General features: G+C 61.9%; 48 protein-coding genes and 1 pseudogene (1 of these 49 running past the window's edge). 24 read left to right on the top strand and 25 right to left on the bottom strand.

What is annotated here, in order from left to right:
• From hflD to nuoN, 19 genes are all read left to right on the top strand, one after another.
• Positions 1 to 231, top strand: partial view of a high frequency lysogenization protein HflD gene (hflD, locus tag AC19YS_RS27530; RefSeq protein ID WP_046068637.1) — the end only. It extends 393 nt beyond the left edge of the window; the window shows 231 of its 624 coding nt (coding positions 394-624); the start codon falls outside the window, past its left edge; it ends in the stop codon at positions 229 to 231.
• Between the two features lie 124 nt (positions 232 to 355).
• Complete coding sequence (gene purB / locus AC19YS_RS27525) at positions 356 to 1,726, top strand: adenylosuccinate lyase (RefSeq protein WP_119736269.1); 1,371 nt, start codon at positions 356 to 358, stop codon at positions 1,724 to 1,726.
• 84 nt (positions 1,727 to 1,810) lie between these two features.
• A complete protein-coding gene (locus tag AC19YS_RS27520; RefSeq protein WP_124417851.1) occupies positions 1,811 to 2,977 on the top strand; it encodes a ribosomal protein uL16 3-hydroxylase in 1,167 nt (388 codons plus the stop codon).
• A complete protein-coding gene (locus tag AC19YS_RS27515; protein ID WP_500603094.1) occupies positions 2,970 to 3,392 on the top strand; it encodes a GNAT family N-acetyltransferase in 423 nt (140 codons plus the stop codon). The genes AC19YS_RS27520 and AC19YS_RS27515 overlap by 8 nt, the downstream gene beginning before the upstream one ends.
• A 230-nt stretch (positions 3,393 to 3,622) precedes the next feature.
• Complete coding sequence (locus AC19YS_RS27510) at positions 3,623 to 4,360, top strand: secretin N-terminal domain-containing protein (protein ID WP_500603093.1); 738 nt, start codon at positions 3,623 to 3,625, stop codon at positions 4,358 to 4,360.
• A gap of 493 nt (positions 4,361 to 4,853) precedes the next feature.
• On the top strand, positions 4,854 to 6,179 hold the full coding sequence (gene aceA / locus AC19YS_RS27505) for an isocitrate lyase (RefSeq protein WP_003219577.1): 1,326 nt from the start codon (positions 4,854 to 4,856) through the stop codon (positions 6,177 to 6,179).
• Positions 6,180 to 6,835: 656 nt separating this feature from the next.
• The gene (locus tag AC19YS_RS27500; RefSeq protein ID WP_003219575.1) at positions 6,836 to 7,249 is read left to right on the top strand and encodes an NADH-quinone oxidoreductase subunit A; all 414 of its coding nucleotides are present in this window, start codon (positions 6,836 to 6,838) and stop codon (positions 7,247 to 7,249) included.
• A 10-nt stretch (positions 7,250 to 7,259) separates the two neighbouring features.
• The gene (locus tag AC19YS_RS27495; protein WP_003174719.1) at positions 7,260 to 7,934 is read left to right on the top strand and encodes a NuoB/complex I 20 kDa subunit family protein; all 675 of its coding nucleotides are present in this window, start codon (positions 7,260 to 7,262) and stop codon (positions 7,932 to 7,934) included.
• 72 nt (positions 7,935 to 8,006) lie between these two features.
• Positions 8,007 to 9,791: an NADH-quinone oxidoreductase subunit C/D gene (gene nuoC, locus AC19YS_RS27490; RefSeq protein WP_106579871.1), complete on the top strand. Its 1,785-nt coding sequence runs from the start codon at positions 8,007 to 8,009 to the stop codon at positions 9,789 to 9,791.
• A gap of 2 nt (positions 9,792 to 9,793) precedes the next feature.
• Positions 9,794 to 10,291 carry an NADH-quinone oxidoreductase subunit NuoE gene (gene nuoE, locus AC19YS_RS27485; protein ID WP_056861694.1) on the top strand — a complete coding sequence of 166 codons (498 nt, stop codon included), beginning with the start codon at positions 9,794 to 9,796 and terminating at the stop codon, positions 10,289 to 10,291.
• Entirely contained in the window at positions 10,288 to 11,646 is a 1,359-nt protein-coding gene (nuoF, locus tag AC19YS_RS27480; RefSeq protein ID WP_106579872.1) for an NADH-quinone oxidoreductase subunit NuoF, read from the top strand. Before nuoE ends, nuoF begins: the two co-directional genes overlap by 4 nt.
• A 135-nt stretch (positions 11,647 to 11,781) precedes the next feature.
• A complete protein-coding gene (gene nuoG, locus AC19YS_RS27475; RefSeq protein ID WP_500603091.1) occupies positions 11,782 to 14,496 on the top strand; it encodes an NADH-quinone oxidoreductase subunit NuoG in 2,715 nt (904 codons plus the stop codon).
• Positions 14,493 to 15,500 carry an NADH-quinone oxidoreductase subunit NuoH gene (nuoH, locus tag AC19YS_RS27470; RefSeq protein WP_053256843.1) on the top strand — a complete coding sequence of 336 codons (1,008 nt, stop codon included), beginning with the start codon at positions 14,493 to 14,495 and terminating at the stop codon, positions 15,498 to 15,500. Before nuoG ends, nuoH begins: the two co-directional genes overlap by 4 nt.
• 11 nt (positions 15,501 to 15,511) lie before the next feature.
• Entirely contained in the window at positions 15,512 to 16,060 is a 549-nt protein-coding gene (nuoI, locus tag AC19YS_RS27465) for an NADH-quinone oxidoreductase subunit NuoI (RefSeq protein WP_003174725.1), read from the top strand.
• Between the two features lie 9 nt (positions 16,061 to 16,069).
• On the top strand, positions 16,070 to 16,573 hold the full coding sequence (gene nuoJ / locus AC19YS_RS27460; RefSeq protein ID WP_017137519.1) for an NADH-quinone oxidoreductase subunit J: 504 nt from the start codon (positions 16,070 to 16,072) through the stop codon (positions 16,571 to 16,573).
• Between the two features lie 2 nt (positions 16,574 to 16,575).
• Complete coding sequence (nuoK, locus tag AC19YS_RS27455) at positions 16,576 to 16,884, top strand: NADH-quinone oxidoreductase subunit NuoK (protein WP_003219560.1); 309 nt, start codon at positions 16,576 to 16,578, stop codon at positions 16,882 to 16,884.
• A complete protein-coding gene (gene nuoL, locus AC19YS_RS27450) occupies positions 16,881 to 18,734 on the top strand; it encodes an NADH-quinone oxidoreductase subunit L (protein WP_119736278.1) in 1,854 nt (617 codons plus the stop codon). Before nuoK ends, nuoL begins: the two co-directional genes overlap by 4 nt.
• Before the next feature lie 49 nt (positions 18,735 to 18,783).
• Positions 18,784 to 20,316 carry an NADH-quinone oxidoreductase subunit M gene (gene nuoM, locus AC19YS_RS27445; RefSeq protein WP_106579875.1) on the top strand — a complete coding sequence of 511 codons (1,533 nt, stop codon included), beginning with the start codon at positions 18,784 to 18,786 and terminating at the stop codon, positions 20,314 to 20,316.
• Between the two features lie 7 nt (positions 20,317 to 20,323).
• The gene (nuoN, locus tag AC19YS_RS27440; protein WP_106579876.1) at positions 20,324 to 21,787 is read left to right on the top strand and encodes an NADH-quinone oxidoreductase subunit NuoN; all 1,464 of its coding nucleotides are present in this window, start codon (positions 20,324 to 20,326) and stop codon (positions 21,785 to 21,787) included.
• Between the two features lie 1,301 nt (positions 21,788 to 23,088).
• Here the strand turns inward: nuoN and AC19YS_RS27435 are convergent.
• A complete protein-coding gene (locus tag AC19YS_RS27435) occupies positions 23,089 to 25,722 on the bottom strand; it encodes an MGH1-like glycoside hydrolase domain-containing protein (RefSeq protein WP_500603089.1) in 2,634 nt (877 codons plus the stop codon).
• Between the two features lie 147 nt (positions 25,723 to 25,869).
• A complete protein-coding gene (locus AC19YS_RS27430) occupies positions 25,870 to 27,279 on the bottom strand; it encodes an OprD family outer membrane porin (protein ID WP_500603087.1) in 1,410 nt (469 codons plus the stop codon).
• Between the two features lie 290 nt (positions 27,280 to 27,569).
• Here AC19YS_RS27430 and hglS point away from each other — a divergent pair, with 290 nt between their 5' ends.
• Positions 27,570 to 28,946 (top strand): 2-oxoadipate dioxygenase/decarboxylase HglS, encoded by a 1,377-nt coding sequence (gene hglS / locus AC19YS_RS27425; RefSeq protein ID WP_500603086.1) that lies wholly within the window; start codon positions 27,570 to 27,572, stop codon positions 28,944 to 28,946.
• Between the two features lie 156 nt (positions 28,947 to 29,102).
• Here the strand turns inward: hglS and AC19YS_RS27420 are convergent, their stop codons facing one another.
• Positions 29,103 to 29,327: a DUF465 domain-containing protein gene (locus AC19YS_RS27420; protein WP_106579897.1), complete on the bottom strand. Its 225-nt coding sequence runs from the start codon at positions 29,325 to 29,327 to the stop codon at positions 29,103 to 29,105.
• Between the two features lie 175 nt (positions 29,328 to 29,502).
• Between AC19YS_RS27420 and tkt the strand changes: the two genes are divergently transcribed.
• The gene (gene tkt / locus AC19YS_RS27415; RefSeq protein WP_124417872.1) at positions 29,503 to 31,560 is read left to right on the top strand and encodes a transketolase; all 2,058 of its coding nucleotides are present in this window, start codon (positions 29,503 to 29,505) and stop codon (positions 31,558 to 31,560) included.
• A 54-nt stretch (positions 31,561 to 31,614) separates the two neighbouring features.
• Here the strand turns inward: tkt and uvrA are convergent, their stop codons facing one another.
• From uvrA to AC19YS_RS27360, 11 genes and pseudogenes are all read right to left on the bottom strand, one after another.
• Positions 31,615 to 34,134, bottom strand: coding sequence for an excinuclease ABC subunit UvrA (gene uvrA / locus AC19YS_RS27410; RefSeq protein WP_500603085.1), 2,520 nt, complete (start codon positions 34,132 to 34,134; stop codon positions 31,615 to 31,617).
• Between the two features lie 8 nt (positions 34,135 to 34,142).
• Positions 34,143 to 35,846 carry an ATP-binding protein gene (locus AC19YS_RS27405; RefSeq protein WP_200623618.1) on the bottom strand — a complete coding sequence of 568 codons (1,704 nt, stop codon included), beginning with the start codon at positions 35,844 to 35,846 and terminating at the stop codon, positions 34,143 to 34,145.
• Between the two features lie 126 nt (positions 35,847 to 35,972).
• Positions 35,973 to 39,065 carry an error-prone DNA polymerase gene (locus AC19YS_RS27400; RefSeq protein ID WP_500603083.1) on the bottom strand — a complete coding sequence of 1,031 codons (3,093 nt, stop codon included), beginning with the start codon at positions 39,063 to 39,065 and terminating at the stop codon, positions 35,973 to 35,975.
• Entirely contained in the window at positions 39,041 to 40,456 is a 1,416-nt protein-coding gene (locus AC19YS_RS27395) for a Y-family DNA polymerase (protein WP_500603082.1), read from the bottom strand. Before AC19YS_RS27395 ends, AC19YS_RS27400 begins: the two co-directional genes overlap by 25 nt.
• A gap of 7 nt (positions 40,457 to 40,463) precedes the next feature.
• Positions 40,464 to 41,078: a translesion DNA synthesis-associated protein ImuA gene (imuA, locus tag AC19YS_RS27390; protein WP_106579903.1), complete on the bottom strand. Its 615-nt coding sequence runs from the start codon at positions 41,076 to 41,078 to the stop codon at positions 40,464 to 40,466.
• Entirely contained in the window at positions 41,078 to 41,695 is a 618-nt protein-coding gene (lexA, locus tag AC19YS_RS27385) for a transcriptional repressor LexA (protein ID WP_106579904.1), read from the bottom strand. The genes imuA and lexA overlap by 1 nt, the downstream gene beginning before the upstream one ends.
• 107 nt (positions 41,696 to 41,802) lie before the next feature.
• A pseudogene (locus AC19YS_RS27380) lies at positions 41,803 to 42,006 on the bottom strand (DSD1 family PLP-dependent enzyme); the annotation flags it as partial.
• Between the two features lie 25 nt (positions 42,007 to 42,031).
• A complete protein-coding gene (locus AC19YS_RS27375; RefSeq protein ID WP_500603140.1) occupies positions 42,032 to 43,360 on the bottom strand; it encodes a D-arabinono-1,4-lactone oxidase in 1,329 nt (442 codons plus the stop codon).
• Positions 43,361 to 43,434: 74 nt separating this feature from the next.
• Positions 43,435 to 43,791 (bottom strand): c-type cytochrome, encoded by a 357-nt coding sequence (locus AC19YS_RS27370; protein ID WP_500603081.1) that lies wholly within the window; start codon positions 43,789 to 43,791, stop codon positions 43,435 to 43,437.
• 145 nt (positions 43,792 to 43,936) lie between these two features.
• The gene (locus AC19YS_RS27365) at positions 43,937 to 44,689 is read right to left on the bottom strand and encodes an outer membrane beta-barrel protein (RefSeq protein ID WP_119736339.1); all 753 of its coding nucleotides are present in this window, start codon (positions 44,687 to 44,689) and stop codon (positions 43,937 to 43,939) included.
• Between the two features lie 124 nt (positions 44,690 to 44,813).
• Positions 44,814 to 45,647 (bottom strand): arylamine N-acetyltransferase family protein, encoded by an 834-nt coding sequence (locus AC19YS_RS27360; RefSeq protein ID WP_500603080.1) that lies wholly within the window; start codon positions 45,645 to 45,647, stop codon positions 44,814 to 44,816.
• Positions 45,648 to 45,767: 120 nt separating this feature from the next.
• On the opposite strand from AC19YS_RS27360, the gene AC19YS_RS27355 reads away from it, so the two are divergent.
• Positions 45,768 to 46,004: a DUF6555 family protein gene (locus AC19YS_RS27355; protein ID WP_106579910.1), complete on the top strand. Its 237-nt coding sequence runs from the start codon at positions 45,768 to 45,770 to the stop codon at positions 46,002 to 46,004.
• Positions 46,005 to 46,041: 37 nt separating this feature from the next.
• Here the strand turns inward: AC19YS_RS27355 and AC19YS_RS27350 are convergent, their stop codons facing one another.
• On the bottom strand, positions 46,042 to 46,239 hold the full coding sequence (locus AC19YS_RS27350) for a DUF6021 family protein (RefSeq protein WP_169367079.1): 198 nt from the start codon (positions 46,237 to 46,239) through the stop codon (positions 46,042 to 46,044).
• A gap of 15 nt (positions 46,240 to 46,254) precedes the next feature.
• Complete coding sequence (locus tag AC19YS_RS27345) at positions 46,255 to 46,431, bottom strand: hypothetical protein (protein WP_164487946.1); 177 nt, start codon at positions 46,429 to 46,431, stop codon at positions 46,255 to 46,257.
• A 118-nt stretch (positions 46,432 to 46,549) separates the two neighbouring features.
• Between AC19YS_RS27345 and AC19YS_RS27340 the strand changes: the two genes are divergently transcribed.
• A complete protein-coding gene (locus tag AC19YS_RS27340) occupies positions 46,550 to 47,071 on the top strand; it encodes a DUF3087 domain-containing protein (protein WP_106579912.1) in 522 nt (173 codons plus the stop codon).
• Here the strand turns inward: AC19YS_RS27340 and AC19YS_RS27335 are convergent.
• From AC19YS_RS27335 to AC19YS_RS27295, 9 genes are all read right to left on the bottom strand, one after another.
• Complete coding sequence (locus tag AC19YS_RS27335; protein ID WP_500603078.1) at positions 47,068 to 47,535, bottom strand: MEKHLA domain-containing protein; 468 nt, start codon at positions 47,533 to 47,535, stop codon at positions 47,068 to 47,070. The genes AC19YS_RS27340 and AC19YS_RS27335 overlap by 4 nt on opposite strands.
• A gap of 17 nt (positions 47,536 to 47,552) precedes the next feature.
• Positions 47,553 to 48,680 (bottom strand): MFS transporter, encoded by a 1,128-nt coding sequence (locus AC19YS_RS27330; protein ID WP_106579913.1) that lies wholly within the window; start codon positions 48,678 to 48,680, stop codon positions 47,553 to 47,555.
• A gap of 70 nt (positions 48,681 to 48,750) precedes the next feature.
• Entirely contained in the window at positions 48,751 to 50,115 is a 1,365-nt protein-coding gene (locus AC19YS_RS27325; RefSeq protein ID WP_124417881.1) for an MFS transporter, read from the bottom strand.
• Between the two features lie 356 nt (positions 50,116 to 50,471).
• Positions 50,472 to 51,224 (bottom strand): HvfC/BufC family peptide modification chaperone, encoded by a 753-nt coding sequence (locus tag AC19YS_RS27320; RefSeq protein ID WP_500603076.1) that lies wholly within the window; start codon positions 51,222 to 51,224, stop codon positions 50,472 to 50,474.
• Positions 51,221 to 52,045, bottom strand: a complete 825-nt coding sequence (bufB, locus tag AC19YS_RS27315) for an MNIO family bufferin maturase (protein WP_119736350.1) — start codon at positions 52,043 to 52,045, stop codon at positions 51,221 to 51,223. The genes AC19YS_RS27320 and bufB overlap by 4 nt, the downstream gene beginning before the upstream one ends.
• Before the next feature lie 130 nt (positions 52,046 to 52,175).
• On the bottom strand, positions 52,176 to 52,448 hold the full coding sequence (bufA2, locus tag AC19YS_RS27310) for a BufA2 family periplasmic bufferin-type metallophore (RefSeq protein ID WP_017137586.1): 273 nt from the start codon (positions 52,446 to 52,448) through the stop codon (positions 52,176 to 52,178).
• A gap of 26 nt (positions 52,449 to 52,474) precedes the next feature.
• Positions 52,475 to 53,236: an alpha/beta fold hydrolase gene (locus AC19YS_RS27305; protein ID WP_106579918.1), complete on the bottom strand. Its 762-nt coding sequence runs from the start codon at positions 53,234 to 53,236 to the stop codon at positions 52,475 to 52,477.
• Positions 53,237 to 53,248: 12 nt separating this feature from the next.
• Positions 53,249 to 53,662 (bottom strand): DoxX family protein, encoded by a 414-nt coding sequence (locus AC19YS_RS27300; protein ID WP_500603075.1) that lies wholly within the window; start codon positions 53,660 to 53,662, stop codon positions 53,249 to 53,251.
• The gene (locus AC19YS_RS27295; RefSeq protein WP_106579920.1) at positions 53,659 to 53,931 is read right to left on the bottom strand and encodes a BufA1 family periplasmic bufferin-type metallophore; all 273 of its coding nucleotides are present in this window, start codon (positions 53,929 to 53,931) and stop codon (positions 53,659 to 53,661) included. Before AC19YS_RS27295 ends, AC19YS_RS27300 begins: the two co-directional genes overlap by 4 nt.
• A 576-nt stretch (positions 53,932 to 54,507) precedes the next feature.
• Between AC19YS_RS27295 and AC19YS_RS27290 the strand changes: the two genes are divergently transcribed.
• The gene (locus AC19YS_RS27290) at positions 54,508 to 57,324 is read left to right on the top strand and encodes an ATP-binding protein (RefSeq protein ID WP_500603074.1); all 2,817 of its coding nucleotides are present in this window, start codon (positions 54,508 to 54,510) and stop codon (positions 57,322 to 57,324) included.
• Positions 57,325 to 57,671 lie beyond the last annotated feature (347 nt).

The following is a 57,671-nucleotide window of genomic DNA, read 5'->3' as shown; positions in this document are numbered from 1 at the left end:
TGCGGTGCGCTGTACCAGGACACCTTGAGCACCTTGCGCCAACGCATCCAGGTGCACGGCGACATGCGTAACCTGCAGCAACCGAACAACGCCTCGAAAATCCGCGCCCTGCTCCTGGCCGGTATCCGTTCGGCACGGTTGTGGCGCCAGTTGGGTGGTCATCGCTGGCAGTTGGTGATCAGCCGACGCAAATTGCTCAAAGAGCTTTACCCGTTGATGCGCAACGAATAAGTCGCAGCAACCAGGATTTTTATCGCCTCACGCGTAATACGCCGGTCAGTTGGCAACGGACCGGCGGATTTTTTCATGTATGATACGCGCCCCATTTCGTTGCCCGACTGTCCGAGAACACCCCATGCAGCTTTCTTCGCTCACTGCGGTTTCCCCTGTTGACGGCCGCTACGCCGGCAAAACCCAGGCCCTGCGCCCTATTTTCAGCGAATACGGCTTGATCCGTGCTCGTGTTCTGGTTGAAGTGCGCTGGCTCCAGCGCCTGGCCGCTCACCCTGGCATCAGCGAAGTGCCGGCGTTCTCCGCCGAAGCCAACGCGGTGCTGAACGCTCTGGCGGAAAACTTCGCTCTGGAGCACGCCGAGCGTGTGAAAGAGATCGAGCGCACCACCAACCACGACGTTAAAGCCATCGAATACCTGCTCAAAGAGCAAGCGGCCAAGCTGCCGGAACTGGCCAAGGTCAGCGAGTTCATCCACTTTGCCTGCACCAGCGAGGACATCAACAACCTGTCCCACGCCCTGATGCTGCGCGAAGGCCGTGATGACGTGATGCTGCCGCTGATGCGCCAGACCGCCAACGCCATCCGCGAGCTGGCGATCCGTTTTGCCGACGTGCCGATGCTGTCGCGCACCCACGGTCAGCCGGCTTCGCCGACCACGCTGGGTAAAGAACTGGCCAACGTGGTGTACCGCCTGGAGCGTCAGATCGCTCAAGTCGCCGCCGTACCGCTGCTGGGCAAAATCAACGGCGCCGTGGGCAACTACAACGCCCACCTCTCTGCCTACCCGGAAATCGACTGGGAAGAAAATGCCCGCGCGTTCATCGAAGACGAGCTGGGCCTGGGCTTCAACCCGTACACCACGCAGATCGAACCGCACGACTACATCGCCGAACTGTTCGACGCGATTGCGCGCTTCAACACCATCCTGATCGACTTCGACCGCGATATCTGGGGCTACATCTCCCTGGGCTACTTCAAGCAGCGCACCATTGCCGGTGAAATCGGTTCCTCGACCATGCCGCACAAGGTCAACCCGATCGACTTCGAAAACTCCGAAGGCAACCTCGGCATCGCCAACGCCCTGTTCCAGCACCTGGCCAGCAAGTTGCCGATCTCCCGCTGGCAGCGCGACCTGACCGACTCCACCGTACTGCGCAACCTCGGCGTGGGCTTCGCCCACAGCGTGATCGCGTACGAAGCCAGCCTCAAGGGCATCAGCAAGCTTGAGCTCAACGAGCAGAAAATCGCCGCTGACCTGGACGCGTGCTGGGAAGTGTTGGCCGAGCCGATCCAGACGGTGATGCGTCGCTACAACATCGAAAACCCTTACGAGAAGCTCAAAGAATTGACGCGCGGCAAGGGCATCAGCCCCGAGGCGCTGCAAACTTTCATCGATGGCCTGGATATGCCAGCCGCCGCCAAGGCCGAGCTGAAACTGCTCACCCCGGCCAACTACATCGGCAACGCGGTGGCCCAAGCCAAGCGCATCTGATTCGCGCAAGGTCTCTTGAGACGCCCGGCCGCGCCGGGCGTTTTTATTCCTGTCTTAAAAGTGCTTTTTTTCAATAGGTTACACATGAATCCTGATATTCCTCTTCAACTTCTGGGCGGCATTACGGCACGCGAATTCCTGCGCGACTACTGGCAGAAAAAACCGTTGCTTATCCGTCAGGCCATCCCTGATTTCGAAAGCCCGATCGACGCCGACGAACTGGCCGGCTTAGCCCTGGAAGAAGAAGTTGAATCGCGCCTGGTGATCGAACACGGCGAGCGTCCGTGGGAACTGCGTCGCGGCCCATTCGCCGAAGACGCCTTCAGCACCCTGCCCGAGCGTGAGTGGACCCTGCTGGTGCAGGCCGTCGATCAGTTCGTGCCGGAAGTCGCCGAGCTGTTGGAGCACTTCCGCTTCCTGCCAAGCTGGCGTATCGACGATGTAATGATCAGCTTTGCCGCACCTGGCGGCAGCGTTGGCCCGCACTTCGATAACTACGACGTGTTCCTGCTGCAAGCCCAAGGCAAGCGCAACTGGAAAATCGGCCAGATGTGCAACTCCGAAAGCCCGCTGCTGCAGCATGCCGACCTGCGCATCCTCGCCGAGTTCGAACAAAGCGAAGAATGGGTGCTGGAACCGGGTGACATGCTCTACCTGCCGCCGCGCCTGGCGCACTTCGGTATCGCCGAAGATGACTGCATGACCTATTCGGTTGGCTTTCGCGCGCCAAGTGCCGCTGAAGTGCTGACCCACTTCACCGACTTCCTCAGCCAATACCTGACGGACGAGGAGCGTTATACCGACGCCGACGCTCAGCCGGCAAGCGACCCACACCAGATCCAGGGTGACGCGCTGGACCGCCTGAAGAGCCTGCTGGCCGAGCACATGAGCGACGAACGCATGCTGCTGACCTGGTTTGGCCAATTCATGACCGAGCCGCGCTACCCTGAACTGGTGGCGGGCGAAGAATTGGGCGAAGAGGACTTCGTCAACAGCCTGGAAGGCGGCGCGATCCTGGTGCGCAACCCCAGCGCGCGCATGGCGTGGTCGGAAGTCGATGACGATGTACTGCTGTTCGCCAGCGGCCAGAGCCGTTACCTGCCCGGCAAACTGCGCGAGCTGTTGAAGCTGGTGTGCTCGGCCGACGCCCTGCACAGCGAAAACCTCGGCGAGTGGCTCGCGGACGAAGACGGTCGCGACCTGCTGTGCGAATTGGTCAAGCAAGGAAGCCTGGGATTTGCCGATGAATAAGATTCACGTAAGTGTCGCGGACTGGCAAAAGGATATCGCTGAGATACGGCGCATTCGTGAAGCGGTGTTTATCGCTGAACAATCGGTTCCACCGGAACTTGAGTGGGACGCGGACGACGCCGACGCCGTGCATTTTCTGGCGTTCGAAGGCGATTTTCCGATTGGCACTGCGCGCCTGCTGCCCAGCGGCGAGATCGGGCGCGTATCGGTGCTCAAGGACTGGCGCGGCCTGAAGGTTGGCGACAAGCTGATGGAAGCCGTCATTGGCATGGCCGAGAAGCGTGGCCAGACCAAACAGTTCCTCAGCGCGCAGGTGTATGCGGCGCCGTTTTATGAGCGGCTGGGTTTCAAGATTGTCAGCGGTGAGTTTCTTGAAGTCGGGATTCCCCACGTGGACATGGTGCGCGAGGGCTGATCCAAAACCCAGTCGCTCCCTTCGCGAGCAAGCCCGCTCCCACACTTGACCAAGTAGATCCTTTGGAATGCGGCCGAATGTGGGAGCGGGCTTGCTCGCGAAGACAATTTCAGCAACACCCAAAAATGCCCTGCCATGCCAGGGCATTTTGCCGTCTACGATTCAACTTGCGACCCGCCAGGCCGACAAACTGGCACTATCACGCTAAATGACTCGCAGAGATAACGGACATGTCCCTACGCACCCTGCTCACCGCCCTCCTCCTGACCGCCAGCGTCTCAGCCGTGGCCGACACCGCAGTCGTCAACCTGAACAATCGCACCAGCGCCGACCTGCTACCGGTGGCGCAGAACTTCATCGGCAAGGACGGCAGCGTCAGCGCCTATGGCAACCAGCTCATCGTTAAAGCCGACCCGGGCAAGATCGAAGACCTGCGCGCGCTGCTCGCGCAGCTGGACACACCCGCCAAACGCCTGCTGATTACCGTCGACACCAATGAAAACAACCAGCAAAACACCGGTGACAGCCAAACGCGCATCATCAGCTACGGCACCGCCAGCCGCGACGGCGGCATCCAGCAGATTCAGGCCAGTGAGGGCGTGCCCGCTTTGATCCAGATTGGCCAGAGCGTACCGCTGACCACTACTCAGCCCGACGCCTACGGCCGCCCGCAAAACCAGACCCAGTATCGCAACGTCACCCAAGGCTTTTACGTCACCGCCAGCGTCACCGGCGAGACCGTGCACCTGGCCATCAGTACCAACCGTGACCGCATGAGCCAGGAACGTCCCGATGTAGTGAACGTTCAAAGTACCGACACAACTGTCAGCGGCAGGTTGGGCGAGTGGATCCCCCTGGCCGGCATCAACCGAGAGACCCAGGCCGACAAATCCTCTATAACCCGCAATTACTCTACTCAAGGCCGTGATGACCTGACTTTACGGGTCAAGGTCGACACCTTGAACTAAAGCACCAAAAACTGACTGATGAGTCGCCTTAGACTAAAGATGTAGTGCTTTAAAAAAAGCACTACAAAACATTTGACGATCCAAAAAAGCCTGTGCATGATGGCCTCGCTCCCGCTAATCAGGGGCCCTGGCAAGGGCCTTCGGATCGCCGCTCTAAGCTACCCACCTGAGCCGATTCGTGTCTGTACCGCCCACAAGGTGTGTTTGACGAGGTTGCGACTGGAACGAAGTTGTCCCGAGGGACGGAAGCTAACCAGGTAACCCGGCTACACACTGACGAATCGTACCAAGGCCCACGATGCCCGAAGACCGTTCACAGTTCGCCCTTACCTGCTCAATTCCCCCTTGAGCCACTCGTTCATCCCGTCGCCCTCCCCGCCAAACCCGGCTTGATCGCCAAGCTTCTGGTCAGCGAGCAGCCATCACCACGCACTGAGTACGTGGCTGGCAAATGGAATTTTCCACCTAGACCTATGCGACGAGGTTTTTCCCCATGGCACTGACACGCGAACAGCAAATTGCAGCCCTTGAAAAAGATTGGGCTGAAAACCCACGCTGGAAAGGCGTAACCCGCGCTTATTCCGCTGCTGACGTCGTCCGCCTGCGTGGCTCGGTTCAACCTGAGCACACCTTTGCAAAACTCGGCGCCGAGAAGCTTTGGAAGCTGGTCACCCAGGGTGCCAAGCCGTCCTTCCGTCCCGAAAAAGATTTCGTCAACTGCATGGGCGCCCTCACTGGCGGCCAGGCAGTCCAACAGGTGAAAGCCGGTATCCAGGCGATCTACCTGTCCGGCTGGCAAGTGGCAGCGGACAACAACTCCGCTGAATCCATGTACCCCGACCAATCGCTGTACCCGGTGGACTCGGTACCCACCGTGGTCAAGCGCATCAACAACTCGTTCCGCCGCGCCGACCAGATCCAGTGGAAAGCCGGTAAAGGCCCGGGCGACGAAGGCTACATCGATTACTTCGCCCCGATCGTGGCGGACGCTGAAGCCGGTTTCGGCGGCGTACTCAACGCCTACGAGCTGATGAAGAGCATGATCGAGGCTGGCGCTGCCGGCGTGCACTTCGAAGACCAGTTGGCATCAGTAAAGAAATGCGGCCACATGGGCGGCAAGGTATTGGTTCCGACTCAGGAAGCCGTACAAAAGCTGACTGCTGCTCGTTTGGCTGCTGACGTTGCTGGCACCCCGACCATCATCCTGGCCCGTACCGACGCTAACGCCGCCGACCTGCTGACGTCCGATTGCGACCCGTACGACCAGCCATTCGTAACCGGCGAACGGACTCAGGAAGGCTTCTATAAAGTGCGCGCCGGTCTCGACCAGGCGATCGCCCGTGGCCTGGCCTACGCGCCGTACGCCGACCTGATCTGGTGCGAAACCGCCAAGCCGGATCTGGACGAAGCTCGCCGCTTTGCCGAAGCGATCAAGAAGGAATACCCGGACCAACTGCTGTCCTACAACTGCTCGCCTTCTTTCAACTGGAAGAAGAACCTGGACGACGCGACCATCGCCAAGTTCCAGCGCGAGCTGTCCGCCATGGGCTACAAGCACCAGTTCATCACCCTGGCCGGCATTCACAACATGTGGCACAGCATGTTCAACCTGGCGCACGACTACGCCCGCAACGACATGACCGCCTACGTGAAGCTGCAGGAACAGGAATTCGCTGACGCCGCCAAGGGCTACACCTTTGTGGCGCACCAGCAGGAAGTGGGCACCGGCTACTTCGACGACATGACCACCGTGATCCAGGGCGGCACCTCGTCCGTGACCGCGTTGACCGGTTCGACCGAAGAAGAGCAGTTCCACTAAGTAGCGAGTACACGGCCAGTGCGGCCCCATGGAAGACCTAACCGCATTGCCGCACAACAATCACGCCCCGACTGGTTCGGGGCGTTTTTTTGCTCGGGAAAAACTTCCTGGGATACAGGAGATTAAAAATGTGGCAGCGGGCTTGCTCGCGAATGCGACCTGTCAGTCAAGGAAGTGCTGACCGAACCATGGTATTCGCGAGCAAGCCCGCTCCCACAAGGCAATGCACGCCATCTGAAGGTTTTGCGCAAAACATTGATCCAGAGCGGTGTTTACCCGAATCAAATCAGTTAAAAGATCCCCATCAGCAACTAAGCACCCATCAAGCAAGTAACGGCAACTTCCCCCGCCACACGAGAAACATTCGCTTAAACCCTGCGCAAACAATATTCATTATCATTTAGCGCATGAAAACTTCGTTACCCGTTAAACAAAACAGAATTGATTAAATGCCCGCTAATCCCCGCCCCACAAGGGCTACAGCCCCAAGAAGGTGCACTATGTGCTTATTCCATCGAATAATTTCGCTATCGGAATTTTACTTGCCCGGTGTTTAGCCATAAAATCACCGCGATTGATTGCAGTGCGACATATCGTCACTGCATCGTTACTTTTTCGAGCTCAGAGACCTTTGCTCTCTGTTAAGGATTTCCAGCATGACCGAAGCGACAGGACTCATGGCCCACAACTGGGGCTTTGCCATTTTCCTCCTCGGTGTTGTCGGCCTTTGCGCCTTCATGCTTGGTGTCTCCAGCCTCCTCGGGTCAAAAGCCTGGGGCCGCAGCAAAAATGAACCGTTCGAGTCCGGCATGCTGCCTACAGGTGGCGCCCGCTTGCGGCTCTCAGCCAAATTCTATCTGGTCGCGATGCTGTTCGTGATCTTCGATATCGAAGCCCTCTTTCTCTTTGCCTGGTCTGTGTCCGTCCGCGAAAGCGGCTGGACCGGATTCGTCGAAGCCCTCGTTTTCATAGCAATTCTGTTGGCAGGCCTTGTCTACCTATTTCGAGTGGGCGCCCTTGACTGGGCTCCGGAAGCTCGTCGCAAGCGGCAAGCGAAGCTGAAACAATGAGGCTTTGGCGATGCAATACAATCTCACCAGGATCGACCCGGATGCTCCTAACGAGCAGTACCCAATCGGCGAACGCGAAACCGTTTCCGACCCGTTAGAAGACCAAGTCCACAAAAACATCTACATGGGCAAGCTCGAAGACGTGCTGAGTGGCGCGGTCAACTGGGGACGTAAGAACTCCCTGTGGCCGTACAACTTCGGCCTTTCGTGCTGCTACGTGGAAATGACCACCGCCTTCACGGCGCCCCACGACATCGCGCGCTTTGGCGCCGAAGTTATCCGGGCATCACCGCGCCAGGCGGATTTCATGGTTATCGCCGGAACCTGCTTTATCAAGATGGCGCCGATCATTCAGCGTCTCTACGAGCAAATGCTCGAGCCAAAGTGGGTTATCTCCATGGGTTCGTGCGCCAACTCCGGTGGCATGTACGACATCTACTCCGTCGTTCAAGGGGTGGACAAGTTCCTGCCCGTGGACGTCTACGTGCCTGGCTGCCCGCCCCGCCCTGAAGCATTTCTGCAAGGCTTGATGCTGTTGCAGGAATCGATTGGCAAGGAGCGTCGCCCACTTTCCTGGGTCGTCGGCGATCAAGGCGTATACCGCGCCGAGATGCCTTCGCAAAAGGAACAGCGCCGCGAACAGCGAATCGCAGTCACCAACCTGCGCAGCCCTGACGAAGTCTGATCCAGCACCGCTTCTTTTATAGAACGAAACCCTGGCTTCATTCTTTACGTTGACCGAAAGCGATAAAAAACCATGACTACAGGCAGTGCTCGACGCATCCCGCCTTATAAGGCAGACGACCAGGATGTGGTCGTCGAACTCAATAACCGTTTTGGCCCTGACGCCTTTACCGCCCAGGCCACACGCACCGGTATGCCGGTGCTGTGGGTGGCGCGCGCCAAGCTCGTCGAAGTCCTGACCTTCCTGCGCAACCTGCCCAAGCCATACGTCATGCTCTATGACTTGCATGGTGTGGACGAGCGTCTGCGCACCAAGCGCCAGGGGCTGCCGAGCGGCGCCGATTTCACCGTGTTTTATCACCTGATGTCGCTGGAGCGTAACAGCGACGTGATGATCAAGGTCGCGCTGTCCGAAAGCGACCTGAGCATTCCGACCATCACCGGCATCTGGCCGAACGCCAGCTGGTATGAGCGTGAAGTCTGGGACATGTTCGGCATCGACTTCCCGGGCCACCCGCACTTGACGCGCATCATGATGCCGCCTACCTGGGAAGGTCACCCGCTGCGCAAGGACTACCCTGCGCGCGCCACCGAATTCGATCCGTTCAGCCTGACGCTCGCCAAGCAACAGCTTGAAGAAGAGGCCGCACGCTTCCGTCCGGAAGACTGGGGCATGAAACGCTCCGGCACCAACGAGGACTACATGTTCCTCAACCTGGGCCCGAACCACCCTTCGGCGCACGGTGCCTTCCGTATCATCCTGCAACTGGACGGCGAAGAAATCGTCGACTGCGTGCCGGACATCGGCTACCACCACCGTGGTGCCGAGAAGATGGCCGAGCGCCAGTCCTGGCACAGCTTCATTCCGTACACCGACCGTATCGACTACCTCGGCGGCGTGATGAACAACCTGCCGTACGTGCTCTCGGTCGAGAAGCTGGCCGGCATCAAAGTGCCGGACCGCGTCGACACCATCCGCATCATGATGGCCGAGTTCTTCCGGATCACCAGCCACCTGCTGTTCCTGGGTACCTACATCCAGGACGTTGGCGCCATGACCCCGGTGTTCTTCACCTTCACCGACCGTCAGCGCGCCTACAAGGTGATCGAAGCCATCACCGGTTTCCGTCTGCACCCGGCCTGGTACCGCATCGGCGGTGTGGCGCATGACCTGCCAAACGGCTGGGAGCGCCTGGTCAAGGAATTCATCGACTGGATGCCCAAGCGTCTGGACGAGTACCAAAAGGCTGCGCTGGACAACAGCATCCTCAAAGGCCGCACCATCGGCGTGGCGCAATACAACACCAAAGAAGCCCTGGAATGGGGCGTCACCGGTGCTGGCCTGCGCTCGACGGGTTGCGACTTCGACCTGCGTAAAGCACGCCCGTACTCCGGCTACGAGAACTTCGAATTCGAAGTGCCGCTGGCGGCCAACGGCGATGCCTACGACCGCTGCATCGTGCGCGTCGAAGAAATGCGCCAGAGCCTGAAGATCATCGAGCAGTGCATGCGCAACATGCCGGCAGGTCCGTACAAGGCGGATCACCCGCTGACCACGCCGCCGCCGAAAGAACGCACGCTGCAGCACATCGAAACCCTGATCACGCACTTCCTGCAAGTTTCGTGGGGCCCGGTCATGCCGGCCAACGAATCCTTCCAGATGATTGAAGCGACCAAGGGTATCAACAGTTATTACCTGACGAGCGATGGCGGCACCATGAGCTACCGCACCCGGATTCGTACCCCAAGCTTTGCGCACTTGCAGCAGATCCCTTCGGTGATCAAAGGCGAGATGGTCGCGGACTTGATTGCGTACCTGGGTAGTATCGATTTCGTTATGGCCGACGTGGACCGCTAAGCATGAACAGCACGCTTATCCAGACAGACCGTTTCACCTTGAGTGAAACCGAGCGCTCGGCCATCGAGCACGAGCTGCATCACTACGAAGACCCGCGCGCGGCGTCGATCGAAGCCTTGAAGATCGTCCAGAAGGAACGCGGCTGGGTGCCCGACGGCGCCCTCTACGCGATCGGCGAAATCCTCGGCATCCCGGCCAGCGACGTTGAAGGTGTGGCCACGTTCTACAGCCAGATCTTCCGTCAGCCGGTGGGCCGCCACATCATTCGCGTGTGCGACAGCATGGTCTGCTACATCGGTGGCCACGAGTCCGTGGTCAGCGAGATCCAGAACAAACTGGGCATCGGCCTGGGCCAGACCACTGCGGACGGGCGCTTCACGCTGCTGCCGGTGTGCTGCCTGGGCAACTGCGACAAGGCGCCGGCGTTGATGATCGACGACGACACATTCGGTGACGTGCAGCCTGCTGGCGTGACCCAATTGCTTGAGGGCTACCCATGACCCTTACATCTTTCGGCCCGGCCAACCTGATCAAGCGTTCGGCCGAGACTCACCCGCTGACCTGGCGCCTGCGTGACGACGGCGAACCGGTATGGCTCGACGAATACCAGGCCAAGAACGGTTACGCGGCTGCGCGCAAAGCCTTCGCCGACATGGCTCAGGACGACATCGTCCAGACCGTGAAAGACGCCGGCCTTAAAGGTCGCGGCGGTGCAGGCTTCCCCACGGGCGTGAAGTGGGGCCTGATGCCCAAAGACGAATCCATCAACATCCGCTACCTGCTGTGCAACGCGGATGAAATGGAGCCCAACACCTGGAAAGACCGCATGCTGATGGAGCAACTGCCCCATCTGCTGATCGAAGGCATGCTGATCAGCGCCCGTGCGCTGAAAACCTACCGCGGCTACATCTTCCTGCGTGGCGAATACACCACCGCCGCCAAGCACCTCACCCGTGCCGTGGAAGAAGCCAAGGCAGCTGGCCTTTTGGGCAAGAACATCTTGGGTTCCGGTTTTGACTTCGAACTGTTCGTGCACACCGGCGCCGGGCGTTACATCTGCGGTGAAGAAACCGCACTGATCAACTCCCTCGAAGGCCGCCGCGCCAACCCGCGCTCCAAGCCGCCCTTCCCTGCCGCCGTAGGCGTGTGGGGCAAGCCGACCTGCGTAAACAACGTGGAAACCCTGTGCAACGTGCCGGCGATCATCGCCGACGGCGTGGACTGGTACAAATCGTTGGCCCGCGAAGGCAGTGAAGACATGGGCACCAAGCTCATGGGCTTCTCCGGCAAGGTCAAGAACCCTGGCCTGTGGGAGTTGCCATTCGGCGTGACCGCACGCGAGCTGTTCGAGGACTACGCCGGCGGCATGCGCGACGGCTACACCTTGAAAGCCTGGCAGCCAGGCGGCGCCGGCACCGGTTTCCTGCTGCCCGAGCACCTGGACGCACAAATGTATGCCGGCGGCATCGGCAAGGTCGGCACCCGTATGGGGACCGGCTTGGCGATGGCGGTGGACAACACCGTGAACATGGTCTCGCTGCTGCGCAACATGGAGCAGTTCTTCTCCCGCGAATCCTGCGGTTTCTGCACCCCGTGCCGTGACGGTTTGCCCTGGAGCGTGAAGCTCTTGATGGCGATCGAGAAAGGCGAAGGCCAGCCAGGCGACATCGAGACCCTGCTGGGTCTGGTCGGTTTCCTCGGCCCAGGCAAGACCTTCTGTGCTCACGCACCGGGCGCCGTGGAACCATTGGGCAGCGCAATCAAATACTTCCGCTCTGAATTCGAGGCTGGCATCGCACCTGCGCGCGCCGGCGATCTGAATCAGGTGGTCACACCGACCATGGTTGGTGCGTAACGCTTAAAAAGGCGAAGGGCCCGTGCGCTTCGCCTTCTCATGTGCTGACGCCTTTAAGGCTGTGTAGATGCACATGAATAACAAGATTCCATTAGCCACGCCCGCTGACAACGGGCCAACGAAGAACTTTGAACCATGGCCACTATCCACGTAGACGGCAAAGCGCTCGAAGTCGATGGGGCAGACAACCTGTTACAGGCATGTCTCTCACTAGGCCTCGACATCCCTTATTTCTGCTGGCACCCAGCCCTTGGTAGCGTTGGTGCCTGTCGCCAGTGCGCGGTCAAGCAGTACACCGACGAGAACGACACCCGTGGTCGTATCGTCATGTCCTGCATGACGCCAGCCACCGACAACACCTGGATCTCCATCGAAGATGAAGAATCCAAGGCGTTCCGCGCCAGCGTTGTCGAATGGCTGATGACCAACCACCCCCACGACTGCCCGGTCTGTGAGGAAGGCGGTCACTGCCACCTGCAAGACATGACGGTGATGACCGGCCACAACGAGCGCCGTTATCGCTTCACCAAGCGTACCCACCAGAACCAGGACCTCGGCCCGTTCATTTCCCACGAAATGAACCGCTGCATCGCCTGCTACCGTTGCGTGCGCTTCTATAAAGACTACGCCGGCGGCACCGACCTGGGCGTATTCGGCGCCCACGACAACGTGTACTTCGGTCGCGTTGAGGACGGCGTGCTCGAAAGCGAGTTCTCCGGCAACCTCACCGAGGTCTGCCCGACCGGTGTGTTCACCGACAAGACTCACTCCGAGCGCTACAACCGCAAGTGGGACATGCAGTTCTCGCCGAGTATCTGCCATGGCTGCTCCAGCGGTTGCAACATCTCCCCGGGCGAGCGCTACGGCGAACTGCGTCGCATCGAAAACCGCTTCAACGGTTCGGTCAACCAGTACTTCCTGTGCGACCGTGGCCGTTTCGGCTATGGCTACGTCAACCGCGAAGACCGCCCACGTCAGCCACTGCTGGCCGATGGCGCCAAGCTGAGCCTGGACGACGCGCTGGATAAAGCCGCCGACCTGCTGCGTGGCCGCAACATCGTCGGTATCGGTTCGCCCCGCGCCAGCCTCGAAAGCAACTACGCGTTGCGCGAGCTGGTCGGCGCCGAGTACTTCTACTGCGGTATCGAAGCCGCTGAGCTGGAGCGCATCCGCCTGGTCCTGCAAGTGCTGAACGACAGCCCGCTGCCGGTTCCGAACATGCGTGACATCGAAGACCACGACGCGATCTTCGTGCTTGGTGAAGACCTGACCCAGACCGCCGCGCGTATCGCGCTGTCGCTGCGTCAGTCGGTCAAAGGCAAGGCCGAAGACATGGCCGATGCCATGCGCGTTCAGCCCTGGCTCGACGCTGCGGTGAAAAACATTGGTCAGCACGCGCTGAACCCACTGTTTATCGCCAGCCTGGCTGAAACCAAGCTCGACGACATCGCCGAAGAATGCGTCCACGCCGCACCGGACGACCTGGCCCGCATCGGTTTCGCCGTGGCTCACGCCCTCGACGCCAGCGCGCCTGCCGTCGAAGGCCTGGACACCGAAGCCGGTGAACTGGCCCAGCGTATCGCCGACGCCCTGCTGGCCGCCAAGCGCCCATTGATCATTGCCGGCACCTCGCTGGGTTCCAAAGCACTGATCGAAGCGGCTGCCAACATCGCCAAAGCCTTGAAGCTGCGCGACAAAAACGGTTCCATCAGCCTGGTCGTGCCGGAAGCCAACAGCCTCGGCCTGGCCATGCTCGGCGGTGAATCTCTTGACGCGGCCCTGCAAGCCGTGACCGACGGCAAAGCCGACGCCATCGTGGTACTGGAAAACGACCTGTACACCCGCACGGATTCGGCCAAGGTCGACGCCGCGCTGGATGCGGCCAAAGTGCTGATCGTTGCCGACCATCAGAAGACCGCCACCAGCGATCGCGCCGACCTGGTGCTGCCGGCTGCCACCTTCGCCGAAGGCGACGGTACGCTGGTCAGCCAGGAAGGCCGCGCCCAGCGCTTCTTCCAGGTGTTCGATCCGAAGTACATGGACGCCAGCATCCTGGTTCACGAAGGCTGGCGCTGGCTGCATGCCCTGCGCGCGACCCTGCTGAACCAGCCGATCGACTGGACCCAGCTCGACCACGTCACCGCAGCGGCCGCCGCAAGCGCCCCGCAGCTGGCACGTATCGTTGATGCTGCACCGTCTGCCTCGTTCCGCATCAAGGGCCTGAAACTGGCCCGTGAACCGCTGCGTTACTCCGGCCGTACCGCCATGCGCGCCGACATCAGCGTGCACGAACCGCGTACCCCGCAAGACCCCGACACCGCGTTCGCCTTCTCCATGGAAGGTTACTCGGGTTCGGTCGAGCCACGTCAGCAGGTGCCGTTTGCCTGGTCGCCGGGCTGGAACTCGCCACAGGCCTGGAACAAGTTCCAGGACGAAGTCGGTGGTCACATCCGCGCTGGCGACCCGGGCACACGCCTGATCGAAAGCACCGGCGATTCTCTGAACTGGTTCACTGCCGTACCGCGTCCGTTCAACCCGGCCCAGGGCACCTGGCAGGTTGTACCGTTCTTCCACCTGTTCGGCAGCGAAGAGACCTCTTCCAAAGCCGCGCCGGTTCAAGAGCGTATCCCGGCCGCTTACGTATCCGTGGCCAAGTCCGAAGCCGACCGCCTGGGCGTCAACGACGGTGCCCTGCTCAGCCTGAACGTCGACGGCAAGACTCTGCGTCTGCCGCTGCGCATCAATGACGAATTGGGCGCGGGTCTGGTTGCACTGCCAAAAGGCCTCGCCGGTATTCCGCCTGCGATCTTTGGTAAAACCGTTGACGGTCTGCAGGAGGCAGCGCAATGACCTGGTTCACCCCTGAAGTGATCGACGTGATCATCTCGGTCGTCAAGGCCATCGTGATCCTGTTGGCCGTGGTCGTTGCGGGCGCCCTGCTCAGCTTCGTCGAACGTCGCCTGCTGGGCTGGTGGCAGGACCGTTACGGTCCTAACCGCGTCGGCCCATTCGGCATGTTCCAGATCGCTGCCGACATGCTCAAAATGTTCTTCAAGGAAGACTGGACCCCGCCGTTTGCCGACAAGGTGATCTTCACCCTGGCACCGGTCGTGGCCATGAGCGCCTTGCTGATCGCCTTCGCAGTCATCCCGATCACCCCGACCTGGGGCGTGGCGGACCTGAACATCGGCTTGCTGTTCTTCTTCGCCATGGCCGGTCTGTCGGTCTACGCGGTGCTGTTCGCCGGTTGGTCGAGCAACAACAAGTTCGCCCTGCTGGGCAGCTTGCGGGCTTCGGCCCAGACCGTGTCCTACGAAGTGTTCATGGGCCTGGCGCTGATGGGCATCGTGGTGCAGGTCGGCTCGTTCAACATGCGCGACATCGTCGAGTACCAGGCGCAGAACCTGTGGTTCATCATTCCGCAGTTCTTTGGCTTCTGTACCTTCTTCATCGCTGGCGTCGCCGTGACTCACCGTCACCCGTTCGACCAGCCGGAAGCGGAACAGGAACTGGCCGACGGTTACCACATTGAATACGCCGGCATGAAGTGGGGCATGTTCTTCGTCGGTGAATACATCGGCATCATCTTGATCTCGGCATTGCTGGTCACGCTGTTCTTCGGCGGCTGGCACGGCCCGTTCAACATCCTGCCGCAACTGGCGTTCTTCTGGTTCTTCTTGAAGACGGCGTTCTTCATCATGCTGTTCATCCTGCTGCGCGCTTCTATTCCGCGCCCACGCTATGACCAGGTGATGGATTTCAGCTGGAGATTCTGCCTGCCGCTGACCCTGATCAATTTGCTGGTGACGGCTGCTGTTGTGTTGTTGAACACGCCAGCCGGCGCGGTTCAGTGAGGATTTGACCCATGTTCAAATATATTGGCGACATCGTTAAGGGTACCGGTACCCAGTTGCGAAGCCTGGTGATGGTTTTCGGTCACGGCTTTCGCAAACGCGACACCCTGCAATACCCGGAAGAAGCGGTGTACCTGCCGCCGCGCTATCGCGGCCGTATCGTGCTGACCCGCGACCCCGATGGCGAAGAACGTTGCGTAGCCTGCAACCTGTGCGCCGTGGCGTGCCCGGTAGGTTGCATCTCCCTGCAGAAAGCTGAAACCGAAGACGGTCGCTGGTACCCGGACTTCTTCCGCATCAACTTCTCGCGCTGCATTTTCTGCGGCCTCTGCGAGGAAGCTTGCCCGACCACCGCGATCCAGCTGACACCGGATTTCGAGATGGCCGAGTTCAAACGTCAGGACCTGGTGTACGAGAAAGAAGATCTGCTGATCTCTGGTCCCGGTAAAAACCCTGATTACAACTTCTATCGTGTTGCAGGTATGGCCGTTGCCGGTAAGCCGAAGGGCGCCGCACAAAACGAAGCCGAGCCGATCAACGTGAAGAGCTTGCTGCCTTAAGGAAGAAAGATGGAATTCGCTTTCTATTTCGCGTCGGGTATTGCAGTGGTGTCCACGCTTCGCGTGATCACCAACACCAACCCCGTGCACGCCCTGCTCTACCTGATCATTTCGCTGATCGCCGTGGCCATGACCTTCTTCAGCCTCGGCGCACCGTTTGCCGGTGTCCTGGAAGTGATCGCCTACGCCGGCGCCATCATGGTGCTGTTCGTGTTTGTGGTGATGATGCTCAACCTGGGGCCGGCTTCGGTCGCCCAGGAGCGCGTCTGGCTCAAGCCCGGCATCTGGCTCGGCCCGGTAATCCTCGCAGCGTTGCTGCTGGGTGAACTGCTGTATGTCTTGTTCGCTCACCAGAGCGGACAGGCCATCGGCCACACCACCGTAGACGCCAAAGCCGTGGGCGTCAGCCTGTTCGGCCCGTACCTGCTGGTGGTCGAACTGGCTTCGATGCTGCTGCTCGCTGCAGCCATCACCGCCTTCCACTTGGGCCGCAACGAAGCCAAGGAGCAATGACGATGCCTGCTATCCCCTTGGAGCATGGTCTGGCGGTCGCCGGCATCCTGTTCTGCCTTGGCCTGGTCGGCCTGATGGTTCGCCGTAACATTTTGTTCGTGTTGATGAGCCTGGAAATCATGATGAACGCTGCGGCACTGGCCTTCATCGTGGCAGGTAGCCGTTGGGGCCAGCCGGATGGACAAGTCATGTTCATTCTGGTGATCAGCCTGGCAGCCGCCGAGGCCAGTATTGGCCTGGCGATCCTGCTGCAACTGTATCGTCGCTTCCACACGCTTGATATCGACGCTGCCAGTGAGATGCGCGGATGAACATGATCTTTCTGACTTTCGTATTTCCCCTGATCGGTTTCCTGCTGCTGTCGTTCTCCCGTGGACGCTGGTCGGAAAACCTGTCTGCCCTGATCGGTGTGGGTTCCATTGGCCTGTCGGCGATTGTCGCTGCCTACGTCATCTGGCAATTCAACGTGGCACCACCCGAAGGCGGCCACTACACCCTGGTGCTGTGGCAGTGGATGTCGGTGGACGGCTTCAAGCCCAACTTCGCCCTCTACGTCGACGGCCTGTCGATCACCATGCTCGGCGTGGTGGTCGGTGTGGGCTTCCTCATCCACCTGTTCGCGTCCTGGTACATGCGCGGTGAAGCGGGCTACTCGCGCTTCTTCTCGTACACCAACCTGTTTATCGCCAGCATGCTGTTTCTGGTGCTGGGCGATAACCTGTTGTTCCTGTACTTCGGCTGGGAAGGCGTGGGCCTGTGCTCGTACCTGTTGATCGGTTTCTACTACAGCAACCGCAACAACGGTAACGCGGCACTCAAGGCGTTCATCGTTACCCGCATCGGCGACGTGTTCATGGCCATCGGCCTGTTCATCCTGTTCCAACAAGTGGGCACGTTGAACATCCAGGAACTGCTGGTGCTGGCGCCGCAGAAATTCCAGGTCGGTGACTTCTGGATCACCCTGGCTACCCTGATGCTGCTGGGCGGCGCGGTCGGTAAATCTGCGCAACTGCCACTGCAAACCTGGCTGGCGGATGCGATGGCTGGCCCTACTCCCGTTTCCGCACTGATTCACGCGGCAACCATGGTAACCGCCGGTGTCTACCTGATCGCGCGTACCCATGGCCTGTTCACCCTGGCGCCGGAAATCCTGCACCTGGTGGGCCTGGTCGGTGGCGTGACACTGGTACTGGCCGGCTTTGCCGCGCTGGTGCAGACCGACATCAAGCGTATCCTCGCCTACTCGACCATGAGCCAGATCGGCTACATGTTCCTGGCACTGGGCGTTGGCGCCTGGGACGCGGCGATCTTCCACCTGATGACCCACGCCTTCTTCAAGGCCCTGCTGTTCCTCGCTTCCGGTGCGGTGATCGTTGCCTGCCACCACGAGCAGAACATCTTCAAGATGGGTGGCCTGTGGAAGAAACTGCCGTTGGCCTACGCCAGCTTCATCGTCGGCGGTGCCGCTCTGGCGGCCCTGCCGTTGGTGACCGCAGGTTTCTACTCCAAAGACGAAATCCTCTGGGAAGCCTTTGCCAGCGGTAACCAGAACCTGCTGTACGCAGGCCTGGTCGGTGCCTTCATGACCTCGCTGTACACCTTCCGCCTGATCTTCATCACCTTCCACGGTGAAGCCAAGACCGAAGCACACGCAGGCCACGGCATCTCCCACTGGTTGCCACTGTCGGTGCTGATCATCCTGTCGACCTTCATCGGCGCCATGATCACCCCGCCACTGGCCGGCGTACTGCCGGAAAGCGCCGGCCATGCCGGCGGCGCTGCCAAGCACAGCCTGGAAATCGCCTCGGGCGCCATCGCCATCGCCGGTATCCTGCTGGCGGCACTGCTGTTCCTGGGCAAGCGTCGCTTCGTGACGGCGGTTGCCAACAGCGGCATTGGCCGTTTCCTGTCGGCCTGGTGGTTCGCCGCCTGGGGCTTCGATTGGATCTACGACAAGCTGTTCGTCAAGCCATACCTTGCTATCAGCCACATTCTGCGCAAAGACCCGCTCGACCAAACCATCGGTTTGATCCCGCGTGCTGCCAAGGCCGGTCACACCGCCCTGAGCCGCAGCGAGACTGGCCAGCTGCGTTGGTATGCAGCTTCCATGGCCGTCGGTGCCGTGCTGGTGATCGGCGCCATCGTTGTGGTAGCGGTCTGACTATGAACATTGCGTACTTTGCGAACTTGCGAAAGGAAACGAGCCCGTCATGATTCTGCCCTGGCTAATCCTGATCCCCTTTATCGGCGGCCTGCTCTGCTGGATGGGTGAACGCTTCGGCGCCACCCTCCCCCGCTGGATTGCGTTGCTGACCATGTCCCTGGAACTCGCACTCGGCCTTTGGCTGTGGGCGCATGGCGACTATTCATTTGCTCCGGCACCGGGCGTCGATCCCACCTTCGCGCTTGAATTCAAGCACGTGTGGATCCAGCGCTTCGGCATCAACGTGCACCTGGCCCTCGACGGCCTGTCGCTGTTGATGATCCTGCTGACCGGCCTGCTGGGTATCCTCTCGGTACTCTGCTCCTGGAAAGAGATTCAGCGTCACGTGGGCTTCTTCCACCTGAACCTGATGTGGATTCTGGGCGGCGTTGTCGGCGTGTTCCTGGCGCTGGACCTGTTCATGTTCTTCTTCTTCTGGGAAATGATGCTGGTGCCGATGTACTTCCTCATCGCGCTCTGGGGTCACAGTTCTTCGGACGGCAAGAAAACCCGGATCTACGCGGCGACCAAGTTCTTCATCTTCACCCAGGCTTCCGGCCTGATCATGTTGGTGGCGATCCTGGGTCTGGTACTGGTCAACTTCAACAACACCGGCGTGATTACCTTCAACTACGCCGACCTGTTGAAAACCAAGATGTCGCTGACCACCGAGTACATCCTGATGCTGGGCTTCTTCATCGCGTTCGCGGTGAAGCTGCCGGTGGTGCCGTTCCACTCCTGGTTGCCTGACGCTCACGCCCAGGCGCCGACCGCAGGTTCCGTGGACCTGGCCGGTATTCTGCTGAAAACCGCTGCGTACGGCCTGCTGCGTTTCGCCCTGCCGCTGTTCCCGAATGCCTCGGCCGAGTTTGCGCCGATCGCCATGACCCTGGGTCTGATCGGGATCTTCTACGGTGCGTTCCTGGCCTTTGCGCAAACCGACATCAAGCGTCTGATTGCCTTCTCGTCCGTTTCCCACATGGGCTTCGTACTGATCGGCATCTACTCCGGCAGCCAACTGGCGCTGCAAGGCGCTGTGATCCAGATGTTGGCCCACGGTGTTTCGGCCGCAGCCCTCTTTATCCTGAGTGGTCAGCTGTACGAGCGCCTGCACACCCGTGACATGCGTGAAATGGGTGGCGTGTGGTCGCGCATCGCCTACCTGCCGGCGATCAGCCTGTTCTTTGCCGCCGCGTCCCTGGGCTTGCCGGGCACCGGTAACTTCATCGGCGAGTTCCTGATCCTGATGGGTTCGTTCGTGCACACGCCGTGGATCAGCGCCATCGCTACCTCCGGCCTGGTATTCGGTTCGGTCTACTCGCTGATCATGATCCACCGTGCGTACTTCGGTCCGGCCAAGTCCGACACCGTCCTGCACGGGATGGATGCTCGCGAACTGATCATGGTGCTCGGCCTTGCGGTGCTGCTGATCTACATCGGCGTGTACCCGCAACCGTTCCTGGACACTTCTGCCGCGACGATGCATGGCGTGCAGCAGTGGTTCGGCACCGCCTTCACTCAACTCGCTTCGGCACGGTAAGAGCGCTATGGAATTCACGATCCAACACTTTATCGCGCTTGCGCCGCTGCTGATCACCAGCCTCACCATTGTGGTGGTGATGCTGGCGATCGCCTGGCGCCGCAATCACTCGCAAACGTTCCTGCTGTCCTGTGCCGGTTTGAACCTGGCCCTGCTGTCGATTATCCCGGCACTCAAGGTTGCGCCACTGGCGGTCACCCCGCTGATGATGATCGATGACTTCGCGCTGCTGTACATCGCTTTGATCCTGGTCGCCACACTGGCGTGCGTGACCCTCGCCCACGCCTACCTCGGCGAAGGCGGCACGGGCTACCCGGGCAACAAGGAAGAGCTGTACCTGCTGATCCTGCTGGCTGCGGCCGGCGGTATCGTGCTGGTCAGCGCGCAGCACCTGGCCGGCTTGTTCATCGGCCTGGAACTGCTGTCGATCCCGACTTACGGCCTGGTGGCCTACGCCTTCTTCAACAAGCGTTCCCTGGAAGCCGGCATCAAGTACATGGTGCTGTCGGCCGCCGGTTCCGCGTTCCTGTTGTTCGGTATGGCCCTGCTTTATGCAGAAGCCGGCAGCCTGAGCTTCACCGGTATCGGTCACGCCCTGGCCACCACCAGCATGCCTGCGCCGATTGCCCAACTGGGCCTGGCGATGATGCTGATCGGCCTGGCGTTCAAGCTGTCCTTGGTGCCTTTCCACCTGTGGACCCCGGACGTGTACGAAGGCGCCCCGGCGCCGGTGGCTGCGTTCCTGGCCACGGCCTCCAAGGTTGCGGTGTTTGCGGTGATGGTGCGTCTGTTCCAGATCTCGCCTGCTGCCAACACCGGCGTGCTGAGCAACGTGCTGACCGTGATCGCCATTGCGTCGATCCTGTTCGGTAACCTGCTGGCATTGACGCAGAACAACCTCAAGCGTCTGCTCGGTTATTCGTCCATCGCCCACTTCGGCTACCTGCTGATCGCCCTGGTGGCGAGCAAAGGCCTGGCCGTGGAAGCCATGGGTGTGTACCTGGTCACCTACGTGATCACCAGCCTCGGCGCGTTCGGCGTGATCACGCTGATGTCCTCGCCGTTCAAAGGCCGTGACGCCGACGCCCTGTACGAATACCGCGGCCTGTTCTGGCGCCGTCCGTACCTGACCGCCGTGCTCACGGTGATGATGCTGTCGCTGGCCGGTATTCCGCTGACCGCAGGCTTTATCGGTAAGTTCTACATCGTTGCTACGGGTGTTGAAGCGCACGAATGGTGGTTGGTTGCGTCCCTGGTACTGGGCAGCGCCATCGGCGTGTTCTACTACCTGCGCGTGATGGTCACCCTGTACTTGATCGAGCCAAACCTGCGCCGTGTGGACGCTGAGCTGCACTGGGAACAGAAAGCCGGTGGCGTGATGCTGCTGGCGATCGCCCTGCTCGCCTTCTTCCTGGGTGTGTACCCACAACCGTTGCTCACCCTGGTGCAGCACGCGGTACTGGGCGTTTGATCGCTTAGGTCTATGCAGTAAACAGAACGGCGCCTTCGGGCGCCGTTTTGCGTTTTGGGGGAATGTGTTGGGCGAGGTGTCTGGAGTTCTTGGTACATGTCCGGTATTTGGGTTAGGGCTGGTATGGGTTCCGCCCTGACGGCGGGTCACTTTGGAAAAGCCCCAAAGTAACCAAAGGGCTCTTGCCCCACCACTCGGCACCTCGCCTGGGCTCGGTGTGCCCTCACTCCGGCTTGAATCCGTGGGCCGCCGTGACGGGCCATCCATGGCCCAACACGGCTAACCCGGCGTCCTGCCGGGTTACCCACGGATTCAAACCTGCGTTCGGCCAGCGTGGTTTAACGGGGCGCCTAAGATCAAAGTCAAAAGCAGATCAAGATCAAAAGCAGAGCACGGCGGCCTGGTAGCCGACCTGAGTGGTTGGATCAAAAGCAAAGCCGAGGCGGCCTGACAGCCGACCTGATCTTGGAAGCTGAACTCAATCAAATGTGGGAGCTGGCTTGCCTGCGATGGCATCAACTCGGCGTACCTGATGTATCGAGTTGCCTGCATCGCAGGCAAGCCAGCTCCCACAGAAAAACAGAGCACAGCCGTTTGGCGGCTGTACCCAGTTGGAGTGGTTGGATCAAAAGCACAGCCAAGGCGGCCTGGCAGCCGGCCTGATCCCGAGAGCTGAACTCAATCAAAGGTGGGAGCTGGCTTGCCTGCGATGGCATCAACTCGGTGTACCTGATGGACCGAGTTGTCTACATCGCAGGCAAGCCAGCTCCCACAGAAAAACAGTGCACAGCCGTCTGGCGGCTGTACCCTGTTGGAGTGGTTAGATCAAAAGCACAGCCAAGGCGGCCTGGCAGCCGACCTGATCCTGGAAGCTGAACTCAATCAAAGGTGGGAGCTGGCTTGCCTGCGATGGCATCAACCCGGTGGGCCTGATAGACCGAGTTGCCTGCATCGCAGGCAAGCCAGCTCCCACAGAAAACAGAGCACAGCCGTCTGGCGGCTGAAACCGGTTGGAGTGTTTAGATCAAAAGCACAGCCAAGGCGGCCTGGCAGCCGACCTGATTCTGGAGGCTGAACTCAATCAAAGGTGGGAGCTGGCTTGCCTGCGATGGCATCAATTCGGTGTACCTGATGTCCCGAGTTGCCTGCATCGCAGGCAAGCCAGCTCCCACAGAAAGACAGAGCATCGCCGTCTGTCGGCTGTACCCGGTTGGAGTGGTTGGATCAAAAGCCCAGCCGCGGCGGCCTGAGCCTCCAATCGTGGCCCGAGACGCCCCGTGCCCCCAGCCATGGAGCGTGCCCTAACGAGGCTGCAACAGCAGCGCCACCAACGCACTCCAGCCAGTTTGATGCGAGGCGCCCAGACCGCGTCCGGTCTCCCCGTGAAAATACTCATGGAACAGCACCAGGTCGCGACTGGCCGGGTCCGCTTCCAACTGCGCATACCCCGCCATCGACGGACGCAGCCCGTCCTCATCCCTCAGGAACAATCGCGTCAGACGCTGACTGAGGCCGTCTGCAACTTCTTCAAGGGACGCCAGATATCCACTCCCCGTCGGGTACTCCACCGAGAAGTTATCCGCGTAGTAGCGATGAAACTCGCGCAACGATTCGATCAGCATGTAGTTCACCGGCATCCACAAGGGCCCGCGCCAGTTCGAATTGCCGCCGTACAACCGTGAGTCCGACTCGCCCGGCTGGTAACGCGCGCACAAGGTGTCGCCATTCATCTTCAGCGCCAGTGGCTCTTGGGCAAACGCCTTGGACAAGGACCGCACACCAAAGCCTGATAGAAACTCCTGGTCATCCAGCATGCGGCGCAACAAATCCTTGGTCCGTTCGCCACGCAACAGCGCCAGCAACAGGCGATTGCCCTGCCCCGGCTCGTTCCAGCGCGACACCAACTTGGCCAAGTCCGGCCGGTGATGCATGAACCCCAGCAGCCGCTCACGCAAGCCTTCCAGGCCTTCATGTTCGCGCTGCTCCAGCACCAGCACGGCAAACAATGGCATCAGGCCGACGATGGAACGCAAGCGCACCGGCTCGTTCTGGCCGTCGGGGCGGTGCAGCACATCGTAGAAGAACAGGTCCTGCTCATCCCACAGCCCTTCGGCGCTGTCGTCGACGCGGTTGATGGCGCCGGCGATGTACAGGAAGTGCTCGAAAAACTTCACCGCAATATCGACGTACACGACATTGCGCTTTGCCAGCTCCAGCCCGATCCGCATCAGGTCCAGCGCGTAGGCCGCGACCCACGCCGTGCCGTCGGCCTGATCCAGTTGGTAACCCGGCGGCAAGGTCGCCGAGCGGTCGAACAAGGCAATGTTGTCCAGGCCCAGGAACCCGCCCTGGAACAGGTTGCGGCCCTCGGCGTCCTTGCGATTGACCCACCAGGAAAAATTCAGCAGCAGCTTGTGGAAAATCCGCTCCAGAAAATCCATGTCGCCGACACCCGTCAACGCCTTGTCCTGCTGATACACCCGCCAACTGGCCCAGGCATGCACCGGCGGGTTGGCATCGTCAAAACGCCATTCATACGCCGGCAGTTGGCCGTTGGGGTGCATGAAGCGGTCCTTCACCAACAGCAACAATTGCTGCTTGGCGTACCCGGGATCAATCAGCGCAATCGCCACCGCCTGGAAGCCCTGGTCCCAGGAGGCGTACCACGGGTATTCCCAGGTGTCGGGCATGGAGAGGATGTCGAAGTTGGACAGGTGCCGCCAATGGGTATTACGGATGTGCAGGCGCTCGGGCGGCGGCGCCGGCTGGGCAGGGTCGCCGTCGAGCCACTGGTTCACGTCGAAATAGTAGAGCTGTTTGGACCACAGCAAACCCGCCAGGGCCTGGCGCTGCACATTGCGCGCATCCTCCTCGCTGATGCCGTGTTGCAAGGCCGCGTAGAACTGATCGGCCTCCTCGCGGCGCTGTTCGAACAGCTTGCGCGCGTTGATCTGCGGCGCATCGGTGGGCGCAAACCGCAGGTACAGGCTTTTACTTTCAAGGCCCGCCAGTTCGAGGATGAAACGCGCGGCGACCTTGGTGCCCGCATCGCGGCGAATCGCCGACTGCACGCCATCGACCACGTAATCGTTGATGCCATCCTTGAACGGCCCGGGTGCCGGTTGCCCGTCCAGGCGCTGATAGTTGCTCTCGTTTTCACAGAACAACCACTCCACCCCGTCCTGGCCCCAGGCGCTGAGGTGGCGATCGGAAAGTTCATGATGACGGGCCAGCACCTGTTCGCCGTCCAGGCGCAACTGCGGCTTGGGCGCATCCAGGGTCCAGCTCCAGTCATTGCGCGCCCACACCTGGGGCAACACCTGCAGGCGCGTCGGCTGGTCCGAGCGGTTATGCACGGTGACGCGCATGAAAATATCGTCGGGCTGATGCTTGGCGTATTCGACGCTGACATCGCAGTAGCGGTTGTCTTCGAACACGCCCGTGTCGAGGATTTCGTACTCGGCATCCGCAAGCCCACGGCGCGCGTTCTCGGTGGTCAGGTCGGCGTAGGGAAAGGCCGCATGCGGGTATTTGTAGAGCATGCGCATGTAGGCATGACTGGGTACGCCGTCGACGAAAAAGTACAGCTCCTTGACGTCTTCACCGTGGTTGCCCTCGGCGTTATTCAAGCCGAACAACCGCTCCTTGAGGATCGTGTCGCGCTCGTTCCACAGAGCCAGGCCCAGGCACCAGCGTTGCGCCTTGTCGCTGAAACCGGCCAGGCCATCTTCGCCCCAGCGATAGGCGCGGCTGCGCGCGTGGTCATGCGGGAAGTAGGCCCAGGCATCGCCGTCTGCGCTGTAGTCTTCGCGCACCGTGCCCCATTGGCGTTCACTCAAGTACGGGCCCCACTCGCGCCAATGCTCGGCCTCTGGCGTCGCCAGGCGTTGGCCTTCAATCGTTTCAAGGATGTTGGTTACGGGTGTGGCCGTCATTGGGTCCTCCATCACTGACACAGTGACGGGCAGTGTAGAACCCATCCCCGCTCGGATGCACATGAAGTCTCATCCACCCCGGCAAAAAAAAGAGGCCGCTGATCAGGCGGCCTCGGTTTTTTCAACGCGGTAAACGTGCGAGCGTGCTTAGAAGATCGCGTAGGTGTAGTTGAAGATCAGGCGGGTTTGATCCTGATCCGCGGTGCCGGTGTTGTGACCGTGATAAGTACCGGTCCGGAAGGTGGTGCCGAAGCCTTTGAGCGGGCCTGCCTGCACGACGTAATCCAGGCGGAAGTCGGTTTCATTTTCTTTCTGGTCAGGGCCGCCGGCGACTTTGGACTTGATGTCCGTACCGTCCAGGTAAGCCACCGAAGCTTTCAGGCCGGGTACGTAGGCCTTGAAGTCATACGAATACTGACCAAAGTTAACTTGCTCGCCCGCACGGGAGAACTGGCCAACCACGGCGTCGGTGAACAGGTAGAAGTCGCTGCCGCCCGCGCCTTGTTGCTGTGGGTCGGCGAGGCTGCCCTGGTTGACCCAGACGAAGCCGCCGTCGTCGCTCACGCCGATGTGGCCGAGCATCAGGCTGCTGCCGCCCAGTTGGTAGGTGAACGCGGCGCTGTAGGTTTTGTTGTCCACCTCGCCAGCATGCTTGGCGTAGCCACCATTGTTGTTGAACGCGTAGCCGCTTTCGCCATTCTTGCCGTCGCTGGTGCTGTCGAAGTAGCGCAGGTCAGTCTTGAACGATTGGTCATTGCCCAACGGCAACACGTGGACCAGGCCGAAATAGTTCTGTTTGTAGAAGTCTTGCAGGTTGGCGTAGTAGTACTGCAGCGTCAGGTTTTTCGCGATGGCGTTGTCGGACGAGCCGAACGGTTTGTAGTCCACACCACCGAACTTGAAGCTGTCGCTGTCGCGCGTACCGCCAGCCACACTCAGGCCCGTGGAGTTACTGGACGCACGGCCTTCGGTCTTGTTCAGCTCACCGCCGGTGAAGGTCACGTTCGGAATGTCGCTGGAGGTGAGGATGCCGCCGTCAAAGGTCTGTGGCGCAACACGGCTGTCGTTGGAGACCAGAATAGGAAGCACCGGGGCCAAACCACCGCCGACGTGCAACTCGGTCTGGGAAATACGGAATTTCACGTTGCCGGCGGCGCGACCGAAACTGTCGGCCGGTTCGGTGCCGTTGTTCTTGGTCGGGAAGAAGCTGTTGCCGTTCCCCGCCAGCCCTGGGCCTGCGGCGTGGCCATCGCCACCATCAAGACGCAAGGCGCCGAACGCCATGACGTCGAAACCGACACCAAGGGTGCCTTGGGTGTAGCCAGATTTGTAGTCAAAGCGCAGCAATGTCGCAGCTTCGCGCAGATCGTTGCTGGTCCCCGAGCGGTTGTCTGCGCTGTAGTACATGGTCCGCGAACTGATGGCGGCGTGGCTGTCTTCAAGAAAGCCACTGTGACCTGTGCCCGTGCCCAGAGAACCGAGCCCGAAGTCATCAGCGCAGGCGTGTTGCGCGAGCAATGCAGCGGTGATGGATAACGCCAGTGTAGAAATTTTCATGTGTGACAGCCCCTAAACATTTTTTTATGTGCGTTGTGTGCAAAACGGCGTTTTCATCCCTACAAACGTGACGATTGTTTCATGAGGACCGGGGCGCACCTCGTGAAGAATTTGTTAGAAAAGTGCCGGTGAAAATGAAATTTCGCCGCCAGCGTTTTTTGTCATATTCACGTCATCTCATTCATTTGCAGAATGAAGTCCAGAGGATTCTTCGTTTGCAACACTGGCTCAAGCTCAACAAAATCCAGCGATAGGCCAAGTTCACGCCCCTAGCCATCAGGAATTTTTCTATGCCAACCACCGCACATGTCAGCCCCGACGACATCCGTAAAGGCTTTTCCAAAGCCATGTCCGGCATGTACCGAGATGAAGTTCCGCTGTACGGGGCGCTAATGGCGCTGGTGGCCGAGACCAATACCCGGGTGTTGGCCAGTGATTCCGGGCTTTCCCGGCAGTTGCAGCTCACGGGTGAAATCGAGCGTCTGGACATGGAACGCCACGGCGCCATTCGCCTGGGCACAGCCATGGAACTGGCAACCATCCGCCGCCTCTTTGCCGTGATGGGCATGCAACCGGTGGGCTACTACGACCTGACGCCCGCTGGCGTGCCGGTGCATTCCACTGCCTTTCGCGCCGTGCATGAACGCTCACTGCAAGCCAGCCCGTTCCGTGTATTTACCTCACTGCTGCGCTTGGAACTGATTGAAAACCCTGAGCTGCGCGCCTTTGCCGAAAACGCCCTGGCCCAACGCAACATCTTCACCCCTGGCGCCTTGGCGTTGATCGAGCAAGCGGAACGCGACGGCGGCCTCAACGCCGACGACGCCGAGGCATTTATTCGCCAAGCCCTGGAAACCTTTCGCTGGCACCACACCGCCACCGTCACCGGCGCGCAATACCAGCAACTGAGCGACCAGCATCGCCTGATCGCCGACGTGGTCGCGTTCAAGGGCCCGCACATTAATCACCTGACCCCGCGCACCCTCGACATCGACCAGGTGCAGGCCGCCATGCCCGGCAAAGGCATCACCCCCAAGGCCGTGATCGAAGGGCCGCCGCGTCGCCACTGCCCGATCCTGCTACGCCAGACCAGCTTCAAGGCGCTGGACGAGCCGATCGCCTTCACCGACGCGAAGGGCAGCCACAGCGCGCGCTTCGGCGAAATCGAACAACGCGGCGTCGCGCTGACGCCCAAAGGCCGCGCCCTGTACGACCAGCTGCTGAACGCTGCGCGTGACGAACTGGGCGCCTTTCCGAACGAGGCCAACGCCGCGCGTTATGTGCAGTTGATGGCGCAGCACTTCAAGGCATTCCCCGATAACCACACCCAGATGCGCGAGCAAGGGCTGGCGTACTTTCGCTATTTCGTGACCGAGCAAGGCCTGGCGGCGCGCGGCCAAGCCAATCAACCGGACACACTCCAGGCGCGGATTGCTGCGGGCCATGTGGACGTGGAACCGCTGGTGTATGAGGATTTTCTGCCGGTGAGTGCGGCGGGGATCTTTCAGTCCAATCTTGGGGATGCGGCGCAGAGTCACTATGCGGCGAATTCGAACCAGGCCGAATTCGAGAAAGCACTGGGCTGCCGAACGATTGATGAGCTGAAGCTGTACAGCGAGACGCAACAGCGCTCGATGGATGAATGCATCCAGGCGCTGCAGGCATGAAATGAAAGTGCCCACCCGGCTCACCAGCGCAATCCTTGCGCCGCAACAGTCCCCAGAGCCGGGTGGGCGGTGCGCATGATAGACAGTGAAAAGCGCTCTGTCCCTCAGACAATTCTGAACAAATATGTCCGCGCCCTGTAGGAGCGCGGACTGCAACTACACCAACTGCTGCACAATCTTGTCTTTGACCAAAAGGCGCTTCTTCTTCAGTTTTTCCAGTTCTTCGTCAGCCCCGCCTGAAGACTCGAAAGCCAGCACCTCCTTGTCGGCGGCGTCGTATTGCTCGAGCAGCGTGTTCAAACGGTCATCGCCCCTCCTGCGTTCGTGAACGACTTCCTTGGTCAAACCCAGATCCTGATACAGGTCGTGTTTCACTGGCATGGAGTACCTCCGCAAGTTGATCAATGGCCTACGCGTTTGAAGCTAGCCCATTGCGGGGGGTCTTGTCATGTCCCGGGTCATTACATCCCCGTTCGTCGTAATGCGGGCGATGCGATCAAACCTTTGCCACGCCCTGCCCTCCACTGTAGATCGCCACCCGAGGGAGAACGGTTTCATGAATCACGCTGCCACTGCTGTCGACACCCAATGCATCAACACGATTCGCACCCTGGCCATGGATGCCGTGCAGAAGGCCAACTCCGGCCACCCCGGCACGCCGATGGGCCTGGCGCCAGTGGGCTACACGCTGTGGAGCCGCTTCCTGCGGTATCACCCGCAGCATCCCGACTGGCCTAACCGCGACCGTTTTGTGTTGTCAGTGGGGCACGCGTCGATGCTGCTGTATTCGCTGCTGCACCTGGCCGGTGTGGTGGAGATCGATGCTCAAGGCAAGCGCTCCGGCCAGCCGGCAATCAGCCTGGACGATATCAAGCAGTTCCGGCAGATGAGTTCCAAGACCCCGGGCCATCCCGAGTACCGCATGACCACCGGCGTTGAAACCACCACCGGCCCCCTTGGCCAGGGTTGCGCCAACAGTGTCGGCATGGCCATGGCCGAGCGTTGGCTGGGCCAGCGTTTCAACCGCGATGGCACCGTGCTGTTCGATTACAGCGTCTACACCCTGTGCGGCGACGGCGACATGATGGAAGGCATCAGCAGCGAAGCGGCCTCGATTGCCGGGCACCTGAAGCTGGACAACCTGTGCTGGATCTACGACAACAACACCATCAGCATCGAGGGCCATACCGAACTGGCGTTCAGTGAGGATGTGATCAAGCGCTTCCAGGCCTACGGCTGGCACACTCTGCACGTCACCGATGCCAACGACTTGCAAGCCTTGAGCAGCGCCCTGGAAACGTTCAAGGCCAACACCGGCGCACCGACCCTCATTGTGGTCGACAGCGTGATCGGCTACGGCTCGCCACACAAACACAACACCGCCGCCGCCCATGGCGAACCGCTGGGTGCCGATGAGATCCGGCTGACCAAGGCGGCCTACGGCTGGCCCGAGGATTCCAGCTTCCTGGTGCCCGACGAGGTCCGCACCGTGCTGCGCGATGCGCTGCTTGAGCGCAGCCAGCCGCAGTATGAAGAATGGACCCGCCACTTGTCGCAGCTGGAACAGTACGAACCGGAACTGGCGGATGAACTGCGCCGCATGCGCGCGGGCGAAATGCCCGAGCACTGGCAGGATGAACTGCCCAGCTTCGACACCGACGCCAAAGGCGTCGCCAGCCGTGCAGCCGGTGGCGAGGTATTGAATGCCTTTGCCCAACAGATTCCGTGGCTGCTTGGCGGCTCTGCAGACTTGTCGCCCTCGACCAAGACCAACCTGACCTTTGATGGCGCCGGGCGTTTCAGTGCCGATGATTACAGCGGGCGCAACCTGCACTTCGGCATCCGCGAGCACGCCATGGGCGCGATTGCCAATGGCATGGCGCTGTCGTACCTGCGCCCCTACACCTCGACCTTCCTGGTGTTCAGCGACTACATGAAACCGCCGATCCGCCTGGCGGCGATCATGGAATTGCCGGTGGTGTTTGTGTTTACCCACGACTCCATTGGCGTTGGCGAAGATGGGCCGACGCACCAGCCCATCGAGCACCTGACACAATTGCGCGCAACGCCAGGGCTGCTGACCCTGCGACCCGGCGACGCCAATGAAACCCTGGAACTGTGGAAGGTCGCGCTGGCGCAGACCCATCGGCCAAGTTGCGTGGTGCTGTCGCGTCAAGCGCTGCCGACCCTGGATCGTACGAAATACGCACCGGCGTCCGGTGCGGCCAAGGGCGCTTATGTCCTGGCGGGCGCGGACAACCCTGAAGTCCTGCTGTTGGCGACGGGCAGTGAAGTCAGCCTGGCGGTTGCGGCTTATGAGCAGTTGAAAAGCGAAGGCATTGCCGCGCAAGTGGTGTCGATGCCCAGCTGGGAACTGTTTGAAGAACAGGACCAGGCGTACCGCGACAGCGTGTTGCCACCGGCGGTGAAAGCCCGGGTCGTCGTGGAACAAGCCGGCCCGCTGGGGTGGGACCGTTACGTCGGGCAGACCGGCGCGAAAGTGGTGATGAGCACCTTTGGCGCCTCGGCGCCGTTGGCCAAGTTGCAGGAAAAGTTTGGGTTTACCACAGAGAATGTGGTGAAGCTGGCGAAGGAACAGCTGGCTAAATCCTGATAAAAAAATGCGCAAGCGGGCTGGCCCGCTTGCGCATTTCGACCTGATGGGCAGTTAAGTCAGTTCTCGTACCAGAAACGGCGCAGTGCGGCTGACCTTGCTTTTGGCCACCTTCTGCGGCGTGCCACTGGCTACCACCTTCCCGCCCTGCGTGCCGGCCCCCGGCCCGATATCGATCACCCAGTCACTCTGCGCCACGACGCGCATCTCGTGCTCTACCACCACCACCGTGTGCCCCGCCTCGACCAGATGATTCAGCTGGCTGAGCAAGCGGTCCACATCACGTGGGTGTAACCCGGTGGTGGGTTCGTCCAAGACATACAGCGTGGCGCCTCGTGCATTGCGTTGCAGCTCGGTCGCCAGCTTGATGCGCTGCGCCTCACCGCCGGACAGCTCGGTGGCCGGCTGGCCCAACCGCAAATACCCCAGGCCAATATCGCGCAACACCTGCAACGAGCGCAGCACCCCAGGCTGCTCGGCAAACACCTCCACCGCCTGCTCCACCGTCAGCCCCAGCACTTGAGCAATGCTCAACCCCTGCCATTTGATCGCCAGGGTCTCAGGGTTGTAACGCGCACCGTGACAAGTCGGGCACGGCGCATACACGCTCGGCATGAACAGCAACTCGACACTCACAAATCCCTCTCCCTCGCAATTGGGGCAGCGGCCCTTGGCGACGTTGAAGGAGAACTGCCCGGCGTCATAGTGGCGCTTCTTCGCCGCCGGTGTGGCGGCGAACAGTTTGCGCACGTTGTCGAACAGCCCGGTGTAGGTCGCAAGGTTGGAGCGCGGCGTTCGGCCGATGGGTTTCTGGTCTACCTGTACCAGGCGCCGGATCGACTCCAGACCCGCACTGATACGCCCGCCGCTGGTTTGCGGGGTGTCGTCTTCCAGGCTGGGTTCTTCGTCGGCTTCCACCACACGGCCCAACCCCGCGCCCACCAGTTCCAGCAGCGCCTGGCTGACCAGGCTGGATTTGCCCGAGCCCGAAATACCCGTCACCGCCGTAAAGCACCCCAGTGGGAAGTCCACGCTCAGGTCATTGAGGTTGTTGCGCGTCACGCCTTCGAGCTTCAACCAACCGGTGGGCTCACGGCGCGACTGGCTCGGCGGGCGCCGCTCGGCGAACAGATATTCCCGCGTCTGCGACGCCTCGATATCCGCCAGGCCCGCGGGCGGGCCGCTGTACAGTACTTGCCCGCCATGCTCGCCGGCAGCCGGCCCCACGTCGATCAGCCAGTCGGCGCGGCGCATGGTTTCCAGGTCGTGCTCAACCACAAACAGCGAATTGCCTGCGGCTTTCAAGCGCTCCAGCGCGGTGAACAACGCTTCGCCATCCGCCGGGTGCAGACCCGCCGACGGTTCATCCAGCACATAGATCACCCCGAACAACTGCGAGCCCAATTGCGTGGCCAGGCGCAGGCGCTGCAGCTCGCCGGATGACAACGTCGGCGTACTGCGCTCCAGGGACAGGTAACCCAGGCCCAGCTCGATCAGGGTGCTCACGCGCTCAAGCAAATCTTCGGCGATGCGCTGGGCGGCCAGGCGTTTTTCCACCGACAGTTTCATCTTGTCCTGCCCCGCCGCGACCGGCCGCAGCAACTCCGCCAACTGCGACAGCGAGAGTTGCGACAACTCACCGATATCCACCCCGGCGAATTTCACCGACAGCGCCGCCCGGGTCAGGCGTTTACCCTCGCACAACGGGCAGGCGCTGCCCTGCATGAACTGCGAGACGCGCTTTTTCATCAGCGCACTCTGGGTGTGGGTGAAGGTGTGCAGGATATAGCGCCGCGCGCCGCTGAAGGTGCCCTGGTAACTGGGTTCGAGCTTGCGCTTCAAGGCCGCGCGGGTCTGTTCGGGCGTGAAGCCTGCGTACACCGGCACGGTCGGGGTTTCTTCGGTGAACAGGATCCAGTCGCGCTGTTTTTTCGGCAGGTCGCGCCAGGGAATGTCCACGTCATAGCCGAGCGTCACAAGGATGTCGCGCAGGTTCTGCCCTTGCCACGCCAACGGCCACGACGCCACCGCACGCTGGCGGATGGTCAACGACGGATCGGGCACCATCAGCGCCTCGGTCACCTCATACACCCGGCCCAGGCCATGGCACTGCGGGCACGCGCCCTGGGGCAGGTTCGGCGAAAAGTCCTCGGCGTACAGCATGGCCTGGCCCGGCGGATAACTGCCGGCACGCGAGTACAACATGCGGATCAGGCTCGACAAGGTCGTGACGCTGCCCACCGAAGAGCGCGCACTCGGCGTGCCGCGCTGCTGCTGCAGGGCCACGGCCGGCGGCAGACCCTCGATGGAATCCACATCCGGCACGCCGACCTGATCGATCAGGCGCCGTGCGTAAGGTGCTACCGATTCGAAATAACGACGCTGGGCTTCGGCGTACACCGTGGAAAACGCCAGGGATGATTTGCCGGAGCCCGAGACGCCAGTGAACACCACCAGGGCGTCCCGCGGAATGTCGACATCGACGTTACGCAAGTTATGTTCGCGAGCGCCGCGCACTTGCACAAAGCCAAGGTGCTGGCCGGTGACAGGAGGGATGTTGCGCTGTGAAGTCATGAAAGACCTTATCGGACAGTGAGCACGCTGCGCACCCGTTGTGTCAGGGATTCGGGGCTGTAGGGCTTGCTCAGCAGATGAATGTCGGGGCTCAGCAGGTGATTGCTGGAAAGAATGTCGCGCGTGTGTCCGGAGGTAAACAGCACCGCCACCGGCGGTACCTGGGCGCGAGCCCAGTCGGCCAGGTCCGTACTTTTGACCCGACCGGGCATCACCACGTCGGTAAAAATCAGGTCCGGCTGCACGCCGCCCTGCAGCGCTTGCATCGCGCGGTCGCCGTCTTCGGCGGTGAGCACGGTGTAGCCCGACTGCTCGAGCAATTCCACCACCGTCACCCGTACATCAACGTTGTCCTCGACCACCAGAATGGTTTCCTGGCCACCCGCGTGCGGCACAGCCTCAACGGGGTGGCTGTCCGGGTCCTCGGCGCCGAGGCTGCGCGGAAAGTACATCTGCACCACCGTGCCCTTGCCCTCCTCGCTCCACACCTCGACATGGCCGCCGCTTTGCCGCACGAAACCAAACACCATGCTCAGGCCAAGGCCGGTGCCATGGCCTTCACGCTTGGTGGTAAAGAACGGTTCGAATACCCGCGCCAGGACCGCCGGCGACATGCCCACGCCAATATCCGTGACGGCCAGGCGCACATATTCGCCAGGCAGGACGCTCTTGCCCACGCAGTCGTCGGGGTTGAGGATGATGTTATCGCCGGTGATGCGGATCACGCCCTCGCCTTGCATTGCATCGCGGGCATTGATCGCCAGGTTGAGCAAGGCGTTTTCCAACTGGTTGCGGTCGACATTGATGCACCAGGAATCCTGCGGCAATTGCACATCGATATGGATGGTTTCGCCCAACGCCCGCTGCAGTAATTCACCCAAACCTGCGTAGATGCGCTGGGGGTTGTAAACAGCCGGCGACAACGGTTGGCGTCGAGCAAAGGCCAGCAGTTGCGACGACAGTTTGGCGCCGCGCTCCACCGCTGCGATGGCGGCCGTGACACGGCGCTGTACCTGGGCATTCTCGGGTTCGTGCCGGGCCAGCAGGTGCAGGTTGCCGGCGATCACTTGCAGCAGGTTATTGAAGTCGTGGGCCACGCCACCGGTCAGGCCGCCGATGGCTTCGAGTTTTTGCGACTGACGCAATTGCGCTTCGGCCGAGGAGCGCGCCTGCACTTCGGCCGCCACGCGTTGCTCCAGGTTATGCGTCAATTCCTGGCGCAAGCGTTCGGAGTTCACGTGGGCGGTGGTCTCCACCACAATCGCGAGCACACCCGCCGGTTGTTGGTCGTCGCCGGCGACGGGGCTGTAGTAAAGATCCATCCAGACATCTTCCGGCTTGCCATTGCGCAGCAGCACCAGTTCCTTGTTGTTGAACGATAACGTGCCGCCCGCCAAACAGGTGTCCACCACATGCCGGTTGAACTCGGCCACTTCCGGCCAGCCCAGCTCCACGGGCGTGCCCAACAGATACGGATGCCGGCCGCCGGCAAATACCGAGTAGCTGTCGTTGTAGATCATGTACCCCGGCCGCCCCCACAGCATCACCATCGGCATCGGGGATGCCAGTAGCATCTGCACGGCGCTGACCAGACTCTTCGGCCAGGCGTGGATCGGGCCGAGGTCAGTGGTCGACCAGTCAAAGGCGCGGATCCGCTGGGCCATTTCACCGCCCCAGCCTTCGCAGCCATGGGTGTTGGATAAAAAAAACATCTATGGGCTCTTGGCGAAGAGAAGAATGGATGAGTGATGCAGTTGCGCTGATAAAAACTTGGAGCCTGACTGCAATAATTCGTTTCATTGCATATAGCTTATCCGAGAAGGCCTGAGCAACTCCCGTCAATGAAAATCCCGGCTGCGCACATTAATCCCATCCAGCAGCGGCGTCAGGTCGGTCAGGCGCCCGGCAATCAAGTGCCGTATCTCGCCGACCGCCTCCCAGCGCCCGTCGACTTTCAACAGGCGCGAACCGACCAGCGCCTGACGCTGACGCTCGGCCAAGTCACGCCAGACCACCACATTGAGGTTGCCGAATTCATCCTCCAGGGTGACGAAGGTAACCCCGCTGGCGGTGCCCGGGCGTTGCCGGCCGGTGACCAGCCCCGCGACGCTGACGTTGCGCCCATGCGCAACCGCCATCAGCTCGAGGGAACTGCGACAGCGGCGTTTACGCAGTTCATCACGCAGCAACGCCAAGGGATGCGGGCCAAGGGTGGTGCCGACCGTGGCGTAGTCGGCCTGCAGGTCTTCGCCAACCGTTGGTGCCGGCAGCGCCACCGCCGCTTCGTCGGGGCTGGGCAGGCCAGCGAACAGCCCCAGCTGTTTATGCACTCCGGCCACTTCCCAGCGCGCCTTGTGCCGGTTGCCGGCCAACGCGCGCAAGGCGCCCGAGTCCGCCAGCAATGCCTGGGCGCGCGCATCCAGCCCGGCGCGTTCGTCCAGGTCGGCAATGTCGCTGAACGTACCGCGCTGGCGGGCCGCTTCGATGCGCCGCGCGTCTTCCTCGCGAAACCCCGAGATCATGCGCAAGCCCATGCGGATCGCCGGTTGCTGGCCGTCGATGGGTTCCAGGCTGCAATCCCAGTCACTGGCCAGCACATCGACCGGGCGGATCTGCAAGCGATGACGCCGCGCATCCTGCAGGATCTGGTCCGGGCTGTAGAAGCCCATGGGCCAGCTGTTGATCAGTGCACAGGCAAAGGCCGCCGGCTCATGGCATTTGAGCCAACAACTGGCGTAGGTCAGCAAGGCAAAACTGGCCGCGTGGGACTCGGGAAAACCATAGCTGCCAAAGCCTTTGATCTGTTCGAAGATTTGCGCGGCAAATGCCTCGCTGTAGCCGTTCTTGAGCATGCCGGCGCGCAGGCGTGCCTGATGCGGCTCAAGCCCGCCATGGCGTTTCCAGGCGGCCATCGAGCGGCGCAGCTGGTCGGCCTCGCCGGGGCCATAGTCGGCGGCGACCATGGCGATCTGCATCACTTGTTCCTGAAACAGTGGCACGCCCAAGGTGCGCTCCAGCACCGCCTTGAGTTGCGGTGAGGGATACGTCGTCGGCTCTTCGTTATTACGCCTGCGCAGGTATGGGTGCACCATGCCGCCCTGGATCGGGCCCGGCCGCACGATGGCGACCTCGATCACCAAGTCATAGAATTTTTGCGGCTTGAGCCTGGGCAGCATCGACATTTGCGCGCGCGACTCGATCTGGAACACGCCAATGGTGTCGGCCTTGCTGATCATCGCGTAGGTGGCGGCGTCCTCCTTGGGAATCGTCGCCAGCGCCAGGTCCTGGTTGCGATGCCGGCGCAGTAAATCGAAGCAGCGACGGATCGCGCTGAGCATGCCCAGGGCCAGAATATCCACCTTGAGCAGGCCAACGGCGTCGAGGTCGTCCTTGTCCCACTGGATGATGGTGCGCTCGGCCATGGCGGCGTTTTCCACCGGCACCAGCGTGTCCAGCGGGTATTCGGAAATCACGAAGCCGCCAGGGTGCTGGGACAAGTGCCGAGGAAAGCCGATCAACTGCTGCGTCAGCGTGAGCACCCGGCGCAGGATCGGGCTTTGCGGGTCGAAGCCGCCTTCGCGCAAGCGCTCCAGGGGCGGCGCATCGTCGCTCCAGCGCCCACAGCATTCGGCCAGGGCGTTGATCTGGTCCGGCGGTAAGCCGAGGGCCTTGGCCACATCGCGCACCGCGCCGGCCGCGTGGTAGCTGCTGACCACCGCCGTCAAGGCCGCGCGGGTGCGCCCATAGCGCTGGAACACGTACTGCAGCACTTCTTCGCGGCGCTCGTGTTCGAAGTCGACGTCGATATCCGGCGGCTCGTTGCGCTCCTTGGACAGGAAGCGTTCGAACAGCATGTTCATCAGGCTCGGGTTGATCTCGGTGATGCCCAAGGCAAAACACACCGCCGAGTTGGCCGCCGAGCCCCGGCCCTGGCACAGGATCGAACGGCTGCGGGCAAAGCGCACAATGTCGTGCACGGTGAGGAAATAACTTTCGTAACCCAGCTCGCTGATCAGCGCCAACTCATGGTTGATCTGCTGCAAGGTCTTGGCATCGACACCCTGCGGCCAGCGCTGGGCAATGCCTTCTTCGGTGAGCTGGCGCAACCAGGATTTTGCGTTTTGGCCGGCGGGCACCAACTCGCGCGGGTAGTGGTAGCGCAACTGGCTGAGGTCGAACGTGCAGCGCCGTGCGATGGCCAGGGTTTCATCCAGCAAGGCGTGCGGGTACAGCGCGCCGAGGGCGTCGAGGCTGCGCAGGTGCCGCTCCCCATTGGGGTGCAGGCGTGTGCCGGCGTCGGCCACCGTGACGTGATGACGGATAGCGGTCATGGTGTCTTGCAGGGCGCGGCGACCGCGCGCATGCATGTGCACATCGCCGCAGGCCACCGCCTTGATGTGCAGGCTGGCGGCCAGGGCCAGGCGCTGTTCCAGGTGGCGCGCATCGTTCTGGCCGCAATGCAGGTGCACCGCCAGCCACAGGCGATCGGCGAAGGTACGGCGCAGCCACTGGATCGAGGCCTGGGTGTCGCTGTCGTCGGCAACCCACAGCGCCAGCAGGCCGGGCAGAGGCTGATCGAAGTCTTCCTGCAGCAGGCGATAGCGGCCTTTCTCGGCGCGGCGTCGGGCCAGGGTGATCAGTCGGCACAAGTGCTGGTAGCCACTGAGGTCTTCAACCAGCAACACCAGTTTGGGGCCATTCTCGATGCGCACCTCGCTGCCGATAATCAGCGGCATGTCCACCGCCTTCGCCGCTTGCCAGGCGCGCACAATGCCCGACAAGGTGCATTCGTCGGTGATCGCCAAGGCGCTGTAGCCTTGGCGCTTGGCGCGCTCGAACAACTCCAGCGCACTCGACGCGCCGCGCTGAAAACTGAAATTGGACAGGCAATGCAGCTCGGCGTAGCTCATGCAAACCAGCCTTGCAGCCACAGCCCATCGCTTTGCCCGACGGTGCGATAGGCCCAGCCTTGCTGCCCGGCGCGGGTCCGGATCAGGTAATAGTCGCGGCGAATATCGGCGCCATCCCACCAACCGGATTCGATGCGTTCCGGGCCCATCAGAATCTGTACGCCCTGCTCGGCCAGCAAGGTCGGCTCGTGCAGCAACCAGCCCGGGCGCTGCACCTTGTTCAAAGTGGGGCACGCGCGGCTATCGGCGGCGGCTTGCCAGGCGCATTCGGGGCGGTGGTCGGCATGAAAGCGCAGGCCTTGCACAGCCTCATCGCCCAGGCGTGCGCGCAAGCGTTCGCGCAGCTGCTCCCAGGGCAACGTCTGTTGCGGGCGGTCGTCGAACAAGTCCTGGCGTTGCGGCACGAACACCGGCAGGTCTTGGGCGACCAGGCGAAAGCCGCGTACCGGCGAGGTGACTTGCACCTGCTCCAGACGGCCGCGGGCCAGTTCGAACAGCATCGCCGGTTCGCGCTCGGCGCTGAGCAGGCCGACCTTGATCACGCTGTCAGGCGCCTGGGCGTGTTCCAGGTGCAGGTCGAAACGCTGCACGCCGCTGTCGCGACCGCAAAGGAAGGCCGACAGGTCTCCGGTCAGGCGGCGCAACGGAAACAGTAAGGCCTGGTGGGATTGCACATCGAAATTCAGCTCGATACGTGCATCGAACTGGTCCGGTGGCTGATAGAACGCCAGGGGCAGCGGCCGCTGCCCGCTCAGCGCATCCAGGTGCTTGAGCAAGCCGGCATCAAAGCGCCGCGCCAGCGTGTGGCGGGGCAACGCCTGCACCTGAGCCAGCGTGCGCAGGCCCATGCGTGACAAGGCGGTGGCGGCCTGCGGGTCGAGGCCTGAACGGTCGACAGGCAATGGCGCCAGGGCTTGGTGCAGCGCGTGATCATCGGCCACGGCCAGGCCATCGTAGATATTGGCCAGCACCCGCGCCGCCGCCGGATTGGGCGCGGCGACGATACGGTGGCGAAACCCCAACGCGGTCAGCTCGTTGCGCAACCGCGCCTCGAACTGCGGCCACGGCCCGAACAGGCCCAGGCTCGATTCGATCTCGAACAGCAAGGCGCGCGGGTAATACACACTGACCTGGGAACTGAAACGGTAAGCCCAGGCCGCCAGAAACTGCTGCCAGCGCTCGATTTCTGCGGGGTCGTATTCGGCGCTGGCGAAGGTCTTGGCCAGCGCATGCGCAGCCGTCAGCGATTGCCCGGGGCGCAGGCCCAACGCGCGGGCGGCGGCATTGACGGTTTGCAACACGCGACGCTGCGGCGTACCAGCCAGCAACACCAGCGGCTGGTCGGGCTCGGGATGCACACGCTGCACCCCGTCCAGCGCCAATTGCGGGAAGACAATACACACCCAGCGCATGGCAACCTCAGTGCCCCGCCAGCGCAATCGGCGCCGGATGGGCCAGCCCGCCCCGGCATTTGAGCACCCGCACTTGCGCCGGTTTTGCCTCAACGGCCAGGCGCAAGGCAGCGGGCGAGGCATTGATTGCCTCGTGTAAAGAGCGCCAGGCAAACGCCAGGGTCTGGCCGGTTTCGGCCGCCACCTGCAAACGGCGCAAGGCGCGGTCATCGGCCTTGCGCGGCCAGCACAGCACGGCGCCGCAACTGCCGGAACGCAGGCATTGTTCGACGGCCCACAAGGTATCGCGCTCCTCGGCCTGGATCACCGAAAGCTGGCGCAAATCCACCCCGGCGTTCTGCCAGGCGTGCGGGTACGGCGTGTAAGGCGGCGCGACCAGCACGATGCGCTCCCCTGCCGTTGATAAACGCGCCAGGGTCGGCAGCACCAATTGCAATTCGCCGACCCCTTCCTTGGCCATCAGGATTTCGCTCAGGGCCGCCTCCGGCCAGCCGCCGCTGGGCAGCACCGCGTCCAGCGCCGCCAGCCCGGTGGGGTGCACGCTGGCCGGCGGTGCAACAGGCCGGCCCTTCCAGACTCGGCCGCCATTGAACAGCGAGTCCAGGGCAACGACGGCGCCCATCAGCCTTGCCTCACCAGGCCGCAGAACACCCCTTCGATGGCCAGGTCCTGGTCGGGGCCTACCTCGATGGGTTGATACGCGGGGTTACGCGGCAGCAGGCGCACATGCTCGCCATGGCGCTCGAAGCGTTTGATGGTGACCTCGCCGTCCAGGCGCGCCACCACAATCTGGCCGTTCAAGGCTTCGGCGCTGCGGCGTACGCCGACCAGGTCGCCGTCGAGAATGCCGTCTTCGATCATCGAATCGCCCTGCACCCGCAACAGGTAATCCGGGGTTTTCGCAAAGGTGGCGGGGTCCAGTTGCAGGCGGTTGTGCACTTCGGCGTCGGCGCCAATCGGCAAACCGGCGGCGACGCGGCCGAGCACGGGCACATCCAGCCATTCCGGGCGTGCCGGCTGGTTGAGCAGGCGGATGCCCCGGGCCTGGTTAGGGTTGACCTCGATATAACCGGCTTCCGTGAGGGCCACCACGTGCTTACGCGCAACGCTACGGGAGGCAAAACCGAACGCCTCGGCGATCTCGGCGAGGCTGGGGGGCTGGCCTTGCTGCGCGATGCGGTCGCGGATGAAGGTCAGGATGGCAGTGCGGCGGGGGGTCAGGGTCGTCATGGAGTACATTTGTACTCTTGTAGGAAATCTCTGACAATAGCCGTCAGTCGGGAGCGCTCGAGTGCCTGTCCGAGGGCAGCAATGCACCGGCATTCAGCGCAAGCCTGCCCCTGGAGTCAGCCATAAACCGGCCAAGTCTCCACTATCTTTGCGCCGCGCACTGCCAGCAGATCCCCAAACTGCAACAGCACATACTCACTCTGCGTAGGCCGCAAAAACACCTGATCCTCAACCCTCAACCCCACCGCAGGCGAACCGTTAACCATCTCCTGGTTCGAACTGCGCCCATACAATCCATTGCTTTGCAGCCCCGAGGGCGACCCAGGACAAAATGCCGTCGGTTCATCAGACCACTCCCAGGATGGATGACAGGTGCGCATTGAGAAATTTGCCGCCGGGGTCCAGCTCACGGCGCAGCCGCGTGAATTCGTCCCAGCGCGGGTACAACGGCTGCAAGGTGCGCGCGTTGAGGGTGTGCAATTTGCCCCAGTGCGGGCGCCCGGCGTACTTCCAGAAAATCGGCTCCACGGCGGCAAAGAAGTTGTGATGGTCCATGGCGTAATGCTGGTGCACCGAGATCGAACAGCTGTCGCGGCCTTCGAACATGCTCAAGGGGATGTCATCGGCCTTGACGTAGCGGTACTCGATAGGAAACCAGGTGCGCAGGTCCTTGTCGGTGATCAGCTTGAGGATGTCGCGCAGGCAGGCCGGGCCGTGTTCGGCAGGCACCGAGTACTCCATCTCGTTGAAACGCACAGTGCGCACGTTGGCGTAGACCTGAAACGACTCGGCCACACGGTCTTCAAAGCGCGCAAAAAAACGCAGGCTGTTGAGCAAGGTACGACGGGTATCGGGGAAATCACTGGCGTATTTGTCGAGCTTTTCGATAATCGACACAAACGCGTTGCCGCCCGCCTCGGCCGGGTCAATCGGCGGCGTTTCAGGCGCTTGGGTTTCGTTGAGGGCGATGGACAGCGCGTAGTCGGAATGGGTGACCACGAGCATTTCCCAGTGCTGGTTTTCGCGCGTGTGCTTGTCGACGTCTTCGAGCAGCTCTTCGGTCTTGGCGATCCACTGGCGCTCCAGCAGGCGATACGGCGCGCGGTTTTGCGAACGAATCCGGGTGGCCACGCCCAAGGCCCCAAGAGAAACCCGCGCCGCGCTGAAGACCTCGGGGTGACGCTGGGCGTCGCAATCCAGCACCTCGCCCTGGGCCGTCACCAGTTGCAACCCGGTGACGCAGCCCGAATACGAGGTGAAGCCCACGCCGGTGCCATGGGTGGAGGTAGAAATCGCCCCGGCCAGGGTCTGGTAATCGATGTCCGCCATGTTCGGCAACGCCTGCCCCACCGCCCTGAGCGCCGGGCCCATGCGTGACATCGGCGTGCCGGCGGCGAAGGTCGCTTGCAGGGTCGCGCGGTCGTGGGCCAGCAGCCCATTGAAGCCACTCAGCGAGACCAACGTGCCGTCAGTCGGCACCAGCGCGCTGAATGAATGTGCCGAGCCGACCGGCCGAACAGTGCCGGGCGCCTGACGGATCACCTGCACCAGTTCATCCAGGTCTTTGGGAGCCAGGCGCGCCAGCGGCTGGCACGTCTGCGCCCCCGACCAGTTGCGCCACGGAATCAGGCGTGGCGCGTGGGCCAATTGCGCCAGCACCGGGTTGCCGGCCAGCGCCAGGAACGCCCCGGCCGCAGCCGTTTGTTGCAAGAGTTGCCGCCGTGAGAGCGCCAGCCACCACCCCGTTCTTATTGTTGGAGTTCAACACCGGCCATAAAGCTGATCAGCGCCACAAACTGCGCCTCGGAGCACTGCATGCACATGCCCATGGGCGGCATGCCGTTGTAGCCGTTGATGCTGTGGTCGAGCAGCGTGTCGGTGCCTTGGGCAATGCGCGGGTTCCACGCAGCCTTGTCAGCGGTCAACGGCGCGCCGGACGCAGGGTTTGCGTGGCACAGCTTGCAACTGGTGTCGTAGACCTGGGCCAACGCCGGGTCAGCCGGCATAGCAGTGGCCGCAGTGGCGCGTTCGGGGGGATGTTTGGGCGTGTCGTCACAGGCGGTGAGCAGGCCGAGGACGGCCAACAATAAGGCAATGCGGCGCATGGCCACCCTCTCTTCTTAGGCTGTGGAAGCTGCTTGCAAACTAAGGCAGCGACGCCACGGCGTTGAGGGTTTTGGCGGACACAAAGGGGGCTTGGTGGGACAGTCGAATGCGGGGCGTTGGCCACCCCGCATCCTTGAGGTTCGCTTAGAACGCGATACCGACCTTGAAACCGTACTCGTCACGCTTGAGCTTGGTGTTGTCGGCGACATAGGAGTCGTCGTCCAGCTTGTATTCGGTACGGGTGTAGTACAGGCCCGCCATCACTGGCAGGTCGCCTTTCTGGTTCATCAGCAGGCTGACTTCAGCGTAAGGGTTGGTGCGGTCCTTGAGGTCCACGGTGTCGCTGCCCACGCCATCGACTTTGAGCTTGGCACGGCCGTCGATGGTACGACGGGCACCGGCTTCGACGCGCAGGGTCATGTCATCGAACTGGTGGTTGTAGCCCAGGGCCGCCTTGGCGAACGGCGACTTGTTGGTGAGCTTGACGTCGTAGTCATTGGTGTCCGGCTCGTAGCGGGTCCAGGTATAGCCGCCACCCACAATCACGTCGACAAAGTTGCGCGCGTCGAGCGCGGCACGCCAGCCGAGGTCCAGGTCAGCCTGGCCTTCCTTGAGTTTGTTGTCGCTCTTTTCGCCGTACTTGGCTTCGATCCCGGCCTGGTAGATAAAGCCGGATTCAGCGGTGAGCTTGTTGCCGAAGTTGTAGAACAGGCCCGCTTCAGGCATGTGGTCCTTGTCGCTTTCGCTGCCGCCTTCAAGTTTGAAGTCGTTGTAGCTGCCCTGCAGACCGAAAACGGAAATCGGGCCTGTCGGTGCAGCGGCGAACACCACGGCAGGCGCAGCGACCAGCGCCAACAGCGAGGAGCCCTTGAGGAATTTTCCGAATAGCTTGGACATCTTTTTAAATCTCCTTGTCTGGTGAGCAAATTATTCAGGAATCGCTTCGAACCTCGGCTTTCGCGAAAGGTTCGAATTAATTTGCATCGATTTGGAGAAAAAACGCTTCAGCGCAGGCTCTATCTCAAGCTTCTTTGGAAATTGCCATCACTAGGCCATTAAGGCTCTCGCGAAGAAGAGGATGCGCCGGCAGGCGAATACCCAAGGTGCCATGCAGCACTGCCAGCAGCTCATCGACACTCTCGATTGCGCGCTTTTCACTGGGCTGATCCAGGCAGTGGACCGCATAGTGGGCGTTATTCAATGTGTAGCGTTTACCCGGCGCGAGCAGTGCAGCTTTCAATTGGCCAACAAACACCGAATCCGGGTGCGTCGACACGTACCAGTTGCCGATTTCATAGTCCCTGTCCGCCTGCACCTGCAGGTCAAACACATACAAGCCACGCCACTCCTCGCCCACCTTGGCCCACAAGGTGTAATCGGCGCCATTGAACGTCAGCCGATAGGGTTCGTGGGCGGTGGCCTGGGTCGCCTCGGTGTCCAGTTGCAAGGGGCTGCTCGGCACCATGCCGCCGAAGCCGACGTCGGTGACATAGCGCACGCCCTCCAAGGTGACCAGGCTCAGGCGATGGGTGCGCCCGGTGCGCGCATCTACCGGCCCGCCCATCACGACCCAGCCGGTGAGACCGCGCGCCTCGAAACCCAAATCCTGCAAGAGCGCGAGAAACAAGTGGTTCAACTCAAAGCAATACCCGCCACGCCCATCGAGCAGCACCTTTTGCTCGATGCTCGGCAAGTCGATCGGCACCGGGCAGCGCAGCAACGTCGACAGGCTTTCAAAGGCAAAGGTGCACACATGGCGCAGCTGCAATTGCTGCAGGGTTTGCAGGGTCGGCGGCGGCGGCGTGTCGTAGCCCAGGCGTTGCAGGTAAAGCTGGCGATGAGTCAAACGGGACATGGCGCGATCCTTGAGCGCGGGGCGAAGCGCTCACTATGCCGGGCCAATGCGCGACTTGTCATTTTGACTGAACCTTTTTGAACACTCGCCTATCCATCTATAACAAGACAGGGAGGCAACATGAGTACCGCAAAAATCTACACCATTAATTACCAGCTTCACGGCCAACCGAAGTCCTTTGTGGTGCGCGCGGAAGTGATGAACAACGCCGAGGCGTGGCATTGGGCCGCGGTGGATGCCGACATCGCCCATGTCAGCCGCATCGGGCGTGTGGGTCACGAGCAGGTGAAAAAAACTACCCGGCCCTGGGCGGAAAAGTTCGGTATTACCGACGTCACCTGGGTGCCACCCAAATAAGCACAAGCCCCGCAATGGCGGGGCTTGTCGTGTTTCTTCAAGTAGTTTTCAAGTCGCCCAGCGGATCATAGGGCGGCTTTTTTTTCGGCTGTTTTTCCTTGTCCAACGGCGCGATCGCAGGGCCGATGGGGTCGACTTGCGGGTCGGCCACATCGGGGGAATCCGGGTCAAAACCCAGTTCGTCCTTGCCACTGCCATGCTCGTCTGAACGCGGGCCTTTCGGGGGATTACTCACGGCGATCTCCTTGTTCTAAAGCGGGCGGGCTTTGTCATGAAGGTGTTCAAGGTCTTGCTCGACCTGTTCCACATCGTCGTCCTGACGCTCCGCCGGGTCGTTGGGGCGCAACGCATCGTTGTCGCGCTCCTCTTCACCGGGTGTGCGGTCAGGGTCAGGGGTGCCGGGCGGCGGCTGTTTGTATTCGGGCATGATGGTTTACCTCACGGGGGCTACACAGATGTAGAGAAACCGCGCGAAGCCATCGTTCAACTTGATTGCGCAAAGCATGCGAAGATGCCACCCCGCCCCTTCTTGAGACCAGACCCGGATGTTCGAGCTCAAACCCTGTGATCCCGCCACTTTCCGCCAGCAGACCCGCCGCAGCACCCTGATCATTGCCGTGCTGTTCGTGGCCCTGGCAATGCTGCTGTCGAGCCTGGCGGTCATGCTGTTCGGCGAACCCGGCGGTGACAACTTGCGCTTCAACGTCGGCGGTGTGTTTGCCGGGGTGTTGATCACCGTCGCGTTGGTGCGCGGCCCGTTCTGGACCCAGCCCTGGCTCGCGCCGGCGGTGTATGGCTGGCAGCTCAAGCGCAGTTTGATGAGCGTGACCAACGTGATGCACAAGGTCACCGAAGGCGTGCAGGCCAACGACCCGGCGGCGATCAAGCTGTTGCGTTTTTACCACCTGGGGCTCACGCAGATGCATGCGCTGGACGCCAACTCCAGTGCCCAGGCGCAATTGGTCGGCGAGATCGACGCCCACCAGGCGAAGATGCAGGCACTGGGCATCGACACCGAGCAAACCCGCCTCGACCCCGCATGGCTGGACAGCCTCAAAAGCGCCTAAGCCAGTACGCCGATGCGCTGTTCATCCGGCCAGAACAGCGCGGCTTGCCCACACGACTGGCCGGCCTTGTCGAGCAAGGTCCAGACCACCCCGGCGTAGATCATGAACGGCTGATGGTGCGCATCCACGCGCCAGCCGCTGTAGCCCTGGGCGATACCATGGGCGGTAACCTGCTCAAGCAATACCTGGCGTTCGGCGCGATCACGCTCCGAGGCGCTGAAGCGTGAAGGCATGCCGATAAACGTCTCGCGAGGGTATTTGAAGCACTGCAACGCGCACGCATTGGCGTAGGTAAAGCGCGGGTCGGCGGCGCCGTCGTGGGCCAGCAGGCTATAGGGTGCGTGGGTGTGCAGCCAGCTCAGGCGCTGCTGCGCGTTGAGGTGCTCCGGCGCCGGCTGCCCCTGGCCGCTCCAGTGTCGATACGACTCATCCAGCACCCGCACGAAATCTTCTTGAAGGGACACCACACCACCTCACCTGGTCAGTTTGAAACCTGAGTGCGCCAGCAAAATACCGCGCTCACCGCGATGGCCGCGCCCGCCAGGCCGAACACCCACGGCGCTGACGCCACCGGCAGCAACAGGCCCGCCAGCAACGGCCCGAGGCCCGCGCCGACATCGCGCCACACCGCATTTGACGCCAGTGCCGAGACGCGCATCGAGCCCGGGTTGCGCTCGGCCACCAGGGTGGTCACCAGCGGCAGTTGCAGCGCGCGCAGCACCAATACCGCCGCCGCGCCGACGATCACCCAATAACTGCCGAACGCAGTCAGGGCCAGGGCACTCAAGAATGAAAACAGCAACAGCATCGACGTGGCGCCAAAGCGTTGCGCCGCACGGCCGCCCAGGGGGCTCAGGAGCATTTCCGAGGCATACCGCAGGGCCATCAAGCCGCCGGCGATCAGCACCGCATCGCCGCCGAGAATCTTCTGCGCCTGGATCGACAGGCCAAAAATAAACAGCCCGTCCAGCGCCACGCCTTCGATAAACGACCAGGTCGCCACACTGTCGGGCCACTTGAAGCGCCGCCCGGTGCTGTGCAAATCATGCCCGGCGGTGGGTAAGCCACGCGCCACCCACAAGCCCGCCAGGCAGCAGCCGGCAAGCATCACAAAGATCGGGCGTGGGCCGGCCCATAAGGTCAACCAGCCACCCAGCGGCAGTGCCAGCATCGGGCCGAGGGCGATCATCGCGCGTGAACGCCCCGCCCGGCGGGCTGCACCAGCGGGCTCGGACGTTGCCAATACTTGGGTCGACAGGTTCAACGCGGCAAAACACAGGCCCCAGATCAGCCGCAAGCCCAGCAGCGCAGCGAACCCCGACAGCAGCGAGTTGCCCAGGGCGCACACCGTCGCCGCGCCGGCAGCAATCATGCACGTCAGCCGGTCACCGTTGCGCGCATAGAAATTGAGCACATGCCGATAGCCAAAAATCCGCACCAGGCGGTTGGCTGCCAACAACACCCCGGCCTGCGCCAGCGTGATGCCAAAGGCCTGGGATTCCATTGGCAACAGCAGGTACAGCAACACGTCGCTGGGCAGGCATAACGCGAGGGTCAGCGCGGCGCGTCGGGACGTGGTATCGGCAGTGCGTTGGGCCAGGCTGGACATAAAGCTGAAACATCCTGAAATATTCAGGCCGCCACGTTAGCCTTCCCATGGCGGACTTTACAACGCCCCATCACGCCTTTTTCCCATAGGGCAGCAAACGCAGACCGCTGGCCACACTGCCCACCAACGCAAACACGCAACCCAGCCACAGCGCGTATTGCGGGCCACTGCCCAGGGACAGGTGAAAACACAACGCCACCAATGACGCCCCCAACGTTTGCCCCAGCAGCCGCGAGATCGCCACGATGCCGCTGGCCCCGCCGCTGCGGGCCAAGGGTGCGCTGGTCATGATCGCCTTGAGGTTGGGCGATTGAAAAAAGCCAAACCCGGCGCCGCACAGCGCCATGCGCCAGCCGATATCAAAGGCCGACGCGCCGCTGCCCAGGGTTGCCAGCGCCGCCATCCCCGCACTGAGCAGCAACAGGCCGATGCCGCACAACACGCCCAGCGACACGCGGTCTGCCAGGCGCCCTGCGACCAGGGCCATGACCGCAACAACGGCCGGCCACGGCGTCATCAGAAAACCGGTTTCCACCTGGCTATGACCAAGCACCGCCTGCAGCAGAAACGGCAATGACACAAAGGCCAAGCCCTGGGCGCTGAACGCACAGATCGCAGTCAGGGAAGACAGCGCGAACACCGGGCGCTTGAACAGATCCAGAGCCAGCATCGGCGCCGGGTGCCCAGCCTGGCGGCGCAACAGTAACGCACCGCAGACCAGCGCCACGGCGATCAGGCCCAGGGTGAGTGCGCCCTGGGCGCCGTGCACCGCCGTGCCCAGGCCAAGCACCAGCAAGGCGAACAACCCGGCACACAGCAGCGCGGCGAGGCGGTCGAACGCGTGACCGGTCATGGGCAATGTCGGCAATGAACGCAGGCCCAGCCCCAGGGCCAAAAGGCCCAGCGGCACGTTGATCAGGTACAGCCAGTGCCAGCTTGCCACCGACAGAATCGCCGACGCGGCAGTCGGCCCGAGGGTGAACGCCAGCCCCACCACCAGCGAGTTGTAGCCAAGACCGCGCCCGAGCATTTTTGCCGGGTAGATATGCCGCAGCAACGCGGTATTCACGCTCATTACCGCCGCCGCGCCCAGGCCTTGCGCCACGCGCGCGGCCGTCAGGGTCAGCAACGACCCGGCCAGCCCGCAAAACAGCGACGAGACAATAAACAGCAGCAACCCACCGAGGTATACCCGACGGTGCCCCCACACATCACTCAACGAAGCGAATGGCAGCACCGTGGCGATAATCGCCAGTTGGTAGGCGTTGACCACCCAGATCACCGAGGCCGAGTCCGTGCCGATGCCTTCGGCCAATGTGGGCAGCGCGGTGTTGACGATGGCCGTGTCGAGGGTCGCCATGCCGATCCCCAATGAAAGGGCAATTACGGCCGGCAAGCGTTTATTGGAGGGCAACCCATCGGCAACAGAAGACATGAACAATCCGGCGCTGGCAACAAAGGCCCCTAGAGTACGGGCAGACGCGGTTTTTTTCAGTGGCCAATTGCCTGGCTGTCAGAGTTTTCATGTTTGCCGCCGCCAACGTCGTGGCGAGCGGGCTCACGATGAAGTGCGGCCTTACTGTGGCGAGCGGGCTTGCCCCGCGCTGGAGTGCGGAGCGCTCCCCTTACAGTCGCTGTGGTGTATCTGACAAACCCGGTTGGCCGCCTTTGGGGCCGCTTCGCAGCCCAACGCGGGGCAAGCCCGCTCGCCACAAAAGGTCAGCCTCCACCACGCTGAGCCAGCCTCCCCACAGTAAGCCTGCTCGCCACAGCAAGCCCGCTCACCACAGGTTATTCACTCGCCACGGCCCCCACAATCAACTCACTGCCCAACCATCCAGCCAGGTATTCACCAGCCTGGACCACGCCCGCTTCCTCGCCCAAACGCGCCACCAAAAATTCACACAACCTTGCAAAACGGCCGTCGCCCTGCACATGCAACAAAGCGTCAAGCTCCAGCGCCTGCACCTGACGCAAGCGCGAGGTGAACTGGCGCCGCCAGACCAACAAGCCGCCCGCCTCCTCCAGCATTACCGCCTCGGGCGGTTCGGTTTCCTGCCACAGCGCAGACCATATGGCCTCGGCATTGGTGGTCAACGCATGGCAACGCAGCGACGGGGTCAGCTGCAAAACCGCGCTGTCCCAGTCCACTTCAGCCAACGCGTGCACGGGCACAGGCAACGCATCGGCGGCGACAAACGCTTCATTCAACGCCGACTCGATCCAGGCCAATTCATGCACATCGGGGTTGTGCGGGAACACCGTCTTCAACGTCGCGTAGAAACCTTCGGGATACGCATCCAGCGTCCAGGCATGCGGCGGATGCTGGTCGATATGGGCAATGCTGGCCGCCAGAAAGGCCTCATCGCCCAGCCATCGACGCAGGTTCGGGAACGCCAGCTCCAGGCAGCCCACCAATTGCGCGCGGTAGTTGTTCTGGTACACCGCCAGGCCTGCGCGGTGATTGCCCAGTACCTGCGCGGCCTCGTCCGAGGCGCTCACCAGCCAGGTGCGAAACGCCTGCTGCCACTCGGCCAGGTTCATTGCTGCGCTGCCAAGGCACGGGCCGTGGACAGCTCCTGAAGCAACTCGGCCAGCGGTGGAAGCTCATCGTCGCGCTCGATCATCACCGCCACCGGCCCCAGTAACGCGATGGCGTGGGCATACAGTTCCCACACCCCGGCACACACCGGGCGGTCGTGGCTGTCGATCAACAACGCGCGGCCCTGGCTATGGCCGGCCAAATGCACCTGGCGCACGCGTTCGGCAGGCATGCCCGCGAGAAACGCCAGCGCATCGAAGCCATGATTGCTGGCACTGACAAACACATTGTTCACGTCCAATAACAGCTCACAGCCGGTACGCCGGGCCATGGCGGCAATAAACTCCCACTCGCTCATGGACGCGCCATCAAACGCCAGGTAACTGGACGGGTTTTCAACCAGCAGCGTGCGGCCGAGTACTTCCTGGGCCTGATGAATATTGGCGCAGACCCGGTCCAGCGCCTCCTCGGTGTAGGGCACCGGCAATAAGTCGTGGGCATTGAAATTGCCCCTGCGCGACCAGCTCAAGTGATCGGACACAAACAACGGCTCAATTTCATCGACCAGCGCCTTGAGGCGCTGCAGGTAGTGCGGGTCAAGCCCTTCAGCGCTGCCGATGGACATCGACACCCCGTGCAATGCCACCGGGTGCCGTGCGCGGATCTGGCGCAGGATGTGCCGGGGCTGGCCGCCCGCGACCATGAAATTCTCGGAGATCACTTCGACGAAATCCACGGGCACCGAGGTCTCCAGGAAATCGCAGTAGTGTTCCTTGCGCAGGCCCAGGCCATAGCCCGAAAAGGGCGGGTTGGATGTCAGCATGGCGGCTCTCCAGTAAAACTGCAGGCGCGGGTTTGCACGCGAAAAACTTGAGCACGCTGTGCACTGTCTGCACGCCCGCGTCCTCGTTAACACGCTTCGTGGGCAAGCCCGCGCCCGCAGGGGTGATGGTTTATTTCGGTTCAGTCAGGGTGCCGCCGGCCTTGAGGCATTCGGATGGGGTCTTGACGATCACGCCCTCGCCCTTGCAGCTGTTGAGGCCCTTGCAGTCGTGCTTGGCGGTGGCACACAGGCTTTCGCCCTTGCAGCTGTTGACGCCGTAGCAGCGGCCGGGTTTTTCCTGCTGGTCGGCGGCACTGGCGGCGCTGGCGAATGAAGCCGAGGCCATAGCGATCAGGGCGGCGGCAGCGGCGAGGCTCAAGCGGGATTTGAGTGCAGTGTTCATGGTGTTTTCCTGTGTGGGTGTGTGGGTTACTTGATGACAGACGCGGCGTCTTCGATGACCTTCGCCACAGCCTCAGGCTGGGCGATGTACACCGAGTGGCTGGCCTTGATTTCGGTGACCCTGGAGCCGGCCCGCTGGTACATCCAGCGTTGCAGTGCGGGGCTCAGTGCGCGGTCGTCGGTGGACACCACCGCATAGGTCGGCTTCTTGTGCCAGGCCGCAGCCCACACGGTGCCGCCGAACAGCGCGGTGGTGGCGGGCACTTGGGAAGCGGCCATGAAGTCGGTGCGGTTGGTGGTCAGGTCGGCGGCAAAGTCGGCGTTGAACCGAGTGCGGTCGAAGAACAAGTGGCCATCGCGGCTTGGCTTGATGTCATCGCTGGGCGCGGGCATGGAGCCAATCAGCTGGGCCATGTTCTCGCCCACTTCCGGCTGGAACGCCGAGACGTAGACCAGCGACTTGACCTTGTCGCGATCGCCGGCAATCGAGATCACCGCACCACCGGAGCTGTGGCCCACCAGCACCACCGGGCCCACTTGCTGCTCGAGCACTTCGCGCGCTTCAGCCACGTCGGCGGCGAGGTTCTCGTGGCTTTGATGCACCACGGTGACCTTGTAGCCCTTGTGAATCAGGATGTCGTGTACCACACGCCAGCCGGACCCGTCGACAAACGAACCGGGCACGATCACCACGCTTTTGCCGGTGCCGGGCTGCGCGGTGTCGGCCGCCTGGGCCAACAGCGGAACGGTCATTGCCATCGCAATGGCCAGGGAAGAAAGCATTCGCATCGGGACTCTCCATCAGGGTTGTAAAGGTTTGCTCAACAGCAAGCGGTCCAGCGACCAGGCTCCGCCGCCATAGGCCAGCAGCGGCAGCAGCAGGCCCGCCCAGGTCAGGTGCACCGGCCAGGCGTCGGGGTACACAAACACCTCGATCACCAGGGTCATGCCCAGCAGCGCAGCGGCGGCCGGACGTGTCAGCAGGCCCAGCACCAGCAGCAGCGGGAACAGGTGTTCGGCGTAGGTGGCCAGGTGCGCAGCCCAGTCCGACGGAATCAACGGCAAGGCATATTCGGAACGGAACAGCGCGTAGGTCGACGGTTTGAGGTTCAGAAAACCCGTGACCTTGGTGCGCCCCGACAGGAAGAACACCGCGGCGATCCCGAGCCGCGCCACCAACAACAGCAGTGCCTGGGGCAGCAGGCGCTGGATCACGGCTGTTCCGTCAGGCTGCCGTAGCCCTTGGGGGTCTTGATCTGGGTGCAGGTGCCTTTGTCCACCAGCACCCAGGCGTTGCCCTGATAGTCGGCGGTGGCGGTGCCGGCGCACGAGGTGCCCTTGCCGGCAGCGCAGTCGTTGGCGCCGGCGAGGGACACGCCGAAGCACTTTTCCTGAGGTTTGGGCTCATCGGCATGAGCCACCGCCGCGAAGGCGCTGAGGGACAGGGCGAGGGTTGCCGCAAGGGCAGCGTAAGGACGCTTCATCGGTGTATCTCCTGGCTTGACTGAGTGTGACCAGGGCGCGAATGGCGGTGCGTGACCGCCAGCGCCGGCTGGTGAACAGAGTTAAAGCCAGGCGTGTATCCGCTCTGTGTCGCAAACACGACAGAACGTCATGCCGGTGTATCAAGGTGGTGCGCGGATACACAGCGATACACAGTGGATAACCCACCGCCAAATAGGCGCCGATTTATTCGGCATCCCGAACGACACAATTAGAAATATTCGCCTTTCCGAACGAAGCCCTTCAGGCGGCCTCGACGACCCTAAAAATCACCATAAATTTCATGCGGTTGTTGTCATCTTTGTTACATGCCAACTGGCATACATTCTGCTTTATCCCTGTTTCTGGTAATAAAATGTTTCAGCTTTGAGACAGTCTCATCAACTGAAACACAATCCGTGGCACGCCAATAAAAACGACAACGCCCCAAAGGAGGGCGACCTTTCCCGACTTTTTGATCGACATCAACTTTCCAAGACTGCTGCTGCACATCTGTACCCAAAAGGGCGAATGGCCTGATCGCCAATAACAAGCCTGACTATAAAAAGGACGAATTGATGAGCTCGAGCAAGAACCACGCAGTGTCCTTCATGGACGCAGAACCCCTGGCCCCGGCGTGCGCCGAAAGCGCCCTTGGTTTTGGCCCCTTCCTGTTACTCGCACGCCAGCACGTATTGCTGCGAAACGGTGAGCCCGTCACCTTGGGCAGCCGCGCCCTGTATTTGCTGATTGCCCTGGCCACCCGCGCCGGCGAACTGCTGGAGAAAGCCGAGCTGATCTCGTTCGCCTGGCCCAAGGTGGTGGTGGAGGAATGCAACCTGCGCGCGCAGATCGTCGCGCTGCGCCGGGCCTTGGGCGACGATGGCAACTTCAGCTATATCGTCACGGTGCCGGGCCGCGGCTATCGCTTCGTGGCGCCGGTGACCGTGCAGGCGGCCGGCGAAGACAATCTGCCGGTGCCCCACGCGCGCGTCCATGAGCCCCCTGTCGCGCCGCCGTCCTGCGAAGTGATTGGCCGCGATGAGTTGGTCGACAGCCTTGCCGACCAGGTGCTGAACCAGCGGTTCTTGACCATCACCGGCCCTGGCGGCATCGGCAAGACCACCGTCGCCATGGCCGTGGCCCATCAGTTAGCCAACCAACTCAAGCTGGACACTTGCTTCGTCGACCTGGCGCCGGCCACCAGCGGGCAATGGGTCACCGGCATGCTCGCCAGCGCCCTGGGCATCCAGACGGTCAGCGACGAGCCGCTGCACAGCATCGCCGCCACCCTGGCCGACCGCCGCCTGCTGCTGGTACTGGACAACTGCGAACACGTGTTGCCGGCCACCGCCGATGCCGTGGAAACCCTCTTGCGCAGCGCCCCTCAATGCTACGTGCTGACCACCAGTCGCGAGCCGCTGCGCGCCGACGGCGAGCGCGTGCACGACCTGGCGCCGCTGCAAGTGCCCGACGAACACACGACACTCAGCGCCGTCGAAGCCCTGAAATGGTCCGGCGTGCGCCTGTTTGTGGAGCGCGTGCGCGCCCTTGACCCCGACTTTGTATTCAACGACGCCGACGTGGCGGCCGTCAGCGCCATCTGCCGCAAGCTCGACAGCAATGCGCTGGCCATCGAAATAGCCGCCGCGCGGGTACGCACCTTCGGCATCCAGGACCTGGTCGGCCTGCTGGACGGCAGCTTCCGCCTGCAAATGACCGGCCGGCGCACCGCCCTCGCCCGCCATCGCTCACTGAGCGCGACCCTGGACTGGACCTATTCGATGCTCAGCGGCGACGAGCAGGCGATGCTGCGCCAATTGGCCGTCTTCACCGGCTCCTTCACCCTTGATGCCGTCAAGGCCATGACTGCCAGCAGCGCCCTCGACCCGCGCAATGCCCTGCCCCTGCTCGAAAGCCTGATGGACAAGTCACTGCTGATCGCCGGCGAATCGCAGTTGCTCAAGCGTTATCGCCTGCTGGAAACCACCCGCGCCTACGCCCTGGAAAAGCTCGCCGAACAGGGCGAAACCAACGCCACCGCCGAACGCCATGCGCGCTATGCCCTTGGGGTGCTGCAGGAAGCCGGGCAGACCCTGGATGGCCTGTCACCGCAAACCTGGGTCGCGCTGTATGGCCCCGAGATCAACACGGTGCGGTCGGCACTCGACTGGGCCTACTCGACGACCGGCAACCTGCCGCTGGGGATTGAACTGACGTTGGGCGGCGTGCCGTTATGGCTGCGCCTGTCGCTGGTCAGTGAGTGCCGCAGCTGGGTTGACCAGGGGCTGGCCAGCGACGCCAGCACCCCATTGCCGACGCGCCAACGCATGCTGCTGAACACCGCGCTGGCCAGCGCGCTGATGCTCACCGACGGCACCGGCGGCCCGTTGCGTGAAGCATGGCGCCAGGTGCGCGAGGACGGCCGCGAACTCGGCGATGCCGAGCACAAACTTCGCGCGCTGTGGGGGCTCTGGGGTGATCGCTGTGCGTGTAACCAGTACGCCGAAGCACTGGAGTTGGCCGAGCGCTACATTGCGTTGAACAACAGCGGGAACCAGCAACTGCTGGGCAAGCGCATGCGGGCGGTGGTGCTGTTTCACATGGGCGACCTGGCGGGCGCCCGACAAAATATCGACGAAGCCCTGGGTTCACCGTCGGCCCCGCGCTCGCACATCATCGACGCGCTGTTTGATCAGCGCATCGCCGCACGCTGCCTCAAGGCGAAGGTGCAATTTATGGAAGGCGACGTCGACCCGGCCCTGCGGCTGATCGGCACCTGCGTCGATGAAGCGGTCTCACTCGATCACCCGGCGACCCTCTGGTACACCTTGTGCCTGGGGGCGATCCCCCTGGCGCTGCTGGCGTCCAACCTGCCGAAAATGCGGTATTACCTGGGCCTGCTGCAGGACAGCACCACCCGCCAGGACTTGCATATCTGGCGGCAATTTCGCCTGTGTTTCGAGAGCATCCTGCTGATCCGCCAGGGCTCGCCGGAAGAAGGCGTGCCACAACTTGGCGAAGCCCTGCAGCACCTGCAGGGCCAGGGCGATGGTCAGCTCTACAGTCTGTTTCGTTGTGAATACGCTTTGGGGTTGGCGCGCCTGGGCCTGGAAAAACTCGCGCTGGAAGTGTTGGAGGAGACGCTGCAATTGGCTATCGGCCGCCATGAGCGCTGGTTCGTGCCGCAGATGCTGCGGATCAAGGCCCAACTGACACTGCGCCAGGGCAACTACGGGTCGGTGGACAAGGCCAAGGTGCTGCTGCGCCAGGCGTGGGTGGATGCGCAACTGGCCGGTGCGCACTTCTGGCGGGCGCAGATTGCCACGGACTTGGCGCGGTTGCAGGAGCCTAAGTTACGCATTGCTTCTTTGCCCAGGTTTCAGCATCGCTGAGGGCATATCCGGTATTTGGGTGATGGCGGGTATGGGTTCCGCTCTTACAGCGGGTCACTTTGGAAAAGCCCCAAAGTAACCAAAGGGCTCTTGCCCCACCACTCGGCACCTCGCTTGAGCTCGGTGTGCCCGAACGAAGGTGGGAGCTGGCTTGCCTGCGATGGCATCAACCCGGTGGGCCTGATGGACCGAGTTGTCTGCATCGCAGGCAAGCCAGCTCCCACAGAAAAGCAAAGCACTGCGGTGGTGGAGGCTGCACTCGGTCAAATTGTGGGAGCGGGCTTGCTCGCGAAGGCGGTGTGTCAGCTACACATGAGCTAACTGACCCACCGCCTTCGCGAGCAAGC

Source organism: Pseudomonas sp. MF08831 (genome assembly GCF_059862645.1).
This window is presented reverse-complemented; position numbering and strand designations above follow the sequence as displayed.

Coding starts and splice junctions, on each gene's coding strand:
- purB (WP_119736269.1), top strand. CDS start 356: ATGCAGCTTTCTTCGCTCACTGCGGTTTCCCCTGTTGACGGCCGCTAC.
- AC19YS_RS27520 (WP_124417851.1), top strand. CDS start 1,811: ATGAATCCTGATATTCCTCTTCAACTTCTGGGCGGCATTACGGCACGC.
- AC19YS_RS27515 (WP_500603094.1), top strand. CDS start 2,970: ATGAATAAGATTCACGTAAGTGTCGCGGACTGGCAAAAGGATATCGCT.
- AC19YS_RS27510 (WP_500603093.1), top strand. CDS start 3,623: ATGTCCCTACGCACCCTGCTCACCGCCCTCCTCCTGACCGCCAGCGTC.
- aceA (WP_003219577.1), top strand. CDS start 4,854: ATGGCACTGACACGCGAACAGCAAATTGCAGCCCTTGAAAAAGATTGG.
- AC19YS_RS27500 (WP_003219575.1), top strand. CDS start 6,836: ATGACCGAAGCGACAGGACTCATGGCCCACAACTGGGGCTTTGCCATT.
- AC19YS_RS27495 (WP_003174719.1), top strand. CDS start 7,260: ATGCAATACAATCTCACCAGGATCGACCCGGATGCTCCTAACGAGCAG.
- nuoC (WP_106579871.1), top strand. CDS start 8,007: ATGACTACAGGCAGTGCTCGACGCATCCCGCCTTATAAGGCAGACGAC.
- nuoE (WP_056861694.1), top strand. CDS start 9,794: ATGAACAGCACGCTTATCCAGACAGACCGTTTCACCTTGAGTGAAACC.
- nuoF (WP_106579872.1), top strand. CDS start 10,288: ATGACCCTTACATCTTTCGGCCCGGCCAACCTGATCAAGCGTTCGGCC.
- nuoG (WP_500603091.1), top strand. CDS start 11,782: ATGGCCACTATCCACGTAGACGGCAAAGCGCTCGAAGTCGATGGGGCA.
- nuoH (WP_053256843.1), top strand. CDS start 14,493: ATGACCTGGTTCACCCCTGAAGTGATCGACGTGATCATCTCGGTCGTC.
- nuoI (WP_003174725.1), top strand. CDS start 15,512: ATGTTCAAATATATTGGCGACATCGTTAAGGGTACCGGTACCCAGTTG.
- nuoJ (WP_017137519.1), top strand. CDS start 16,070: ATGGAATTCGCTTTCTATTTCGCGTCGGGTATTGCAGTGGTGTCCACG.
- nuoK (WP_003219560.1), top strand. CDS start 16,576: ATGCCTGCTATCCCCTTGGAGCATGGTCTGGCGGTCGCCGGCATCCTG.
- nuoL (WP_119736278.1), top strand. CDS start 16,881: ATGAACATGATCTTTCTGACTTTCGTATTTCCCCTGATCGGTTTCCTG.
- nuoM (WP_106579875.1), top strand. CDS start 18,784: ATGATTCTGCCCTGGCTAATCCTGATCCCCTTTATCGGCGGCCTGCTC.
- nuoN (WP_106579876.1), top strand. CDS start 20,324: ATGGAATTCACGATCCAACACTTTATCGCGCTTGCGCCGCTGCTGATC.
- AC19YS_RS27435 (WP_500603089.1), bottom strand. CDS start 25,722: ATGACGGCCACACCCGTAACCAACATCCTTGAAACGATTGAAGGCCAA.
- AC19YS_RS27430 (WP_500603087.1), bottom strand. CDS start 27,279: ATGAAAATTTCTACACTGGCGTTATCCATCACCGCTGCATTGCTCGCG.
- hglS (WP_500603086.1), top strand. CDS start 27,570: ATGCCAACCACCGCACATGTCAGCCCCGACGACATCCGTAAAGGCTTT.
- AC19YS_RS27420 (WP_106579897.1), bottom strand. CDS start 29,327: ATGCCAGTGAAACACGACCTGTATCAGGATCTGGGTTTGACCAAGGAA.
- tkt (WP_124417872.1), top strand. CDS start 29,503: ATGAATCACGCTGCCACTGCTGTCGACACCCAATGCATCAACACGATT.
- uvrA (WP_500603085.1), bottom strand. CDS start 34,134: ATGACTTCACAGCGCAACATCCCTCCTGTCACCGGCCAGCACCTTGGC.
- AC19YS_RS27405 (WP_200623618.1), bottom strand. CDS start 35,846: ATGTTTTTTTTATCCAACACCCATGGCTGCGAAGGCTGGGGCGGTGAA.
- AC19YS_RS27395 (WP_500603082.1), bottom strand. CDS start 40,456: ATGCGCTGGGTGTGTATTGTCTTCCCGCAATTGGCGCTGGACGGGGTG.
- imuA (WP_106579903.1), bottom strand. CDS start 41,078: ATGGGCGCCGTCGTTGCCCTGGACTCGCTGTTCAATGGCGGCCGAGTC.
- lexA (WP_106579904.1), bottom strand. CDS start 41,695: ATGTACTCCATGACGACCCTGACCCCCCGCCGCACTGCCATCCTGACC.
- AC19YS_RS27370 (WP_500603081.1), bottom strand. CDS start 43,791: ATGCGCCGCATTGCCTTATTGTTGGCCGTCCTCGGCCTGCTCACCGCC.
- AC19YS_RS27365 (WP_119736339.1), bottom strand. CDS start 44,689: ATGTCCAAGCTATTCGGAAAATTCCTCAAGGGCTCCTCGCTGTTGGCG.
- AC19YS_RS27360 (WP_500603080.1), bottom strand. CDS start 45,647: ATGTCCCGTTTGACTCATCGCCAGCTTTACCTGCAACGCCTGGGCTAC.
- AC19YS_RS27355 (WP_106579910.1), top strand. CDS start 45,768: ATGAGTACCGCAAAAATCTACACCATTAATTACCAGCTTCACGGCCAA.
- AC19YS_RS27345 (WP_164487946.1), bottom strand. CDS start 46,431: ATGCCCGAATACAAACAGCCGCCGCCCGGCACCCCTGACCCTGACCGC.
- AC19YS_RS27340 (WP_106579912.1), top strand. CDS start 46,550: ATGTTCGAGCTCAAACCCTGTGATCCCGCCACTTTCCGCCAGCAGACC.
- AC19YS_RS27330 (WP_106579913.1), bottom strand. CDS start 48,680: ATGTCCAGCCTGGCCCAACGCACTGCCGATACCACGTCCCGACGCGCC.
- AC19YS_RS27325 (WP_124417881.1), bottom strand. CDS start 50,115: ATGTCTTCTGTTGCCGATGGGTTGCCCTCCAATAAACGCTTGCCGGCC.
- AC19YS_RS27320 (WP_500603076.1), bottom strand. CDS start 51,224: ATGAACCTGGCCGAGTGGCAGCAGGCGTTTCGCACCTGGCTGGTGAGC.
- bufB (WP_119736350.1), bottom strand. CDS start 52,045: ATGCTGACATCCAACCCGCCCTTTTCGGGCTATGGCCTGGGCCTGCGC.
- bufA2 (WP_017137586.1), bottom strand. CDS start 52,448: ATGAACACTGCACTCAAATCCCGCTTGAGCCTCGCCGCTGCCGCCGCC.
- AC19YS_RS27305 (WP_106579918.1), bottom strand. CDS start 53,236: ATGCGAATGCTTTCTTCCCTGGCCATTGCGATGGCAATGACCGTTCCG.
- AC19YS_RS27295 (WP_106579920.1), bottom strand. CDS start 53,931: ATGAAGCGTCCTTACGCTGCCCTTGCGGCAACCCTCGCCCTGTCCCTC.
- AC19YS_RS27290 (WP_500603074.1), top strand. CDS start 54,508: ATGAGCTCGAGCAAGAACCACGCAGTGTCCTTCATGGACGCAGAACCC.